45 protein-coding genes are annotated in these 43,684 nt (G+C 39.3%); 6 read left to right on the plus strand and 39 right to left on the minus strand.

The window, feature by feature from the left end; genetic code table 11:
- Both RM049_RS32970 and RM049_RS32975 read left to right on the plus strand, forming a co-directional pair.
- A partial coding sequence (locus tag RM049_RS32970) for a ParM/StbA family protein (protein WP_322707177.1) occupies positions 1-836 on the plus strand: 836 nt, incomplete at its 5' end.
- 2 nt (positions 837-838) lie between these two features.
- Positions 839-1,129: a hypothetical protein gene (locus RM049_RS32975; protein WP_322707178.1), complete on the plus strand. Its 291-nt coding sequence runs from the start codon at positions 839-841 to the stop codon at positions 1,127-1,129.
- 228 nt (positions 1,130-1,357) lie between these two features.
- On the opposite strand, the gene RM049_RS32980 is transcribed toward RM049_RS32975, so the two are convergent.
- Complete coding sequence (locus RM049_RS32980) at positions 1,358-1,777, minus strand: hypothetical protein (RefSeq protein WP_029631539.1); 420 nt, start codon at positions 1,775-1,777, stop codon at positions 1,358-1,360.
- 73 nt (positions 1,778-1,850) lie between these two features.
- The gene (gene ssb, locus RM049_RS32985) at positions 1,851-2,234 is read right to left on the minus strand and encodes a single-stranded DNA-binding protein (RefSeq protein WP_029631537.1); all 384 of its coding nucleotides are present in this window, start codon (positions 2,232-2,234) and stop codon (positions 1,851-1,853) included.
- Positions 2,235-2,471: 237 nt separating this feature from the next.
- Between ssb and RM049_RS32990 the strand changes: the two genes are divergently transcribed.
- Positions 2,472-3,650, plus strand: coding sequence for a hypothetical protein (locus RM049_RS32990; RefSeq protein ID WP_322707179.1), 1,179 nt, complete (start codon positions 2,472-2,474; stop codon positions 3,648-3,650).
- A gap of 8 nt (positions 3,651-3,658) precedes the next feature.
- Positions 3,659-4,390, plus strand: coding sequence for a hypothetical protein (locus tag RM049_RS32995; RefSeq protein ID WP_322707180.1), 732 nt, complete (start codon positions 3,659-3,661; stop codon positions 4,388-4,390).
- Here RM049_RS32995 and RM049_RS33000 read toward each other — a convergent pair whose 3' ends face one another.
- From RM049_RS33000 to RM049_RS33160, 33 genes are all read right to left on the minus strand, one after another.
- On the minus strand, positions 4,391-5,065 hold the full coding sequence (locus RM049_RS33000) for a hypothetical protein (RefSeq protein ID WP_322707181.1): 675 nt from the start codon (positions 5,063-5,065) through the stop codon (positions 4,391-4,393). It lies immediately after the preceding gene.
- Positions 5,066-5,143: 78 nt separating this feature from the next.
- Positions 5,144-5,464, minus strand: a complete 321-nt coding sequence (locus RM049_RS33005) for a hypothetical protein (RefSeq protein WP_322707182.1) — start codon at positions 5,462-5,464, stop codon at positions 5,144-5,146.
- Positions 5,465-5,530: 66 nt separating this feature from the next.
- Positions 5,531-6,019 (minus strand): AAA family ATPase, encoded by a 489-nt coding sequence (locus RM049_RS33010; RefSeq protein WP_322707183.1) that lies wholly within the window; start codon positions 6,017-6,019, stop codon positions 5,531-5,533.
- Positions 6,016-6,975 carry a DNA polymerase III subunit delta gene (holA, locus tag RM049_RS33015; RefSeq protein WP_322707184.1) on the minus strand — a complete coding sequence of 320 codons (960 nt, stop codon included), beginning with the start codon at positions 6,973-6,975 and terminating at the stop codon, positions 6,016-6,018. The genes RM049_RS33010 and holA overlap by 4 nt, the downstream gene beginning before the upstream one ends.
- A 138-nt stretch (positions 6,976-7,113) precedes the next feature.
- Positions 7,114-7,902 carry a hypothetical protein gene (locus RM049_RS33020; RefSeq protein ID WP_322707185.1) on the minus strand — a complete coding sequence of 263 codons (789 nt, stop codon included), beginning with the start codon at positions 7,900-7,902 and terminating at the stop codon, positions 7,114-7,116.
- A 269-nt stretch (positions 7,903-8,171) separates the two neighbouring features.
- Positions 8,172-9,989 carry a 3'-5' exonuclease gene (locus RM049_RS33025; RefSeq protein WP_322707186.1) on the minus strand — a complete coding sequence of 606 codons (1,818 nt, stop codon included), beginning with the start codon at positions 9,987-9,989 and terminating at the stop codon, positions 8,172-8,174.
- Positions 9,990-10,000: 11 nt separating this feature from the next.
- Positions 10,001-10,921, minus strand: coding sequence for a hypothetical protein (locus tag RM049_RS33030; RefSeq protein ID WP_322707187.1), 921 nt, complete (start codon positions 10,919-10,921; stop codon positions 10,001-10,003).
- A gap of 247 nt (positions 10,922-11,168) precedes the next feature.
- Complete coding sequence (gene dnaX / locus RM049_RS33035; protein ID WP_322707188.1) at positions 11,169-12,530, minus strand: DNA polymerase III subunit gamma/tau; 1,362 nt, start codon at positions 12,528-12,530, stop codon at positions 11,169-11,171.
- A gap of 66 nt (positions 12,531-12,596) precedes the next feature.
- Positions 12,597-13,973, minus strand: coding sequence for a DNA polymerase III subunit beta (gene dnaN, locus RM049_RS33040; protein WP_322707189.1), 1,377 nt, complete (start codon positions 13,971-13,973; stop codon positions 12,597-12,599).
- A gap of 80 nt (positions 13,974-14,053) precedes the next feature.
- A complete protein-coding gene (locus tag RM049_RS33045; RefSeq protein ID WP_322707190.1) occupies positions 14,054-15,037 on the minus strand; it encodes a DUF5895 domain-containing protein in 984 nt (327 codons plus the stop codon).
- Between the two features lie 131 nt (positions 15,038-15,168).
- Positions 15,169-15,516 (minus strand): hypothetical protein, encoded by a 348-nt coding sequence (locus RM049_RS33050; protein ID WP_322707191.1) that lies wholly within the window; start codon positions 15,514-15,516, stop codon positions 15,169-15,171.
- Between the two features lie 2 nt (positions 15,517-15,518).
- Entirely contained in the window at positions 15,519-15,722 is a 204-nt protein-coding gene (locus RM049_RS33055) for a hypothetical protein (RefSeq protein ID WP_322707192.1), read from the minus strand.
- Between the two features lie 14 nt (positions 15,723-15,736).
- Positions 15,737-16,789, minus strand: coding sequence for an SAM-dependent DNA methyltransferase (locus tag RM049_RS33060; RefSeq protein ID WP_322707193.1), 1,053 nt, complete (start codon positions 16,787-16,789; stop codon positions 15,737-15,739).
- Complete coding sequence (locus RM049_RS33065) at positions 16,749-17,099, minus strand: hypothetical protein (RefSeq protein ID WP_322707194.1); 351 nt, start codon at positions 17,097-17,099, stop codon at positions 16,749-16,751. The genes RM049_RS33060 and RM049_RS33065 overlap by 41 nt, the downstream gene beginning before the upstream one ends.
- The gene (locus tag RM049_RS33070; RefSeq protein WP_322707195.1) at positions 17,096-17,779 is read right to left on the minus strand and encodes a hypothetical protein; all 684 of its coding nucleotides are present in this window, start codon (positions 17,777-17,779) and stop codon (positions 17,096-17,098) included. The genes RM049_RS33065 and RM049_RS33070 overlap by 4 nt, the downstream gene beginning before the upstream one ends.
- 62 nt (positions 17,780-17,841) lie before the next feature.
- Positions 17,842-18,681, minus strand: coding sequence for a ThiF family adenylyltransferase (locus RM049_RS33075; RefSeq protein ID WP_322707196.1), 840 nt, complete (start codon positions 18,679-18,681; stop codon positions 17,842-17,844).
- Positions 18,669-19,265, minus strand: a complete 597-nt coding sequence (locus RM049_RS33080; protein WP_322707197.1) for a Mov34/MPN/PAD-1 family protein — start codon at positions 19,263-19,265, stop codon at positions 18,669-18,671. Before RM049_RS33080 ends, RM049_RS33075 begins: the two co-directional genes overlap by 13 nt.
- A 2-nt stretch (positions 19,266-19,267) precedes the next feature.
- Complete coding sequence (locus RM049_RS33085) at positions 19,268-19,990, minus strand: hypothetical protein (protein ID WP_322707198.1); 723 nt, start codon at positions 19,988-19,990, stop codon at positions 19,268-19,270.
- Positions 19,987-20,715, minus strand: coding sequence for a hypothetical protein (locus tag RM049_RS33090; RefSeq protein WP_322707199.1), 729 nt, complete (start codon positions 20,713-20,715; stop codon positions 19,987-19,989). Before RM049_RS33090 ends, RM049_RS33085 begins: the two co-directional genes overlap by 4 nt.
- A gap of 43 nt (positions 20,716-20,758) precedes the next feature.
- Positions 20,759-21,181, minus strand: coding sequence for a hypothetical protein (locus RM049_RS33095; protein ID WP_322707200.1), 423 nt, complete (start codon positions 21,179-21,181; stop codon positions 20,759-20,761).
- A 5-nt stretch (positions 21,182-21,186) separates the two neighbouring features.
- Entirely contained in the window at positions 21,187-21,681 is a 495-nt protein-coding gene (locus RM049_RS33100; RefSeq protein WP_322707201.1) for a hypothetical protein, read from the minus strand.
- Between the two features lie 2 nt (positions 21,682-21,683).
- Positions 21,684-22,682, minus strand: a complete 999-nt coding sequence (locus RM049_RS33105; protein ID WP_322707202.1) for a bifunctional DNA primase/polymerase — start codon at positions 22,680-22,682, stop codon at positions 21,684-21,686.
- 73 nt (positions 22,683-22,755) lie between these two features.
- The gene (locus RM049_RS33110; protein ID WP_322707203.1) at positions 22,756-22,974 is read right to left on the minus strand and encodes a hypothetical protein; all 219 of its coding nucleotides are present in this window, start codon (positions 22,972-22,974) and stop codon (positions 22,756-22,758) included.
- A 29-nt stretch (positions 22,975-23,003) separates the two neighbouring features.
- Positions 23,004-23,750 carry a hypothetical protein gene (locus RM049_RS33115; protein ID WP_322707204.1) on the minus strand — a complete coding sequence of 249 codons (747 nt, stop codon included), beginning with the start codon at positions 23,748-23,750 and terminating at the stop codon, positions 23,004-23,006.
- Between the two features lie 104 nt (positions 23,751-23,854).
- The gene (locus RM049_RS33120; protein ID WP_322707205.1) at positions 23,855-26,572 is read right to left on the minus strand and encodes a DEAD/DEAH box helicase; all 2,718 of its coding nucleotides are present in this window, start codon (positions 26,570-26,572) and stop codon (positions 23,855-23,857) included.
- 197 nt (positions 26,573-26,769) lie between these two features.
- Positions 26,770-27,234, minus strand: a complete 465-nt coding sequence (locus RM049_RS33125; protein ID WP_322707206.1) for a hypothetical protein — start codon at positions 27,232-27,234, stop codon at positions 26,770-26,772.
- 432 nt (positions 27,235-27,666) lie between these two features.
- Positions 27,667-28,569 carry a M48 family metallopeptidase gene (locus RM049_RS33130; protein ID WP_322707207.1) on the minus strand — a complete coding sequence of 301 codons (903 nt, stop codon included), beginning with the start codon at positions 28,567-28,569 and terminating at the stop codon, positions 27,667-27,669.
- A gap of 57 nt (positions 28,570-28,626) precedes the next feature.
- Positions 28,627-28,791: a hypothetical protein gene (locus RM049_RS33135; protein ID WP_322707208.1), complete on the minus strand. Its 165-nt coding sequence runs from the start codon at positions 28,789-28,791 to the stop codon at positions 28,627-28,629.
- Between the two features lie 86 nt (positions 28,792-28,877).
- Complete coding sequence (locus tag RM049_RS33140) at positions 28,878-29,255, minus strand: RDD family protein (RefSeq protein ID WP_322707219.1); 378 nt, start codon at positions 29,253-29,255, stop codon at positions 28,878-28,880.
- A gap of 418 nt (positions 29,256-29,673) precedes the next feature.
- Positions 29,674-29,862, minus strand: coding sequence for a hypothetical protein (locus tag RM049_RS33145; protein ID WP_322707209.1), 189 nt, complete (start codon positions 29,860-29,862; stop codon positions 29,674-29,676).
- A gap of 15 nt (positions 29,863-29,877) precedes the next feature.
- Entirely contained in the window at positions 29,878-34,680 is a 4,803-nt protein-coding gene (locus RM049_RS33150; protein WP_322707210.1) for a CHAT domain-containing protein, read from the minus strand.
- A 117-nt stretch (positions 34,681-34,797) separates the two neighbouring features.
- Positions 34,798-35,745: a DUF1822 family protein gene (locus RM049_RS33155; protein ID WP_322707211.1), complete on the minus strand. Its 948-nt coding sequence runs from the start codon at positions 35,743-35,745 to the stop codon at positions 34,798-34,800.
- Between the two features lie 58 nt (positions 35,746-35,803).
- On the minus strand, positions 35,804-36,559 hold the full coding sequence (locus RM049_RS33160) for a hypothetical protein (RefSeq protein WP_322707212.1): 756 nt from the start codon (positions 36,557-36,559) through the stop codon (positions 35,804-35,806).
- Between the two features lie 403 nt (positions 36,560-36,962).
- Here RM049_RS33160 and RM049_RS33165 point away from each other — a divergent pair, with 403 nt between their 5' ends.
- Complete coding sequence (locus tag RM049_RS33165; RefSeq protein ID WP_322707213.1) at positions 36,963-37,373, plus strand: XisH family protein; 411 nt, start codon at positions 36,963-36,965, stop codon at positions 37,371-37,373.
- Positions 37,364-37,702: a XisI protein gene (locus tag RM049_RS33170; RefSeq protein ID WP_322707214.1), complete on the plus strand. Its 339-nt coding sequence runs from the start codon at positions 37,364-37,366 to the stop codon at positions 37,700-37,702. Before RM049_RS33165 ends, RM049_RS33170 begins: the two co-directional genes overlap by 10 nt.
- 153 nt (positions 37,703-37,855) lie before the next feature.
- On the opposite strand, the gene RM049_RS33175 is transcribed toward RM049_RS33170, so the two are convergent.
- The 4 genes from RM049_RS33175 to RM049_RS33190 form a co-directional block, all read right to left on the minus strand.
- Positions 37,856-38,191: a XisI protein gene (locus RM049_RS33175; protein ID WP_322707215.1), complete on the minus strand. Its 336-nt coding sequence runs from the start codon at positions 38,189-38,191 to the stop codon at positions 37,856-37,858.
- Positions 38,179-38,595: a XisH family protein gene (locus RM049_RS33180; protein ID WP_322707216.1), complete on the minus strand. Its 417-nt coding sequence runs from the start codon at positions 38,593-38,595 to the stop codon at positions 38,179-38,181. The genes RM049_RS33175 and RM049_RS33180 overlap by 13 nt, the downstream gene beginning before the upstream one ends.
- A 256-nt stretch (positions 38,596-38,851) precedes the next feature.
- A complete protein-coding gene (locus RM049_RS33185) occupies positions 38,852-42,574 on the minus strand; it encodes a pentapeptide repeat-containing protein (RefSeq protein ID WP_322707217.1) in 3,723 nt (1,240 codons plus the stop codon).
- Positions 42,575-42,850: 276 nt separating this feature from the next.
- A complete protein-coding gene (locus RM049_RS33190) occupies positions 42,851-43,651 on the minus strand; it encodes a glycosyltransferase family 2 protein (protein ID WP_416212678.1) in 801 nt (266 codons plus the stop codon).
- Between the last annotated feature and the right edge of the window lie 33 nt (positions 43,652-43,684).

Genomic DNA, 43,684 nt, shown 5'->3' on the forward strand with positions numbered 1-43,684 from the left:
CGTCCAGATTTAACAGAGAGGGGCGAGAGATAATACTCTCCCTCGACTCTACCGAGTCAGCTTACCGTACAGGGAATTATTTTGACCGAAATACAGACAATAATGAAAATAAAGTCAACAACGCATTATTGACTTTGTTCGGTGCATTGGCACATCTGCCACACCGTAAGGCTTGGCATTTAAAATTAGTCGTCAGCTTACATGATGTTGCTCTGGCATCCCAATTACAAAAAGTACTAAATGGAGAATATCAGCCAATACTTGCTGGCAAGCAATCAGACGTAAAAGTAGAAGTCATCAAAGTTGTGCTAGAAGGGATGGGTGCATTATTCGGGCATCCACTACCGAAAAAGCTAACGATTTTAGACTTTGGCAATGGTACGACCCTGTATTCTCGTTACAACCGGGGTCAGCGAGAAGTTCACACCGCCTACCCCATAGGTGTAGAAGTTCTCATCGATGATATTTCCCAAAAAATGAAACATTTAAATGGCGGAAAAATCGGAGATCCATCCAAAATCCGATTTTGTTTGGAAATGGGGCATACCCGATACAGCCGTGACATCGATATCAAAGACATATACAGTGCGTGTTTGAAAGATTGGTATGAAAAATACTTGAAGAAAACAGTAAATTTGACACTTGATGCCAAGCACCAAGGGGATGAAATCTGGGCGATAGGTGGAGGTTGCCTGTTACCAGGATTTAGGAAACTGTTAGAGAAGAACGGGTTTAAAATCCTGGACAATCCAGTAGAAGCGAATGTCTTTGGGCTTTTAGAGATGGCAAAAACTATCAGTAGCAAGAATCCAACAAGCACATCTGGGAAACTATAGCAATGGCAGATAAACAAGATTTAGCACCGGAAAAAGTTCGCCTCAAAGATAATTACCGAGAGCGCATATTTGCAGAATCGCAACAACTAGGTAAAAGTTACTTGGAGACGCTTTACTTTATAGTTGATTGCTATTTTGTTTTCATCAAGGCTGGATTACCTGCACAACCAGTAGCTTTTACGCCGATTACTACTGAGGAGAACAAACTTCCTTCAAGGACTCCAACTCCAATTACAGACGAGCAAGAAGAGGATTCTGAAGGGGAAACATTTAGCCTTGATTTTGATTTGTAACTGTTCAGATGAAGCTGGCAATGGTAATTCCCAACCCGTGGGGTAATGATGTCAAAAAAGTTTTAAATTTAGCTCTTGTGTAAGTATTTTAGGATTTATGTACTATAAGATGAGTTGATGTCAGCGACTTTACCAAACACTAGATTTTTATTCTGGATTTCTATAAAAAAATAATGCCAGTACTAACAAGTAACCCTGTATGTACTAGCATTATTTAGTTAATTGGGTCTAGAACGGAGGTTCTTGATCTAGGTCTTCATCTGTCGAAGTAACGTTATCTTCGAGTAGTTCTTTGGCAAAATCGGGAGTTTCAGGCGAGTGAGGGGTTTTACTAACCTGGGTGAGTTCGTTGATGGGTTGTGCTGACATAAAGTTTCTGATTACGAATGTGGCAATCTTTTCTTTGTAATCACCCCTGTTATCAACTAGCAAATCGAGATATCCTTCTGCTGTGCCGTGTACGCCTTCCCCTTGTTCGTTAATAACGACGGCGGGTGCGCCCTTGGAACGGAATGGCATCTCGTCAGCAACTACTCCTTCCTTTGAACGGTAGTAGAATTCGGCGATCCCAAAGGCAATCAAGGAACCTTCTTTGTCGTGGGTTGTGTTCACTGACTTAAGATTGATAGTTGCAGTATTATGAATCATGTTCGTTTTATTTGTAGATTGATTAGATGGTTTATCGCCTACGATTTATAGTGCATAGGCGATTTGTAATTTCCTAGAAATTTGCGTTAGCTACAGTCTGTGTTTCGTTTGGTGCAGAAGTAGATGTAGATTCTTCCTTACGGGGTGAACCTAACAATTCAATAGCGTTGATTGTAATTACGGGTTTTTGCCGCATAGTGCCAGAATTTTTATCTGCCCAACGATCAAATCCAAACTCGCCAGTAATTGCAATTTGGGTTCCTTTACGAACGTAATTTCCAATCACTTCTGCTTGATTTCCCCAGGCGACTAAATCAAACCAGAGGGCTTGTTCACTCCTGTAGGGTGGTCTGACCGCAATAGAGATTGAAGCCTTAACTGCACCGGACTCGAAGTATTTCAGTTCAGGTTCTTGTCCGCATCTGCCAACCAGCATGACTTTGTTGATATAGTTCATAACGCGAGTATTTATATATTTCTCTTATTACTGCGTCAGCATTAGTTCTTTCAGGATTTATTATTTTGACGAGTTGTTTTATTTCAATCACATTCTTTTTTATTCATACTTATAAGTTATTTTTTGTCCTTGTTTATCGTAAAATTGTGGTTTTTACTAGGGAACGACAAGTTACCCTGTGCTATGGTGGTATCGCAATTAATGTGGTCTGTATCTAAAAATTATGAGTAATGACTTATGCCTGAATATCTTCTCTTGAAGCGAGTAAGTATTTGTAAGCTGATGCTTTTGGCTTTGATGTGGATACAGTCGGATGAGGATAGCCAAAACCATCTGACTTCTGACTACTCATCTTCTTTGCGGGTAGAAAATCTTACCTGGTTAGGAGAAACATCTGTTGGAGAAGATGTAGAGCATTTTTGCGATGTTTCCAATACAACTAGGATAGGCGTTTGGGGAGAAATCCTAGAACTGAAATTAGTAGATTTAATTGCTGATTTACCGACTTGTTTGCACGATGCGTCATGGTTTGCCCTACTGGCAATTACAATGATGCTAGTGGATAAGGAACTAGACCGAGTATGCGTGCATCCACAAGATGAGTATTTTGCCCGGACTATCGCGCTTGAAATTTTAGCAGATTTGGGTGATTCTTACTTAGCCAAAGGTCATCCTTATTTAGAATTTCCTCTATCGTTAGAAGATGCTAAGTCGTTACTGCCAGTTAATAGAAAGCAAGAGCTAGAAATCGAGTTAGATAAATTTATTATTGATACTTATGAAGACGATTTTGATGATCAATCTCCAGACTTTAATGAGTTTTCACCCATCTATTTACAAGAGATTTTAAAAGAGTTTTTTATTGAATCTGATTGGCAGGCTGATATCAATCAAGAGGCTGTTGCCCAACTCCAACAGAAGTACGGTTCGCAGTATTCAGAAGGTGCGTTTTCTCCTGAAACTGAGGGACAGGAACGTTGGGGGAAAACGCTTGTTTTTCTCAAACAGTTTATAGGTCTGGATTCCAGTTTTATCGAAAGCCAGAGCGATTTATTCCTTGATGATGAATCTCAGGTGGCTGATTTACCTGATTACTTCTGTATCGAGTCTCATTTAGAACGTTGGCAAGACCGAACAGTTGTTTTATCACGGTTGGTTCATACTTTGGTTTATTTCATGCTGGTAGGACAAAATTATCATCCCAGTCATTTGGAAGATTTGATGGCTATTCCAGCTTCTTCACGGGCGATATCCAGCTTACAAGCTTGTTTAGGTGTAGCTGCTTACAGAAGTGGTTATTACATGGCTGCTTCAAATATTCCTGAATCAGAAGTTGGGTGCAACTGGCTTTTAGAAAAAGTTTTCCCTAGTCTGCGTGATTTTTATCAAACAGGTCGTTTGAATGGAAAACAATAATTAATATTGTGCTGTTGGTTAATAAAGACAAATTTATATTTATGAAAAAATATTTATTTATAGGATTGTTACTCTTACTCGTTGGATGTTCATCTTCAGAAAAAGAAGATAAAGTCTCGGCTATAGAATCAAATCCTTCACCTACGCCTTCATTATCCTCAGCTAATGTTAATAATGCTACGCCGTCGCTAAATCTAGAAGTGTTGCCTGATTTATCAAATAAAGAGAAGCTTGGAGAAGTTAATGCAGAGAACGACTTAATTGACTTGTTTTATTTTGATGGTAATGGTGTGAAAGTGAGTTTAACTATAGCAGCTGATAAAGGTTGTTTTGTCTACGTGCGGCGCAGTACTCCAAACCGAATTGGTGAAGTTGAAATTGAGTCACTACAGCGTGAGAAGTTAGGTCTGTGGCGTTCGTATAACACTCAGCGACTTCTAACTCAAGCTGCTGGCAATAAACTAAAGATTTATTCATCAAGTGAGGAACTTTCTTCTACTTATGAAAATCCTGCAATATCGCAAGAAATGCTTGTGGCAGTAAAGGAATTGAAAGAGCGTGAAAAATCGTTTAAATTACTTTTACGTCAGGATTTGAGGGCGAGTGATTCAGCAAGACGAATTTATATCAATCAGTGTCAGAAATTAGGTAATTTTTATTATAAAGAAGAACTACCTCCTCTCACAGAGAAGGAGAGGAAGGACTTTGGGAAGAGTGTTGAAAAAAGTACTAACAATTAGTTATGAGAACAGTGACAATTGCTCCATCTTAGTATTACTTTCAGTTGAAGTTGCTGTAACAGGGTGTTTGTTCTTATTTGACGACTTTTTACCCCATCCTTCTTTCGCCGCGTGTTTGACTACACGGGAGCGGATATCAGCAGCCAGCGTTTCATAATCAGAGCGGATTTTGTCATACTGAATTGGGGTTGTACCAATTTTCTCCCACAGTTTATCGTATTTGAAATTCTCAAAAGGTCTGTGCCTTACCAGGGCATCATAACTTGCCCAGAGGTAAACATCTGTCCATTCGGATGATAGCGGCACTTCAAAAGCAATTGGCATCATAAGTGCAACAACTTCACTACTAGAGGCAAGTTTACCTACTTTTCCCTTGTCTATCTCTTCTAGCGCTGCATCTAATCTATCGACTGCGATCGCTTTTCCTACCCAGGACGGAATTGACTGTTGCCAGCCGTTCTGCTGAGTCACAATTGGCCCGACGATGTATTGAACAATTTCATGACTTGCTCCTGCTAGATCAAGTAGACTGGCTGTTACAACTTTGTTAATCCCTTGGCTGGTTAGTAACTGAAGTATCTTTCTAGTGCTAGGAGTAAGAATTTCGCTAGCTTTTTGGCTTTTGCTGTTACGGATGGTTTCTTCGACATCGAATAAGCTTTGCTGCTGGTTCATATTCTTTATGTGTAAATAAATACTGCCAGCTAGAAATAGTTCTAACTGGCAGTGCTTTTTGATAATGGGTGTGTTTTGCTATGGCAGAAGTAGGTTATCCCAAACGCTTCTAGGAGTAACGTGATGCAGCAATTGCTTCCTTGCTTGAGTAAATTTAGCTAGCAATTGAGTGTTTTTTAATTTCTGCCACCAGTCGTGTTGCAGGTAGGTAAGCAGCCATAATTGTGTCTCGTGATTCCAGCTTGAGATGGAGTTACTCAAACTGAGTGCGTTGAGAATATCGTCAGGAGGCACTTCCAGTTGACTTGTGATTTCTTTTGAGATGGAAGCTAACATTGTGATGTTGGCGATCGCTTGACCAGGACTACCCGAACTGATACTTAGTATTTTTTTTGTCACCTCGATTTGTTGGTCTTTCAGAACAGAAATAACCTCCTCATCAGTTAACCTTTGGAAAGGTATGATTTAACACCTACTCTTCATAGTAGGTAATAACTTTTGAGGATAGGATGATATCAGAATAAACGTTCCAGTTTTGGGTTCTTCCAGCGTCTTGAGAAGTTTGTTAGCGGCAGTAGGGTTGAGCATATCTGCTTCGTGGATAATGACCACCTTTTGCTTGGCCTTGACTGCACTGGTTGATAGAAATTCAATTACCTCGCGCACCTGTTCTACTCGAATAGCAGGTATACCTTTCTGCTGGGAGGTGTTTTCGGGATGGGTTGGTTTGATTTGTAAGATGTCTAGATGGTTATTTTCTCCTGCGATCGCGGAGCGACTCCCTCTTGAGAGTATCGCATTTGCGATCGCCAGAGCAGTTTTTCCTTTCCCCACTCCCTCAACTTGACTGCTAAATAGGTATGCAGGAGCAATTTTATTCTGTTCGATTGCTTCAGTCAAGAGAAGTTTGGCGGTATGCTGTCCGGTGATTTCTGTAAATGGGTTGTTTTTCATATCGTAGAAATTTCAGCAATTCGACTGGTTAGGTTATCAACTCCGCTTTTGAGTTCGGCTTCGAGTTGTACAAGTAAAGTAAGGCTGTCTTTAAGCTTTTGAACGCCTACAAACTTGACTTCCTCTTTGAGGTAATACAATCTTTTGGGGTTTTTCAGTTCGGCTATTTCTGCAATCTTTGGATCAGATAATTTAGTTTCTACCCCAGCTTTGGTTATTAACCAAGTGCGGAAAATAGAGGTAAGTGTTGCTACTATTTTGAGCGGGTGTTCATTATTATCTAGTAGTTTAGATACCTGCACTATTGCTAAACTTGGATGGTTTCTTAACATAGCAATAGTAAGCTTTAGGTAGTCAGTATTCTGATTGCCAACGAGATATTTTACTTCGTCAACAGAGATTATTTGTTCGCTTGCATAAACAGCAAGTTTAGCGAATTCGCTATCGGCTCGTGCAGCATTATTGCCAATTGCTTCAGCTAGGTAATCAGTGACATCTGGAGTGAGTTTAACTTGATGGATGGCTGCATAATTTCCTATCAAGTTAACTATCCCCTTTTTATCCCAACTAGGAACGAGGGGAAACTCTTCTTGTTGGGCATATTTTAGGATAGTTTTTACTACTGTTCTGCGCGAATCTGGCTTTTTATTACCAGTAATTAGTAGAATGTTGCTTGAAGGTATTCGGGAAAGGTGATTTTCAAGTTCTTGGTTATTATCTTCATTTGATAAACTTCCAATTAGAGAGTCGCTGTCTGTATGAATAATTTTGTTACCCTCTCCAAAGGGCAAAGTCATAACCTCGGTAAAGACTTTGGCAGCAATATTTTTTTCATTTACAGATAGCTTGACGTAATTGAAAGCTCTCCATTCCGCAGGAACATTTTGATTCACTAAATAATCAATTTTTTGATTTAGTGAATAGCTATCTTCGCCGTAGTATAGGTATACAGTCATGATAGATTAGATAAACATTTATTTATCAGGCGTTAGTCGTAAGCGGTGGTTTAAAAAAATAAGAGTTAGTATTAACTCTTTCCATATATTTAGTATTTGTTATACAGCCGCTAGCAAAATATAGCGATCAACAAATACTTACACTTCATTTTGTACTGACTGTATTGACTTCTGATTTGAGAGTTTCTCGACAGAGTTTTCTACTGGTTGAGTACCCAAATATTTCCGCCAATAATCCAACTGTTGGAGATACTCTATTACTCCACTAGAACCAGTTACCTCATATAGCGCAATAGCTGTTTCCCACTCCTTTAAGCTAGCTTTTTTCTTGGAAAGAATTTTGACTATAGCTCCTGGAAGTTTAGTCTCTTTACCAGTATCTAGATTTAGGTGTAATACCCTTTCTAGTAATAGTTCTTGTTCTGATAAAGGAACACCACCATCTTCGATATTCATAGTATGAAGTTGGGCACTAATTCCTGATAGAGGAAGAGTATGCTGAATTAATTTTTTAACTTTCTTGGTTTTAGTATTTCTCCTTTTTAGTTTAACGATAACTGGGTTGTTTGGTTCTGTAACTTCGTAACACTGGGGAAGTTCTAGAGAGAGTTGACCTGTTAAGTGCCATGATGCACTTCGTTTTTGTGGCGGGGTGATCCGGTACGAGAACTCGGCTGTTTTTCTCGCATCGCCAAATTTCCTTAGTTTGACCCGCATTTTGTAGCTGATAATTCCTTGAATGTAGGTTTTTGGGTCTAATATTATTGGATTTGTATTTTCCCACCATTCAATTTCAACAACGCGATCGCCATCTAATTCATAGATAGTTCTAACTCTGGCATTAGGATGAGATGCAAGGAATGAGTTCACCCAAGCCCTTTGTTTTTTATTAAGCCTGGGCTTGCGATATGAGGATTTATTTTTCATTATTTACCTTTCAAATTTAAGAATTATTTCTCCATTAGTCCATCAACAAATTGAATAAAATAATCAGTTGATTAATTTTGGTGTATTTGCTAATCTTGTTTTTACGACATCTTTTTGCTTTATGTGAACGCATCAAAATTACTTTCTACAAAGCCTGATTTACCTGTAAACGTTTTTCATGATTTACAAATTATTGAAAATTATTCAAATGGGAAAAGACTTGATATTTATTATTTTCAGTGCTTAGGTTAAATATCAAGTTTATTCATCTAGAAAAGAGATAACTGACGTTTATTACCTTCTAGTATTTCAGGAGCGGCTATTTTGAGGATTTCTTCCCGCCTTTTTTCGATAATGTCAAGATAGTATTGACGTGAATAGCTCTCATTCGTGCTGGTATTAGTAATACCTCTGATTCCGTAATAGTAAATTACTACATCACCAGGCTTTCCTAATTTAAGAAGTTCTTTTTCGCCAACACGAATTTTGCGAGTAATGCAGAGTTTTTCTATCGGGTATTTTCCTGATAAAATCTGTGATTTTACTTCTCTGAAATATTCCTCTGCCGTAGATTGGTTTTGGATTAAGTAGGTTAGATATTCAACAGGGAATTCTTTCTCTAGCCTTGAGCGAGAACGGTTTCTCCAACTACCTTTGCGGATAATCCAGTTATCTTGCAGCCATAACAGATAGTTCTTAGTTCCCCTTTGCGGAATAAACATTGCATTGGCAATAAACTCTAATTTGACGGTTATCCCTTTGGGTAATTGAGACTGAAGTGTGGCATACACTTTTTCTGGGTTGGGGTGAGTAAAGAACACGCCATCAGTATCAACTTCTACAGGGGTTGCACCAGCTTGATTGATTACCTCAATCATGAATTGTAGGATGCGCCGACCGTAAGCTGTTACTAAAGCGGCTGCTTCCATATCGTTGAAGGCGAGTTCCGATGTTCCGAAGAACCCAAACTGAGAATTAGCTAAAACTTTGGTGGATTCTCTTTTTTCCTTGGCAACAATGTCTCCGGTGCTGGCAACTTGTTCCAACCTTGATTTCTCATTTACCAAATATTGCAAGATGCTCAAGCCGATTCGCTTTGTATCCTTACGAGAGACAATTCCTTTCGACAATATGGTTCTGGGGTACATAGAACTGATATCGATGTATCCAACCTTTTTATATAGTCCTGGAATAGAGTAGGCTATCCCCCCCTGAAATTTATACTTACGGTCGGGTTTGGGTTTGTATCCTGGGTAGTGATGCGAGAATATTTGCTTCCACTTGGTGCCGTTACCAGCGAGGGCTAATTGCTGGAGGTTCATTCCCGGTACAACCAGTGCTTCATAGTGGTATGAGGGTACAAGTCTGTTAGCTATGAGTTGCGTATCTTCCAAGTCGAAAATAAGGTAATCTTTGATTTTCTGCCATCCCCTACTACCAGAACCGGCTTTCCAGCAGGCGAGAATTTCTTCATAGGGTAGAACCAGTCGCGCCTGCTTACGCAATCCCATTTCCAGTACCGCCTGTTTAAGCGATCGCCCGTTAGTAAGTTCCTTGGCGAGAAAATCCCACCTGAGAACGCAGATAAAGATATCTACGTGCAGGCAGTTGCGGATGAATACCTCCCGAATTTCCAGTGGTTCGCCGCGTACTTGGGCAGTTCGGATAGTACGCTTCTTAAATGCAATTCTAAATGGATGAGAAATGCCATGTAACTCGCAGCGGGTGATGAGAAATGGTAGGTCAAATTCTGTTCCATTGTAGGTGTAAATTACTTCTGGTTTGCTTGCTTCTAGGTGTTTGAAAAACTCCAGGAGGATTTTGCTTTCGGCTTGATCCATAAAGATGGCAATCTCCCCTATCTCCCTCATACAGCCAATTGCATAGATCCGATTTTCTCTTGGGTTTATCCCTGCCGTTTCAATATCGACTACCAGAGTTTTGAGCGCCCCGTAGGTCGGAATATTTACTGTGGGATGCCACTCAGGTATTGGGGTAGTATCTGACCAGAATATGTCCAGTCTTTCCTCATCAACGATAATCTTATTACCAGATTTGGTAATAAAATCTCGGTGGTTATAATTCATAATATCCAAAATTAATTACTCTTTTTTGGCATGAATCCTTGTGGTTTAGTTGGTGGTTTTTTGGGCGATAAAAATACCTCAAAAATCATGTCTAGATTATTAGGAAGTGCGAATATTGAAAGCGGCTGCGTATGTGGTTCTTTTTCTTCTAATAGTGCGGTCATAATCCTGTACCAGGGTACTGCTGCTAATATTGATGTTGTTGCTGTAAGCAGCCATACTGGAAATTCGCGTACTTTTAATTGGTTGTAAGTGTTTTTAAGCTTTGAATTGTATTCCAGCCATGCAAATGCTACTAATTCTTTAAGAAGGTCTTGTCTACCATTGCTGTATATATATTTGCACGCTTCATCTACACACCGCTCATGAGTTTGTTTGTAAGCAATTGTTATTTCTAACATTTGGATTTTTTCTGCTTCTGGTACTTTCCATTCGTTAATTGAGTCATTGCTGTATAAATTTTTGGCACAGCTAGAGGCAACCGCTAAAATACAGTCAAGGTTTTTTCTAAGTCTGTCAATCTCTAGCAGGCAGTCGTTAAAATGCGCTATTCCATTACTGCATTGAACTGAACTTCCCTTGATCTGTTCTGATAGCTGTCTGGTGGCGAATAGTCCATCGATAGTAAGTGTGCCATTAATGGCTATATCTAAAATTTCGAGAAAACGTTTTTTAAATAGTGCAAGGGTTTGTTTACGATCTAAGGTTTTAGGATGGAAATAGATAACTCCGCTAATTTCTGATTTATCAGGACATCCATTTCCTACGCCTGGAAAATGCCTCCAGTAAGGTGGCATTTTTTCACCTTTGGCAAGGCATAATTCGCCAAAACATTTGGAGCATCGCGGTAATTCGTCAATATACGTGTCGAAATCTGCGATCGCTGCTGGTAATTCAAGTCCTGTACGAAGGCTAATTGCTGCAACTGGCATAATTTTAATCAGATACTTCCAGAATGCCAGTTGTTAAATTTTGTTGTGGTATTACTTGATATCTTAAGTTTTTGCTTCCCAGTCAGCGCAGTTTTTATTAATATTGAGGCTTACTGCACAAGGTAGATATTTCTGTAGATGCACGTCTATTATATTTAATGTAATTTTTGAATAAGCCTAAAAAAATCTTTCCCCAAAGTTTTTATTGGGGAAAGTAAGTGTTTCTACAAAGTGACGAACATTTGAATTAGGCAGTTTGTAATTGAGACTTCATCTGAAGCTCTTGTACCAGTTGTACCCATGCAGGTGCTTTTTTACCTTTAATGGGAGTAACATTGTTCCAATGCCTTTCGAGTTCAGATTGGGATAAATGTGGGAGTTGTTCCTTACCCCAATTGATAGCATCTTGGATTGTTTTCCAATTAGTCCAAGGTTGTTTTTCTTCTTTGATATTACTTAACTCAATGAGTGTCGCTTCCAACCAAAGTTTAGCTGATTCCGAGTCACGCATTAACTGTTGTCTTGACATTAACAGGGCAATACTTGCCTGAACCTGGGTTAGTTCCCACATCTGAGAAATAGTAACGAGTTCCTGCCAAGTGTCTTCCTCCAGTTGAGTAATTTGTCTATTATCAGGAGCAGTTTTAGCCACTAGCAAGTCTTTGAGAAACCCAGTTAAACTTGAGTATATGACGAATGGGTTTTTACCATACTCAATTAAGTCTTGGAGGATTTGTAAGTTAGCTGTTATTTCCCCTTTAGCCAGGTTTTCGGTTATGGTAAGTAGGTCGTGTTCGGGAACGACACCTGATAATTCCCAAACCCAGTTTGGTGTGATTTCATCTACTCCCAGGTTGCTCAATTGATCGAGCAATACAAGACAGTTGCGAATAAAACCTCCACAAGACTTGACGATCGCCCAAATACCAGGTGCGTTAATGTTGATGTTTTCATTCTGGGCAACTTCTGATAAATACTGAACAAGTGTTTCTAGTCCTACTCTCCTAAAATCAAACTTTTGACAGCGCGAGATGATAGTTTCAGGAACCTTGTGTATTTCAGTTGTGCAGAAGATGAAAACTACATGACGGGGTGGATTTTCAATAGTCTTAAGTAGTGCCTGCCACGATTGACTGCTTAGGGCATGACATTCATCAATAATGAAAATTTTGTACCTTCCCTCAACTGGTGCAAACTGGGTAGTGGAAATTAACTCGCGGATTGTTTCTACCCCGCTATTGCTGGCAGCATCTAACTCAGTTACATCCAGGGAAGAAGAGGCTGTAATTCCCTTGCATGAATTGCATTCTCCGCAGGGCTTGGTTGTCGGCTCTTGGGTTGACTGACAGTTGAGGGATTTAGCCATGATGCGGGCGGTGCTAGTCTTCCCCGTGCCTTTGGGGCCGTTAAATAGGTAGGCGGGTGCAATCCTCTGGAGTGCGATCGCCGTCCCTTGCGCGTCTCCTTTAGGAGAAGGCGGGCATTGTGCGATCGCGGAGTGACTCCCAGGAGGCAGTATCGCATTTATGAGAGTGCGGACGATATGTTCCTGCCCGATAACTTCATTAAGGGTCTGGGGACGGTACTTGAGATGTAGTGGTTGGTACATAGTTTTGATGATAAACGGATGTTTTATTTACTTCCTACCAGTGTGGTTGGTAGGAAGTTTAATTTTTTAGGCAGTCGCCGCTTCTTTTTTCGTTCGTGGCGATCGTGAGATTGACTTACCTTTGGTAGTATCTTTCGCTACCACAGATGGCGTTTCTATTTGAGGAGTTTCACTATCGTCTGTTGCCTGTGGCACATTTGTTACTTCTTCAGTGCCAGACTCAGTTTGAGTGCTAACTTCTGTTACTTCTTCAGTACCAGGCTCAGTTTGAGTGCTGACTTTTGCCTTTGTACTTTGGCTATTTACCTTTCCAAACCCCTGCTTGATTTCTACAGGCATTACCAGATACAACTGATTGAGCAGTCCTCCCATTGGGCAGACAATGACTGGTTGCGTGGGTTTGTTGCACCGCACCACGATTTCATCAGTACTGATATGCTTTAATCCTTCGATAAGGTAGTCGATGTTTAATCCAATACTGATGTTTTCTGAATTACTAGTTACTGATTTCATCAGTACCGAGTCAACTGCATCCCCAATATCAATAGCTTCGGTGTATAGTGTTGCCTGTGTAGCTTCCAATTCCCAGAGGATTTTGGCAACCTTTTGCTTGCGTTCGGCTAGATAACTTACCCGCTTCAGCGCGCTCTCAAATCCCTTGCGCTCTAATGTAAATTCATACTCAAACGAGCGGGGAATCAAGCTATTGATTTTGGGATATTCTCCCTCCAGAAGCCGGGAAATGAGCTTTGTATTAGGAAGGCTAAACTCGATAGTTCTATCTGATAGAAGAATATTGCACACGCTCGTATCTGCGCTTTGAGAGAGAATTTTGTTTAACTCGCCAAGTGACTTACCTGGAACAGTGAAGTTGATTGGGTCAGAATATTCGCTATCAAGTGTTCCTGTTACTAGCGCTAATTTGTGACTATTTGTACTAGCAGCTTGCCACTTGTTGGTATCAATTTTGAAGTTGACACCAGTTAAAACCAACTTTGTTTCGTCGCTGCTGGCGCAATAGAGTGTCCCTTCAAGTGCGGCTTGGAGTTTCTTGGCACTTAAGTTTATCTCTGTTGGATTTTCCCCCTTGGGAAGTGTTGGGAACTCGTCAGATTTTCCCCCAATTAGTCGGCACTTACCGCTATTGTGAGTAATTATGCAGGCTTGGTTTTCTACTTCTAGAGTAATTTCGCCTTTAACATTACTAACAGTATCAGTTAGTAGTTTGGCAGGAAGTGCTACCTGACCTGAAATTTCGACATTAGCGGTGGTTGTAGTATGAATTGTGAGGTTAAGGTTTGTACCTGTTGCTGATACTATCCCGTCTTCATCTGCAATCAGTAAGATATTTCCTAAAATTGGGTCAGTGGGTTTAGGACTGATTGCGAGGTAAGCGGTTTCTAGAATTTCTGCGAGTTTAGATTGTTCAATGGTTAGTTTCATTTGTTACTTAGTTTTTAGTGGATAATTTCTTAACGGGCGCTATTTCTAGCACCCTTTTTGCTTAGATGAGGTAGTTTGTTTTAGTAAGGCAGTTGTTCCATCTCAGTACTGTATGCTGTATAATCATGACCTTCTGTACTAGGAGGAAGTGCTGCTATTGGCATATCGGCTGCACCTATGAGACGGTTATGTTCTGCTACAACAGTTGATGTTTTACCGATGCGGTGAGAGAATTCGGGATTTGCCTGCATCGTTGTTTGGATATCGATTTCTTTGGACTCTGAGAAGAATTCGAGAAAATCGCTGCCATCGGGGTTTGGTGATTTGTAGGAAGTGACAACTGCTACCCAAGATTTATCTCTTTGGTTAACTGCTTCTTTCGGTTCAAGGGATGGTGTGAAGGTGGGTTGAAATGCACCAAGGCGATGAAACTCTGCACGTTTTTCAGCGACAGTTGTATCAGTAAATCGGGCGAATGCAACCTCTAGTTCGCGTTGGAACTGTTTGTAAGCCTCGCCAAATTTTGATGATGCAACGCCTTTGATTGATAAGACAATTGGTACTGAATGCAGGTTGTTATTATTTTCATCGACAAGTTGCAACAAGTAGAATCGTCTCAATACTGCGGCATCTTTGCCTAGTGCTTGGTACATTTCGTACCCATCAGGTGATTCGTACACCCCCACAATTTTGCCATCATCGCGCTGTTCAATATATCTGGGAGAAACATCAAGAATGTGCATTCTGGGCGATTGCAACAACACTCCCATTTCTGGCGTACCACTGGAGAAGGTGTGCTTGTGTGTTGGTTCTTGTCCTTGCCAGTTAATTGCTGCTAAATACTTATCTTTTATAAACAACCCAACTTTTTCTGCTTCCATGTGGTTGATGACTTGGCAGATGCAGATGTTGCTAATCGGCGCATTGTACTCAGGGTTGGCAAATTTAGAAATAGCTGATTTACGCTTTTGTATGTTTGCCCCATTCTGAACGGTTTGTTGAGGGGGTTCCGACTCTGAGACTGTGCTTTCTTCAGTAGTAGGCTTTGTTTGATTTCTTGCCATAATTTTAATTAATTGAAATCAATCTTTAATGCGTCAAGCAAAAAGCCGTTGTAAAAAATAAAAGTCGTCTGTTATAAAGACGACTTGAAAGATTTATTAATTTTTCGCTATTTAGATACAGTTTTCATCATTTAAACTTTTGAATCTTTAATCGAGAAAACCTCGCAATCACTTGTGGAAGTAAACCCTCTCGTAGTGCTGTTCTCAATGCACTCTTTCTTTAATTCGGTAAAATTGTTCATGTAAGTGTCTTCCTGAATAATTCCAGCTTTGGTGTTTAAAAGTGTCTGATATATTTGCTGAAGATTGATGATGATTTGTCTAAGAACAGATGTATTTTCATCTGTGAAAGTCAGTGACACAGATGTTGTGCTTGAATTGTGTATTGCAACTGTTTGTTCTTCAGGTGCGCCATAAGTTGTTATGTGACTATTTTTACCAGGAATAAATCTGTAGGAAGCAATAGTTTCAATTGCCATATTTATCTCCTTGTTCGTTGGGGTTTAATTTCAAGCATTTTATTAGTAAGTTTGGTGACATTAGTGACTTTCCAACCAGCAAGCTTGCACTTAGTAACTGCTAGTTCTAATTCTTGCTGTGTAAGGATTTTGTATGTCACATACTTTCCCCATTTAGGGAAGATGTATGTGACATACCTAGCTTCATCAATTTGGCAGTATACCATACGTTTGTAGTACACTATGGTTTAATTATTTTGATTATCCTAGTAGCTACATTTGTAGGGTTATTTGAACTCAAAAAGGCATCTTTATCTACCAATTCGACATAGCTATTATTGCTCTGTAACCACTCTTTGAAGCTTTGATACTTCCGGTTGAAGAAAACCGATTCAGGTACGACTGAAACTAATACACCACCTGATATAATTAACTTCCAAGCTTGATAGATATGCTCGACAAGTTCGCAAAATGGAGGATTCATGATACAGGCATTGTATAAATGACTGGGGTTAAACTCCAGAAAGTTTTTCCCTACGAGATTAAATCCTTTGAGTTCTAGAATTTGTCTTAGGTTGTAATTCACTTCAACTACCTCTATTTGAACATTTGGGTAAGTTAGAGTGATATACTCAGCAATATTTCCGCTACCAGCACTAGGCTCTAAAATTCGCCAATTTGGTTCAATATCTGCCAAATGAACAAGTCGCTGACAGATTGGTTTAGGAGTAGGAAAGAAATCTCCAGATTTCATGCCAATGATTTCTAACTCAAGCTTATTAAGTTGTTGCTTGGTAGTATCAATTGCTTCAGGTTTTACTACCTGTTGAATTTCTGTTATTGCTGATATAATCTCGCCTGATGTATGTAACCCCGCGCGACTGAGAGATTTTACCCAGTCTTGGTAATATTCGCCTTCTAGTATTTTTTGGACTTTCTGGCTAATTTCTCCACTTTTAGAAATTCTAAATAGCACTTCCACCTGTGATTTACGAGATATACCGCGTAGTATTGGTGGGATATTTCCTATTTCCCACATTTGTGCGATCGCAAATAGCCAAGACTGGATAATCTCAAGTTCAATTCCTTCTTGGATTATCCCTTGAGCTATGGTTTTACGGCGCTTGGTTGCCCTTTGATTCCCAATAGCAGGATTTTTCTTTTGGTCAATAGTTGACTGCATTGAGGCAGCTAGCTTACGGAGAGCTTCTGCTTTTTCTAAGTTAGGAATATTGAAAATATCTAGTGATGAGTTATCCTCGTTGTAAGACAGATTCAGTAGAGATAGTTGCATTGCTAGATTCCTTTAAATCTTTAACGGCGCATTTAAGAATTAGGGAGGTTGGTACATTCCAAGTTTTTACCTCCCATTCAGTAGCTAATCTTTCTGAATGACGGACAACTGCACTACTACATTTGTTTTTTCTTACAAGCCAATCTCTAAACTTTTCGGCTTGTTCTTTGGTATCGAACCCAAAATAGCTGGTTTTCCGGTTTCCCAAGAAATCAGTAATAGTTGCTACCCGACGTGAGAGAATATTGAGCGTCCAACCACCGTTAGAAGTGAGTTCGATTTTGGTGATATTTAATTCTGTTGGATTCATAATTCCACTTCAGGAATTGTTGCTAAATATTCCGTAGTTGATATTTCTCTTGCCAGCCATTTGTCATGTGCTTCTTGAGGAGTCATTGTGTTGGCTAAATGTTTCTTTTCATTGTTGTCTCCTATAAAAGGAGCGAGTGTTTCTTCTAACCGTTCTTTGAAAGCCAAATGTTTCTTATCAGAGTAAGTAAACTGGTAAATGCTATCAGTGTTGACGAACAAGTAAACTAGGCTAATTTGCTCTAATGGCATTCCAGTTTTTTCGTGTATGAGAAATAACCTCAATTGGGTTTGCCACTTGCTCTCAAGGATTTCAAATTTCAGAGGTTTTTGAATTGTCCAGTCAAATCCAACTACTTGATTTTCACCATAAATAATGAGGTCACACTCACTATAGAGAAGGATATCGTGATATAAATATTGAAGTTGGGCGCTCCATTGTTTGTCTCCAAGGATGTTTAGAAAAGGTTTTACCTTATCGACCCAGTTATTAATTTGGGGGTATTCCTTTAATAAGACTTCGACTGGTAGCCCTAACCCAATTTGTTGCATGACGAGATGAAACTGACCTCCAGCAACTTCGGATTCACTTTTCACAGTGAGATTAGAATAATTTTTCGTCGATAAACCCTCTGGATGATGTTCGGCTAACTCAAGTGTTTTGTGATTGAATCTATTCATAAAAATATATCCCAAATTTGTTTTTTGGGATAAATATGCGTGAGCTATTTGTGGTGATTTGTCTACGGTATATAGTATTTTTTCAGATTATCGATACTTGCGTATAAACTTCGGGTTGACATTGCTTTGAGGTCAAAATAACTGGCAAACTTTTTCAAACCCCCGGTGAGGGTTAATTCTAGTAAGTACTGGGCTGCGATCGCACTCGTCATTTTATTGACAAATAGCGACTGATAATTTCGTGCTTGAATTTCCGCACATGAAAGGTTATTGTCTATGAGTTCTTCCAGTTGAGGAACTAACAATTCCGGGTGAACCAGCGCCGGGGAGGGAAGATGCAACCAGAATTTAGGTTTGTCTGGGTTATTGGCAGCTTGAACTATATCAAAATTAGAGTGCGTTCCAACTACTACTTGGCCGGAGTGGTTGCTGTTTCCACAATCCAGCCAAAATAGCGATGCCGGCTCATTTGCACTGTTCAGTTTGAGAACTGAGTGAATTTTGCTCCTGGCGGCGCTGTTATCCACACAACCAATAATTACTGTTAGGGTGTTCCATGAATTGGTGGCGCGAATCATATCTTCTTCAAACCAGTCGCAAATCGCTGTAATCTCAATTCCATACTTAGCGCTGCATCTTGCAACCAGTGTTTCTACCTTTGGTAGTCCAATTTCAGCTTGTTGATAATTTTGGCGGGTGATATTTTTAAGTTCAACAGTATCGCCATCAACGATCGTAAAGTTAATTTCTTTCCCCGTGCGCTGGAGTTGCAGGATAATTCGACATAAGTCTTCTGCAAGAAACCCCCCTGTTCCTCCTGCTCCCACTAAGACGAAGTTGATACGGGTATGATTGCGAGGTAAGACGGGTAAAGCTTGTTGGTAAGCAGTTAATTCGAGCATTTTACCTGTGGCGGAAGTTCAAATATTTGATTGGGGTTGATGTCGAAAAAGTGATTGTATATCCCGATGCGGGTGTATATTGTGGGAATGGTATTCAGTGTGCCGATGATCGCGAACACTCGAAATTTGCCTTTTTCTTCCTGATTGTCTGCACTTGAAGGGTAAGCAGCTAGAGTTCCATGACTGTGCATTTCCACCAACCCATCTGTATAGCTTTTATCGAGTGCGCTTTCTAAAGATAGGACGTGAGTAGAAGACGCAGTTTGCAGTGGCGTGTGACACCACCATTGGTTGGTTGTTACTCCCAAGTAGAATAGGATTTCCTGTTGGGGGTTGATACTGGCAGTATTGATAATATTCATGATTATTTGGCTGGGGACTTTTGGGACTTTCAGGCGAAAGTAGGGTTCAAGGGGTTGGAGTCCAGCAACTTGAGTTTGAGTAACTTGCAAGCAAACCTCTAACTCACGGCGGTGCGATCGCAAGAAAAGTCCATTTGCTGCCAGCCAGTATTCTTGAAGTTTTTGGCTGTAGGGAGGAAAATTATTACTTGTAACGAGGTGATAACCGATAAAAGCATTCATGGCTAACTGAACAGGTGGTTAATAATGTCTTCTGGAGTTGTGACTTTCCAGCTATGAACGGAAACAAGGTCACTTGAAGGGTAAGATTTGGGTTTAGACTCGTGCAATTTGATTAGCTGGTTGCAGATATTGTCGGGATGAGTTTTTGACTTGCCTTGGGACAAGTCCTTATTAAAGAGTGATTTCCAGAACAACTCCCAAGTTTGGCTTATATTTGCAGCACTGCACATACCGGGAGAATTTCCCCCAAAACAAATACCAGAGTCGTCCCAGACGTTAGGTAGAGGTGGCTTGTACAGTTGTGCGTCTGGTTTAAATACCCTTCCTTTAACTGCCCACAGGTAATATCTACTACCGCATCCAGCAAAGAGGAATGCAGGCATGGGGATAGTAATTACTTTAGTTTCCTGTCCCATAATTTGAATTTGATATTTTTGGGGAGAGTAAAACTGAATAATTGCCTCTCCCTCTGGATTTTTACCCCACCAAATCGTGTTGCTAGAAAGCCATCCAGATGTAGCAGTTTTACTTGTGAAGGCTTTCTCTACTGCTTCGGGGGAAAGAAATTTGTACTTAGATTTTTTCCCTTCGTGTTCGACTAAGATAAACTGTCCTTTGAGGATAACTAACTGTGCTAGTAAATCATCTTGGGGAATATTTCCAAGCAAAATTTGCGATATACTTTCTAAGTTAATTATTGGTAAGATATTTGTATCTACATTCATGATTTTGATGCTTGATTCCAAATTTTGACTGCTGCTTTCCGAGCAGGAAGGGATGTTTCTAGCAAGTGGGTAAGCTTATTTGATTTTTCCATCATCGAGACGGCTTCTTTCCACTTTTGACTGAGAAACATAATATTTTCATAAGTCCATTCCAGCCAATCGCTTGTTTCACACGTAACATCTAGCCAGATATTTTCAGTCGAGTAATCTATAATTCGTATGCCTGCATCTAAATATTGAAGAGGACTTTTGTAACGACGGCATAGCTTGACAAGTGTCTCGAAGTAAATTTCTTCTGCTAGAGCAATGTAATCAGGAGTAAAACCAAAGTTTAGTTCCCATTGGCTTATATTGTACCCTTGCCCCATCAACGACAGCAGGAACTTTTCTGAGTATTCTAGTTCCTCGAAATCTTCATACCACCATTCAACTTTTTGTGGTGACACAGGAATACTATTATGTTCAGGACTAAACTCAATCTCATCGATATATTCTATCGGGAAGAGATGATCATTCACCAGTTGAATAAATTCAATTTCTCTATCCATATAGGCACTTGCTGGATGTGATTGTTTATCAATATGAATGGTTGATTCTAGCCATTGTTCTGGGAATATTTTTTGATACAGGCTTAAGAGATTTACTCGTTCGGAGAGATTTTCTAGATAGATAATTGCTGTTAAACAAGTAATGGGTATTTTGAATGATTGTATGTTCGCAAGCATAATTAATCAGCCGCCATAACTCATGGCGGCTATAAATTTGTTATTACAGTACGGGATATCTACTCGTAGTAGCAGGTTGATGCTGAAGACTTCGAGTTACTTTTTCGATGTAGGTTTCCCAATTTTGACCGAGCTTGATAGCTTTTTCTATCTCAGGCTGTAGGGTAATTAAATTTTCGAGACTAATTTGATTTTTTATCTCCAGAAGCTTTATCTGCCACCCTAACTTTAGTGCAGGATTTATTTCTTCAGAACTATTTTTCAATTCTCTGAATTGACTTCCCTTAGTACCTGCTTTTTTTACCAAACGAATTGAAACCGTATCATCAGTTGTTTGTCGTTCAATTTCGGCATTAGCATATTCTGGAAAGTAGACGCTAATGGCTGTTTTGAGGGTATTGTCATCTTGGGCGATCGCCTCATCAAGAGGAATTTCTTGTCCTTCGATAATCGCAATGTACTTCATAGTAATTAAAATAGTGACAGTTGGTTGTTAGGCGCGGGTGTTTTGTCTTTATCTTCAGACAGGTTACGCTTTTGTACTTGTCTTGATTGTTCCTGTCTATTCTGATGTATAGTCTGCTTTTCCATCCTTTGCTTGCAGATATCTAACATCTCTGGGAGAGATTTTTCTAAATCCTGTAGCAAGTTATTGATGACAGGATGAGATGTTATCTCAGTAAGGTTAATTATCTTGATAATTGGAAGTGCGCCTTGGATTCCAATTGAGACAATTACTGTTTCAGAATTTGGTATTATTTGAATGGTTATTAAGGTGGTTTTTGTGTCAGAATCGCCTAAATCTATCTTCGTACATGAATCTTGGTTTATAACTTCAGTGTTTACTAATTCATCTAATGTTTCTTCTAAATCGCTATTATCCTGAATATCAGAATTAAAATCTCTACTGCTATAACTGTCTTCAAGGTTAGTTACATTCTCGTCAGGTGATATTTGACTGCTCATGATTAAGAGAGATTGGCTAATCTAAATAAGGTGCGGATAGTAATACCTGTCTTGTTAAAAGACTGCCATTTGTAGGCGCATTCGCCTGATTTGTACTTAGGAGAAAGTTGGCTCCAAGTGTCCCATGCTTTAAATAAAATGGGACTAACACTATGAAGTGCCATTCCGACTTGAATCCACGAGTGGTAATCATCTGCAAATCGAGGGTGGATAACTTCGAGTAGTACAAGTGCGGTTTGGATATTTGTCTCGATTGAGGGAATTAAATGAGCGTATCTGTCTACCCCATATCTGCGGTTATATTTTTCTTGGGGTAGGTTAAACTTTCTTGCTTTCTCCTGTTTGGCAAGCATCTGAGCAATTACCCAGTCGGGGGCTATTTCTATTTGGCGCTCAGATGGACTACAGCCAGGAAGCCATCTGTAATTTCTGCCCTCTGGGTGAAAGGAAGGGGGAAGGATTGAGGCTAGATTTTTGCCTCGAAACTCCAAGTGTTCATCCTTCCCAGTTTTGATTTTGCGAGATTTTACCTCCCAAGCTTTTGAATTTGGGATAAGGTACAAGCGCTGGCTCCGATATTTCCTCCCAGAGCTAAATGCAATTGTGGGAGGAAGGTATTTTTGAGCGCGTTCGTGTAACGACTCCATAGGAGTATCGCGTGCTTCGACGGGTATTACCTGATTAAGTTCTTCTGGTTCTGTATGTTCGTTAATTTGGATAATTTGTCGCCAGGAGGTTTCGCCGTCGCAGTCAATAGCTACTAAATATCCTTGAGGATGATTAGAACCGCATACCAAGGCTACACCAGTGGGGGTGATCAATCTGTTATTTGTCCAAACTTTTAGGCGGCGGCGGACGAGTTCGGCTTGTAGTTCTCTGGGAGAGTAAGTATTTTTTTCCCATTCTTTCCCTAGAGGACGTTTACCAAAGGTAGGGACGATTCGCCATTCTTCGGGTAAGTTGTCAAGCGAAGATACCAAATGACGGATTTGGGCGTGCATGAATTCATGTGGCTAATTATTTCGATAATTCATGCACAGCTGCGTTAGTGACTGTGGTGGTTTGATATTATAATTACGGTGCTAACTGATGGCCTGCTTCAACTAGCTTGGCAAGGGTATTTTGGTCAAACGCTTTGATACTAGATACAAATTGTTGCCACTGTTGCCATTTCTCCTTTGAGTAAGCATGATTGGGATCAAAGTTGCAGACTTCACAGAATTTATGAAAGTCAGCATTCCAATGAAACATGCAAATGCCTGTTATTAAATAATTGATTTGTTGGTCGCTCATGAGTGATATTTCAGCTTCTGATTTCTGTTTTAAGCCAACCTTTTGTTCAGGGCATTTTCGACTTGATAAGTTCCAAGAGTACAGTTTGTATTCAATGGAAACTTAGGAAAATCCAGATAATTATTCATAGTTTTTGTTACCTTGCACAGTACCATTATCCCCTCCTTACTCTTCTTTTTTTGATTGTGGTAGTAGCTGATAATCTCAAACTCATTGTTACCAGCTTCAAATCTCCTTCCTTTATATTGGGAGATAGCCTTTTCCCAGTCTGGCTGCCAGAGCATGAGTGTATCTATTGCCATTGCTCTAATAACCGGGTTATCTACTTTAAGAAGGATATCTGGTAAGTAATGGCATTGTTTGGCAATTACTTCTCGTGCGTAATTTATCAACCAATACTCAGCTTCCCTTAAAAGAGCTTTTGATTCAATATTTTGGCATACTTCATCGTAAACTTTAGACATTAAATATGCCCTTTGTTCAAAAACCATCCCGTTGGTTCGCAGTTTTAAGTCTGATGGATAATTAATCATCAAGTCAGTAAGTTCATCACTGATTTTGGGAAGAGGATATTTATCATTTTCTTGCTCTTTGGGATGGGATATTTTTACTTCGTATCCTAGATTGACAGCATGATTGATAATAAAATCGATGTTATTAGACTCAACAAAATCTCCTAACTTAAAATCTGTTTCTAGGAGGAGATATGTTGGTGCATGGAGAATTTGAAACCGTTTAGGATTTTGATTAGAATCGGCTAATAGTTCGATGTACATTGCTTATTCTCACAAAGTTTCATAAATCTTGTGCGTAAGCGATGTATGTGGTTTAATTACTGAAAAAGTAATCCTACCCATCTTGGGTAGGACTATCTTAATTATTAATTAATGGTTCTTGTTTGTGTAGGATTGATTATTTCCTCCAGTAGAGATAGCCCAACTGATTTAAACAGTGCTTTGTTATCATCAGGGCAGCGTTGAATTGTTGTACAAGATGAGCAGCCGTATTTGCAAGGGCAATTATCTACTAGAAACTTTGCCTTAAGAAAAGCGGTTTCTAAATACTTGACGAGGGTATCGCACATACCTGTACCGTGTTCGCATGTATCGAAGAAATAGCCTACTATGTTATGATTTGATGGTACTTCGATTAACATGAAATCAATATCTCGACTGTTTGCCCCATGTTCGACAAGTGGTAAACTGAGCATGAGTTGATGTGCGAGAGTATGAACGCAAATCTGAGTTTCATTGCTTTCAAATAGCTGTTTCTCTTCATTGGAAATATATTTCTGTTTGTTGAATATCTCTTTTCGGATATTTTTGACGATGGCTGAAAAATATTTTCTTGCATCAGCGTTAATTTCAACCCTAACGCAGAATGTATTGTAGTTAAGAGCAAATGCTTCCTTATATTTATTTTCCTCCAAGAGTTCGACAAATTCTCGTTCAATAAGTTGGGTATTGCAAGCAGGACAAGTTTGTATGTGTCCGGGTAAATTTGAATTGAAGTTGCGACATCTGTTATTAGTGCAAGTCCATTTTTGTTCAAGCCTGTACAAGTTGTACCCGTAAATTTCTTCTTTGATTTTGGCTGAAACAGGTGTAAATCTAGCTGCCCCTTGGGAAAGATTGATAATTTTGGCTTCCCCTGCAATTTTGATTTCCTCGAAATTTAGGCTTCCTTCGGGACGACTAAATAAGTTAGTTGCCTCAATTGGCTTGAGAATTGCTTTCCCTTCGGTTAAATTTAGCTCTTGTGATTTATACTGTACGGGGTTGCCGTCAAAGTCTTGAGCAGGATATATAGCACCAGGGTAAACTTCTCGTAGCGCAGATGATGCCGAACTTTCCTCAAACTCTTCCGCGCTATCTTGATTGACATAACTGATGTTTTGGTCAGTGTTACCTCTGAATTTAATTTTTGAGTGGACATAACCAAGGTTTCGATTAGTTGTCAGTTTTTGGTTATAACTGAAAATTAGTTGATTATTACCGATTAGCTGTCGTGCAATCGCATCACCAGAACTACCAAAATGTCGAGCAATTTGAGCTTGTGTCGGTTTACTTTCTTTGCAACAGGCGAGAATGTGCTGCTCCAAAATTGTTTCATAATTGTGGTTAAAGTTGATAATTTCTGGAGGGTCAGATAAGAGGCGTTCCGGGTGATTAGCGTAGTAAGAATCCATAATCGACCTTTTCGACGGGATAAATACTAATAGCCCTGCTTCTTGCCTGCCTGCACGCCCCGCCCTTTGGCGAAAGGCAAGAATTGAGCCTGGGTAACTATGTACGATAGTTGCATCAATAGACCCGATATCCAGACCCGCTTCTAAAGCACTCGTGGATATAATGAACTTGACCTTTCCGCCCTGTATATCTGCAATAATTTTGTTACGCTGATTTGCCTTCATGCTGCCATAAAATGCTGAGATGGTTTCTCCCATGTGGGGCAGTTGCATCTCCACTAAAGCTTTACGAATGGCATTAGTTAAAACCTTTACCAGTTCTCTACTATCGCAGAAACAAATCCCGACTATTCCTTTACTTACAAGCATGGCTGCAACTTGGGCAGTTTGGTAAAGAGTATTGTTTCGTGCTTTGAGGCTAAGGAAAGTAATCTCCGAGCGTTTTGCCCCACTTTGGTCGATAATAGCAAGGTTGCTTTGTTCTACTCGATTGGATATCTTCTGGGCAATTTCGCTGCTGTTACTAATTGTTGCAGAAGCAAATATGTACTGTAATTTAGAAATATTATTGCCAGCAGATTCTATCATTAATTGAGTTCGCCGATTAAGTAGGGCAAAGTGTGAGCCAAAGATGCCTTGATAGAAATGCGCTTCATCACAGACGATGATTGAAATTTTTCTGATTGTTTCTCTAAATCCCCAGTTTGAGTCAAACTGATAGTTGTTCAGTTCGTGGTTCCATACATCGGGTGTCACGCATAAAATCGAGGGTTGATGACTATAAAGTTGTTTGCGCTCCTGGGGAGGAATATCACCATTGATATTGAGAATTTTAGGGCGAATTTCTTCATCCAGGTGGCTAACAAACGAGCGGATTTTCTCTACCTGATCAAATGCAAGTGCTTTCAAGTTAAAAAATACTAAAGCTGATTTACCTTTTAGGCACTCGTGAACGATTGGAATTAAAAAGGAGATACTTTTACCACTACTGGTAGGAGTTTGGAGAATGATATCTTCCCCTTTTTTGTAAGCCTCCCATGCCTCGACTTGATGAGAGTATAGTTGCGTAATTCCTGACTGACTCAGGGCATATTTAACTAGAGGGTGAATATCATCTGGTATGGGACAAAGTTTAGCTTCTTGAGCAGGAATTATATCGCAACTTTGTAGTTTTCCTGAGCCATCAAGAATAGCTGCTATTTCTTGGTAGAGAATACTTTTACCTGTTGGTGCTTGGTTAAGAGGTAATAAATTACCGCTATTTACCTCCTGCTCCCAGTCAAAAATAATTTGATTTACACTTCCCTTTTTGAAGTAAAGATTTTTCTCGATGATGGCGGCGATATGGATAACACCATGTTCTTTAGAATAAACCTGTTTATTTGCTTGTAACCATTCAAGCTGGGTCATAAAAAGTTACCTACTTGCTGTTTTAGCAGGTAGGCGTTAGTCAAAAGTAGTGGTTTTTGTTATTGCCATATTAGCTATTGAATCAAGCTTGAATATTGCTAAGTATAGTGATAACTATTAGATTAGAGAAAAAGGCGCAAATAAACGAACCTTACTAGTGTCACTTTACGCCTTTTATGTGCAAAAAGCTGCGGCTCTTACTGGCCAAATACGCCAAGGCCGTAGTAGCATAGTTTGGAATCGCAATTTGCCATATCAATTCGGACTCGATATGTACCGTTGCGGTAGGGAGTTACACCAATGGCGGGAATATCATCATCTTCCAAGTCTGAAGCAATCAGATTTCCCCGATCATCATACAATGCAATATCCAAGTCTTGGCAATCGCGATCGCATACTCCCACAATGCCGTATGACTTACCCGCACTGAGATTGATGGTGATATAATCGGAACTGTCATGAGACAGTGTATCAATATAAGGGTCATGGGTTTGACTATAGCCACCAAAACCAGCAGTGACCATAGCTCCCATTAATTGCATACCAACTTCATTGAGATATTCGTCGTCATTAGCACGAACTAGAGTAGGTGCGATGAAAAGCGAACAGAAGATACTAGAAATAGCAGCTACAGTACCAAGTAATTTTGTTTTGAGTTTCATAATTTCAGCTTTCCTTCTGGTTGTTTTACGTGTGATTTTTGAGTGCTTTACGGTCAAGTCTGCGTTGTTACTCAAGCACGGTGATTTTGTAGAAACATCAGTTTTTGCATTTCCACAAGAGAGTATTTAATTGGAAATTCTCATTTTTTAAATGGTTGGCATATTTGCAACATTAAATGTTTATTAAATTTGATTGTTTTGTAGTTGATAAATTTCTCTACCAAACTAACTGGTGTATGATATGAACATAATTTGATCGACGCAGATAGAATTCTGAACCCTTTAATTACACATACGAATTCATCTGTGTAAGAATACGCAATTTATGAGATGTTTTTCTCAAATGTCCTTGAGGAGTAGGAAAAAAATGAGGTTCATATCCCCGATTTATAGGAAAAGTCGAGGATATTGCCTTGTTCGCACCCATTATATTTATCGTGAAACAAATCTGGAGTTGATTCGCAAAGATACTCCATCTTCTGATAAATCTAATTTTAATGGTTGGGGATTATTTTTTAATTGCTCATTGCCATCTATCCATAAAAGAAACAAAAAATATTTATTCATTACCTGCTTTAAAATATTAATTCTTTGTTGTGTCGGTGGATGGCTGCTAATTTCTGTGTAGTCTGAAGGTAAACGCGAAAACAGGTTTAAGACTCGCAAACCCCCATTTATATCATAACCAGCCTTAATCATATACGTGTAACCAATTTCATCGGCTCGAAATTCATGCTGGCGACTTAATGCTTGCATGGTTCTATCAAATCCTTGTTTTTTCTGGATAATAATTCGTTGTTTGATGACATCTTTTGTAGCAGGTGATATGGGAGTTTTCGATTTTCTCCGTTCTTGTGCAATCCAATTGTTATATTCTGCTTCTGCTTCTTTGAGTAATCTTTCTTTTAAACTAGCTTCGGCTTCTTCTTGCTGTGCTGAATGGCGTTGTGTATGGTGGGCTAATTCATGACTGATAATAAAAGCTAAGGCTGCATCATCACCATGTATTTGGTCTAGCAAGCCTTTGTAAATTACAATTTTATTTAACTCACCAGCGTAGGCATTGATATTATATTCATCAGTGATTTGTAAGCGCCAGGGATGGTCATCAAGTCCATTAGCACGAATTACTCTTTCTGCTACGCTGTAAACCCATTGTAAATTAGTCTTTTTAGGTTGTACTAGTGGGAGAGAGGTAGAAGAGTTTGTAGTAGTTGACAGTGATGGTAATGGACTTACTGCTTGCGCGAAACTTGGTGTATTTAAGTTTAGTAAAAAGCTGCTACCAAGACCTAATGTGGTGAAAACGATGTTGCGAATGTATGAGGATGCCATAATCGTAAACGCCTATTTGCTTTGTTTGAATCCCTTCATATAAAAATACGAATTTATTTACGTGCAATTACGCAGGTTATAAAAGATTTGTTTTGATTCTACTGAAGAATAATGTGATGCTTTTTGAGAATGTATGACGGCTAAAATAAACAAGTGTGACGGAATAAATTGCGATCGCACACCAGCACCAACAGATAAAAACAGCAGATTCGTTGATATCATGCGATTGCACCGCACCGATAAAATCTACTGTTGCTATACTAATATATTTTTATACAGACAAATTTACTACTAACAGATAATATTCTTCAATTCTCATTTTTAACTTTTTGTACAACCAATGTTCTAGACACTATGTCATGCATGGCTTGTTTTTTTGTAGTGAAAAACATTGTGATAAAGCTAACTCCCAAAACAAAACTTAAGATAATTTTGCAACAAATTCTCAAACTTGCTTTTGTAAACGAGAGTCGATCGCCATTTATGTCTGTAACAAAAATCCCCATTGATTGTTTACCAATAGTTGCCTGTTTAGGGGAAATTTCCATCAGCGTATAGTAAAGCCAAGAAATTGTAAAGAACAACCCATACGCGAGATATTCAGGAATATCGTCAGGAATCTTGTCAGTTGTGATGAATAAGCTGTAAATTATAGCAAAAATGAATGCGGTTACAATGGTAATTATATAATTATTATGTCAAATAAATGGGCAAAAAATCGCTTGCTTAAACTCGCAGGTGTATAATTACTTTGCATTTCAGAAATCCTCTTTTTCTCCAAAAGGTAGAGCGATCGCAAATACTTTATCTATTTATTTGGCGATGACTTCTACTGATGAACCCTTTCACAAGAGAATACGAATTTCTTTCAATGTAATTACGCAGTTGGTAAAAAATTTTTTAAGGTTGGGTAGTCGTGTTAGCGCAACGCACCGTTTCAAGATGATTAGTTGCGGCGATCGCAAGTTTTGTGAGCAATGCAAAATTAAACGCTTTTACGTCTGAATCCAGTCTTCAATCTCTCAACCTTCGATTTTCTCGAAATCTCTCCGATTGTTAGTTACAAGAACCAAATTGTTAGCGATCGCAATTCCATTTACCAGTTTAGAAAATCGCCTTCCTCGCACCAACTCGGCGATCGCATTTGTTATACCAATTTATCAAAACAAGGTAACAGAAGCGCGATCCCGCCAGCTTTCCGTAGGAATCGCTCTCCAATCTCACCAAACCATCGCAGCGCAGCAAATCATCAAAGATAATCGAGAAAAATCCCATCCCATAAAGGTATTTCAAATTGCGAATTGCGAATTACGAATTGCGAATTGTTTTGATGTTGTCACACAAATGTTTATCTTCTGCGCTGACATCGCGGTTATTTTGCAGGTAGTAGTCTATCAAGCCACACCCCCGCACCAGCAAATTATCTAAATCGAAATTCCACAAAGTTATCTTACTGTCAAATGATACAGAAGCAAGGGTTTTGCCATCTGGGCTAAAGCTGAGGTGGCGAACACCGAATGTATGCCCAATAAGGGTTTTAATTTCTCTACCACTGTTGACATCCCACAGTTTCACCGTTTTGTCATCTGATGCAGAAGCAAGGGTTTTGCCATCTGGGCTAAAGCTGACGCTACTAACAGGGAGTGTATGCCCAATAAGGGTTTTAATTTCTCTACCACTGTTGACATCCCACAGTTTCACCGTTTTGTCATCTGATGCAGAAGCAAGGGTTTTGCCATCTGGGCTAAAGCTGACGCTACTAACAGGGAGTGTATGCCCAATAAGGGTTTTAATTTCTCTACCACTGTTGACATCCCACAGTTTCACCATATTCACCGTATTCTCACTAGATTCAGAAGCAAAGGTTTTGCCATCTGGGCTAAAGCTGTCGCTACTAACAGAGGGTGTATGCCTGAGGGTTTTAATTTCTCTACCACTGTTGACATCCCACAGTTTCACCATATTCCCCAGATTATCATCACTAGATTTAGAAGCAAAGGTTTTGCCATCTGGGCTAAAGCTGACGCTACTAACATGGAGTGTATGCCTGAGGGTTTTAATTTCTCTACCACTGTTGACATCCCACAGTTTCACCGTTTTGTCACTAGATGCAGAAGCAAGGGTTTTGCCATCTGGGCTAAAGCTGACGCTACTAACAAAGTCTGTATGCCCAAGAAGTGTTTTAATTTCTCTACCACTGTTGATATTCCACAGTTTCACCGTTTTGTCACTAGATGCAGAAGCAAGGGTTTTGCCATCTGGGCTAAAGCTGACGCTTGTAACATAGGATGTATGCCCAATAAGAGTTTTAATCTCTCTACCACTGTTGACATCCCACAGTTTAACCGTATTCTCACTAGATGCAGAAGCAAAGGTTTTGCCATTTGGGCTAAAGCTGTCGCTACTAACAGAGAGTGTATATCCATTAAGAGTTTTAATTTCTCTACCAATGTTGACATCCCACAGTTTCACCGTTTTGTCAAATGATGCAGAAGCAAGGGTTTTGCCATCTGGGCTAAAGCTGACGCTTGTAACATAGGATGTATGCCTGAGGGTTTTAATTTCTCTACCACTGTTGACATCCCATAGTTTCACCGTATTGTCTACTGATGCAGAAGCAAGGGTTTTGCCATCTGGGCTAAAGCTGACGCTACTAACACGGAGTGTATGCCTGAGGGTTTTAATTTCTCTACCAGTATTGAGATCCCACAGTTTCACTGTTTTGTCATTTGATGCAGAAGCAAGGGTTTTGCCATCTGGGCTAAAGCTGACGCTACTAACAGAGTCTGTATGCCTAAGGGTTTTAATTTCTCTACCACTGTTGACATCCCACAGTTTCACCGTTTCACTAGATGCAGAAGCAAGGGTTTTGCCATCTGGGCTAAAGCTGACGCTACTAACAGAGTCTGTATGCCTAAGGGTTTTAATTTCTCTACCACTGTTGACATCCCACAGTTTCACCGTTTCACTAGATGCAGAAGCAAGGGTTTTGCCATCTGGGCTAAAGCTGACGCTACTAACAGAGTCTGTATGCCTAAGGGTTTTAATTTCTCTACCACTGTTGACATCCCACAGTTTCACCGTTTCACTAGATGCAGAAGCAAGGGTTTTGCCATCTGGGCTAAAGCTGACGCTACTAACAGAGTCTGTATGCCTAAGGGTTTTAATTTCTCTACCACTGTTGACATCCCACAGTTTCACCGTTTTGTCATTTGATGCAGAAGCAAGGGTTTTGCCATCTGGACTAAAGCTGACGCTTAGAACAACGGATCTATGCCCAAGAAGTGTTTTAATTTCTCTACCACTGTTGACATCCCACAGTTTCACCGTTTTGTCATTTGATGCAGAAGCAAGGGTTTTGCCATCTGGACTAAAGCTGACGCTGTAAACAGAGTCTGTATGCCTTTTAAGGGTTTTAACGTTAAACCGATAGACTACCTCCCGCAATGTAGATATAGCCTGCATTCGATTTTCTGCTGTTATCCAAGGTTTCCAAAAACTTTTGAGTAGTTTTCCTGCTTTGATAATTTCTGTTAACGCCTCCTCTTGGCGATTTTGTTCAAAATCTTTTTCTGAACTTAAACTTAATTGACTCACTTCTGAATTAATTCTGCGAATCTCACTTACCCCAGCAAATCCTGAAATCACCACCAAACCACAAGCCAACCCAGCAATAACACTCCTCCGCAACCTCTCCTTCTGCTTCCTCTCCCTCTCCCGCAACCCCACACTCTTCTCAATAAACCATCGCTGCGGTTTACTCACCTCCCCACCCCGTTGCTGCAACCAATCCTCCGCAACAGCCAAAGTCGCACCCCGCAACAAAGCCCCCTCATCCTTACTACTATCCACCCATTGCTGCAACGCCACCATCAACCCCTGTTGCCAAATGCGAAACTTGCGGTTCTCCTGCATCCATCCCCGCAACCGTGCCCAATGGCGAATCAAAGCCTCATGGACGACTTCCACCGTTTCCTCATTCCTCAACTCATCCCAGTTCGTCACCACCAACCGCTTGTCAGCCAAGCGCGTCACCAAATCCCAATTATCTCCCCCCACTTCCTCACTCGTCGCCAACTTCCGAGTATCTTCCGTACCTTCTCCCGGTTGCACTAACTGAATAAACACCTGTTGGGCTGTTTCCCGTTCGCACTCGCTCAAGTCTGCATAAACCATCTCTGCATAATTCGCCAGCGCTTGCTCCACCCCGCCAATTTTCTTATATGCTTGATGGGTCAACCTTCCCGCATATTGTTGCTTCCACAACTGAGTCAGGGTAAATTCCAACAACGGCAAACGCCCATCCCCATCTTGGATATCATCAATTATGGTATTACACAAACCCTCGTCAAACTCAAAACCCAATTGTCTCGCGGGGAGTGCGATCGCTGCTTCCAACTCCTCCCGATTCATCCGCACCACAGGTTCTAGTTGATACTGTTGTAGCGATCGCCCAAAAGGCTCATAATCATCCAACGCCCTAGATAAAAAATCTGCCCGTAAGGTCAGTAATAAAGTAAAAAATGGTGCATTGTTAACCGCTTGTAGCAAACCATCCAAGAAAATTTTGCGTTCCTCTGCATCCGTACACAGAGTATAAATTTCCTCAAATTGGTCAGCAATCAACAAAATCCGCTTCCCCTCTCCTGGGAGGAGAGGGGCTAGGGGTGAGGTAATAAACCCTTCTAAACTTGTCGAATCGCGCTGTAAATTGACATCCAATTCCAACTCAGCCAAACGTCGCTCATTTTCTGGTAAATTTAACGCCGAAACCAACGCTACAGCCAAAGCAGCAAAGGGATTTTTACCCGGACGAAACGATAAAATCAACCAATTATTAACAGTATCCCCACGCAATTGCGGAATTAACCCAGCAAACACCAGCGAAGATTTCCCACTACCCGAAGCACCAATTACAGCCACCAAAGGTCTACTATTAACAGCAGTAACTAGACTCGCGGTTGCTTTATTTCTCCCAAAAAAATACTCAGCATTCTCTTCCTTAAACGCACTCAAACCTTGATAGGGACAAAAAGAAATTATCCCCAAACTTTGCCAAGTTGGTGGTATTTCCGTCTGATTTTGAACAATTACCGGAAGCCAACTAGCACAGGGAAATTCTGACTCTAGTTGTTGTAATTCCAACCGTGCATTTTTCACCGAAATATACAAAGACTTTCCACCAGTAAAGTCTTGCAGAAAATACTTCAAAAACTCCTGTGCGACTATATCCGGTACAGGTTCCCGCATCACAATTACTTGGGGAATATGCAATTGTTCCAACTCATAAGCAATCCCCAAACCATCGCAAGAATTAAAAAATGCAATTTGCAAACGTCTTTGAATTGCAACTTGCAAAGCATCCCGCAATTCTGCGATCGTCAAACTGTCGTGATGATTTATATCAATGATCCCCTGGGTTTTCTCCGTTCGAGAATGTCCAGAGAAAAACAACATATCCCAACCCAAATCATCTTGCAGATAATGATTTAAGTCCTCCCGTGATGGTTGTTGTAATAAGACAATTTCCGCAGCATCACCACAAAAATTATGTAGCAGCTTTTTATCAGCTTCAATATCAATCTTTAAGCTATCCCCCAAAATAATTAAAATTCTAATTTTTTCTCGATATGCTCGTTCTCCCCGTTCAGCATTTGGCGAACTTAAAGCCACCTCTACCAGAGGAAAATTAATTAAAACATCCCACAAATGCCAAGGTAGTTGACGTAATTCATGACAAGAAGTCGTAATTATGATTCTGATTTCATCTTTGGGATTTAGTTCTTGTAAAAAATTGACGATAGAGGTAAAAGATGGTACATTCAGCCATTGATTAAAACTAGCAAGTAAGTTGATAGATTCTCTCGTACATTCTTGTTTTAAAGACTCCAGATTAACCCGACGACTTCCCCCAGATTTAACCCTAAATTGACTATGTTGACTGCAATATATTTCGTGCCAGTTATTTAATAATTGCGGAATATTAATATTTTCCGGTAACTTAGCTGTGGTGGTTCGATAAGCGCGTTGTCCTTCATTAGCTATTTCTAAATTGACTTGAAACCCTGATTCAAAATTGCCATCAAATTTGAGAATAACCAGCTTTTTCATAGGTGATGCAATCTAAATTATTGAATTCTTAAAAATATATGTAGGGTGTGTTATGACGAATGTCCGTAATGCACCAAAAAGACATATTTAGGTGCGTTATTAACGCACCATACAAAATCATACAACAAAATCCTGAGTCACTTTCGACTCACCTAAAATTATCTCAACACAAAATTCCTCATTTAATTCTGCACTTAATGCAATCTCCACCCAATCATCATTCTGTCGAGAAGTAACAGCATCTACTTCTTGACCATTTTCATCAGTAACAACCAATTTTAATCCTGGAGGTAAAGAAACACTTTTTTCTCGGTCAGGATGAACTTGTACAATAATATCTATTTCATCCTGATTTTGATTTTTTACATCAGTTATCTCTTTATTTTTAGGATTTAACTTGATAATCAAAACTACAGATGTACCATTCAATCGCAAACCCATATCAACTTTTTTGCACTTCGTAACGCTAAAATTTCTCGCAAATCTAAAACTCAGTTCTCGTGAATTAAATATTTCTTCCACGTTTAACCAACCTTCTGTAATTACTCCCTCTAACCATTGTCGAATATTGACTTTTACAGCTTGTTCTTTCGCTGTTAAATAATCCAGTAAATTATCTACAGATTGCAACTGAATTAAAGGAACTTTCGCTAGTGTTTGAGTTGTAAAACCTAAAATTCTTGCTTCTTTTAAAGATTGGTTAAACTGTACCGCAACATAAGCAATTCTATCTGACCTCACTTCGTTGGGAATTTCCAAATATTCCGCATCTGGTAATACCGGACGACATTCGATTTTACCAATATTTTTCACTTCCAAATCAGCCAAATTAATTAAACTTAGCATCCACGGATTACTATTATCTGCATTTGAACCCTTAGTTTCAAACCCCATACAATCAAGATAATAATTGACCGCATACACAGCTAAAGTATTGAGATATATTTTTTTCCCATCCTCAATATTTGATATTCCTTGTTTGCGTTGATTAGCTCTTTCATGAGCTTCTATACTGAGAGGAATTGTAAAAGATGTTTGTTCGTGCTTAGTGTTCATGATTTTCATTGAATATGGTTGTGCAAGTGTGATTTTTTGTTAGTAGTAAATTCAATTAATTAGTGAATTACTGTAAATATCTACGAAAATAATCGAGAATATTACGCTTTTTAGCACTGCGTTGATATAGTTCGGAAAGCCTGGGAATTGGATGACCTAATTGTTTTGATATCTCTTCCCAACTTTTTTCATCAAAGCGCATCAATATCACTTTCTGTAAATTAGCGTTTTTATCTTCGCCAATATAATAATTCTGCAAAATCTCCTCTGGGTCATTTCTTACGAAGTCTTTGACTGCTGAAACTTCAATTTCATCACCATTAATCGGAATATTTTTATCTTTGCGTTCGTTGGCAAGTTCAAATATTTTTTTATCCGCTCTGGATAATTCTTTACTAATAGGTTTATCCGAGTTATTTTTACAATCATCTAATTTATCAAGGGATAATATTTTGGAGTTTTGGGTTTTATGTTTATTTAAAACATCATGAAATCGCCAATCAAATACTTTATTTACCCAAGCCATAACGGGATGTTCTGGATGATAATCTTCAATTTTCTTGCAAATCTCTAGATAAGTATTTGCTGCTGCTTCGCTATACATATCTTCAAAATTAGGTAAATGTCGATATTTGGAAAACTTTTTTAACTTCCCAGAACTTTGAATTTTGGCAATCAATTTATTGAGAATTTTCCTTCGCTCTGCACTTTTTTGGGGATAGTTTTGTGCTGCGTAGACTAGCTGACGCAACTGTAAATCTAAATTATCATCCATCGAAATTTCCTGCTGCACCTCGAATACTTGGTATTTTGTTGTCATCATAGATACATAGAATACTGTAGGGTAAATGGTTGTTTGAGCTTTGGGAAATTTGCGCCTTCGACGGGAGCAACGCAACACCACGTGGTGAAATATCTCAGGTAGCGAGCTTTTCGCGGGAATATATTCGACTTTTATCGATGCATGGTAATTCCTCCCCAACCTCTTTAAACCCTTCTACGAAGGAGATGGGAAGCTTTTACGCAGTTTTTGGGAAAATATTTGAAAATTATTTTTGTAGTACGAGGTTACAGAAGCAAGAGCGATCGCGAAGTGTGCCGTAGGTATCGCTGACATCCTTCCAGTCCCCACTGTCAAGCTAACCATTAAGTTAAAATAGGAAGCAGAGCAAATATTGTGTATTATCTACCTTGAAATAGCCTAAATGCTCACATAGTAAACTTATATGGCAAAAGATAGATTTCATAATATTGTCAGAAACGCTTTAGAAAAAGACGGTTGGAATATTACAGCTGACCCCTACGAAATTAATGTCGATGATGTGGATTTTGAGATTGATTTAGCCGCAGAGCAACTTTTAGGAGCAGAGAGAGAAGGACGAAAAATAGCGGTAGAAATTAAAAGTTTTATTAGTCCATCGAATGTTTCCGAATTTCATACTGCTTTGGAACAATTTTTAAATTATCGAGATGCTTTAGATAAAATTGAACCCGATCGCCTACTTTATTTAGCCGTAAGATTGCCTGTTTATGAAACTTTTTTTCAACGAAAATTTATTATATCGGCAGTTGAAAAATATCAATTACGATTGGTGATTTACGATGTAGAGCAGGAGGTTATTAGTCAATGGCTGTAGAACAATATCGACAATATATTAAACACCTTCTTTCCGAACGGCAAAAGCGAGCTTCAATGTCACGAAAATATGAAGAGTATGAGGTGCAAACAATTTTTGACGGACAACAAGACCATTATCAATTACTTTATGTCGGTTGGAGAGGAAATAAACGGGATTTTGGTTGCATTTTACATCTTGATATTAAAGATGGGAAAATTTGGATTCAACATGATGGTACTGAAATTGGAATTGCTAATCAATTAGTGGAAATGGGAGTACCCAAGCAAGATATTATTTTGGCATTTCATGAACCGTATATACGTCAGTTTACTGAGTTTGGCAGTTGAAAAATACAATTATATAATTTAACCTGTACTGTAAAGCGATAACTTCGTTGACCTGAGCCGCAAAGCGACACGCTCCGCGTTTACGCAGTATAGCGAAGCTAACACTAACACATCTCACAAAACTTTGCCCATAGCTTTTTTATTCATTACTTGCTAACCCACAGCAAAATCTGTAAACTGTCTTTTATAAGGTGAATGAAATCCGATAACAATGTCTTGTTTTGGAACTCCCATTAAAACTAGCTCTTCCGCAATATTTATCTCGGTTCCATTCCACTGAATCCAAATTTTTTCATTCTTGATATCAATGTGTATTGAACAACCATACACACGACGTTTATTTTCCCAGCCTACATTAACAAGTTGATAATGGTCGCGTACAGTATCAAATATTTTTTCTACTTCTACATCGCCATAAGAAGGTTTATAACTACCATGTTTTCTCAAAAGTTGCTGAATGTATTCCCTATATTTTTCTAACTTATCCATCTTACTATTTCCTCATTTTCAGTATCGTAAATCACTAGTTTTAATTGAAATTCTTGAATTTGAAGCTGTAGAAACGGAAGCGTAAAAAAATCATTATAAGTTTCTGCATCAACTGCTAAATATAGGTTACGTTCTGGTTCTTTTTCCCTAAGAGCAGTACGATAGTTAAGGAATTGTCCGAGAGCAAGATGAAAATCAGTGATAGCTGATGGATTTAGAAAACTTTTGATTTCAACAGCGATTTTTTCTCCTTCCTTTTCTGCTGCAAGTAACTTCTCTGCTCCCAAATCGATACGCATCTGAACTTGACCAAAATCAATATACAGAGGGTCGTTTGTAATATTCCACCCGTCTTTTTCCAAAGCTAATCTCACAATATCGTGAAATTTATCCTTTGCTGACATAACTTAATTTATTCATCTGGGAGTATTACCATTCTACCTCATAGTTAAGGTGTGCAAAGTACTATTGGCTTCTACCCAACTTACTAAGCGATGTCTACGACGGGCTACGCCTAGGCACCTCACAAAACCGTACCAATCACACTTTTAATTTAACCCGCGTCGTAAACGCGATCGCACATTTGTTAATCAAAATATAGATCGCGATTACTCATCTCTTGTCGTATTTGATTTTTGGCAAAGAACAATTAATTTTTCCTTAATTTTCCCTTAAGTTTGTCTGGCATTCTAACCTTGTTTCTTTAAAGAAAGAAGAGGATGTTCTTGGTATATCAAATGATGTGCCAGATATAGAGTATAATTCTTTTTTAAATGAATCAGGAAATGTTTTTTTTAAATTTTCATCGTAATTAGCATATTTACTATTGGCTGCTAATTTTAATTGCTGGAAAGTTAAATTTTTAGTAGATACAAAATTTGTCTTCATTAAATCAGCATTAGTTAAATTGGTGTTAGTTAAATCCGCATTATCTAAATTAGTATTAGTTAAATCTACATTAGTTAAATTAGCTTCTCTTAATTTTGCATTGGTTAAATTGGCTTCTCTTAAATCTACATTTCTCAAGTCTACATTTCTTAAATCAGCGTTAGTTAAATTAGTATTTCTTAAATTAGCTTCGCTTAAATTGGCATTCCTTAAATCAGCATTAGTTAAATTAGCCTCTCTTAAATCTGAATTTCTCAAGTCAGTATTAGCAAGCTTTGCATTAGTGAGATTAGAGTTTTGAAGTTTTGCATTTCTCAGATTAGAATTTGGAGCGATTAAATATTTATTTACGTTGGAAGATGACAAAATGTCTTGGTAATTATTGGGAAATTTTGTCTGATTTGAGTATATAATATGATTAATTTTTGCATTTTGTAAATTTGCATTTGTTAGGTCTGCATCTATTAAGTTAGCGCAAGTTACATTAGCCCCGCTAAGGTTTGATTCTCGCAATATTGCTTTTGTTAAGTTAGCTTGGGTTAAATCCGCGTCCACTAGGTTGGTATTACTAAGATTAGCACGCACAAGATTTGCTCTTTCCAGTTGTGTGTCTTTCATCTTTGCACTACTAAAATTAGTTCTACTCAGAGTAGCATCTAGGAAAGTTGACTTACGCAGATCGCTTCTTTGAAATTGTACATCTTTCATCTGTAACCCATCAAAATTGATAAAGCTAAGGTTCTCGCCAGCAAATACATATTTGGAAAAATCATGCTTTTCTCTTGCGAGATATATAATTGCTTCTATTCTTTTTGGATTAGAATTTTGTCCTTGTGTAGCTTTTAACGTTTGTATATTTTTTTCTATCAAAGCATTTTTTTGAGCCTCTGATGTTGAAGAAATAATCGAACTCGCCAATGCATACACCAAAAGTAACAATATGAATAGCAACATTAATGTAAGTGGACCTATGAACACACTACTTAGCATTAATCTCAATATGCTAAATTTCCCTTGACGGATACTTTCTTGAATAAATATTTGCGCGTTACTTGATAAGCTAATATTTCCCTTTTGATTTTTGATAAAAATTTTAGCATTCTTTAAAGCTGTACCTCTTAATAAATAATCCCTACGTTTTTTATTCTCTACCCATTCTTTTGCTGCTGCTTCTATTTTCAACTTTTGCTTTATTCCTTCCCGATTATCATCCATCCACCCCCGCAACCGTCCCCAATTCCGAATCAAAGCCTCATGCACAACCTCCACCGTATCCTCAACCAACTGATTCCGGTTCGTCACCAACAAACGCTCATTAGCCAACAACGTCACCAAATCCCAATAATCCCCCACCTCATCACGAGTCGCCAACCTGCGGGTATCTTCCGTACCTTCCCCCGGTTGCACCAACTGAATAAACAGCCGTTGCGCTCTTTTTTGTTGCGTCTCACTCAACCCAGCATAAACAACATCTGCATGATTTTTTAAAGCCTGCGTCACCCCACCAATTTCTGTATAAGCTTGATGCGTCAACAATCCCGGACGTTGTTTTCCCCACAATTGCGTCAAAGCAAACTGCTGTAACGGTAAACTACCCTCCCCCGAACCCACATCATCAATCAACTTATTAACCAAACCTTCCTCCAATTCCACAGAAAACCTTGCCGCAGGTTGAATAATTGCCCTTTCTAATTCCTTACGGCTCATCGGCGCAAGCAAGGAAGGGGGATAATCTTGTAAAGCCTTGCCCAAAGGTTGGTAAGACATGGCTTTACCTAAAAAATCAGCCCTTAAGGTAATCAGCAAAGTAAACCAAGGGGTATGATTAACAGCATTCAGCAAGCTATCAATAAAAATTTGACGCTCTTGAGCATTTGGGCAAAGGGTGTAAACTTCCTCGAATTGGTCAATAACTAGCAGAAGATGAGTAGGGGATAGGGTGTGAAGAATATCTGCAATAATTTTTTGTAGACCAGATATATCGCGTTTTAAGTCAATTTCTAGCTCTAATTCCTGTCTACGTTGTAAAATTTGAGCATCTGACGAAGTGAGCAATTCCGCCGCTATTCCCCTGAATTCTTCCAAGGCTATAGCCAAAGACTCAAAAGGGTTCTTACCCGGACGAAAAGAAATAATTTGCCATTGGCGATGCTCCTGGAGGGAGCTGCCCATAGAGCGATCGCAGTCTGAACCACCATTATCCCCTACAATATTATTCTGCCGCAGTTGGGGAATTAACCCAGCAAACACCACCGAAGATTTACCACTACCAGAAGCACCAATTACTGCAACCAAAGGTTTACTGGTAACATCAATTACCAATTGCTCAACAAACGCCTCTCGTCCAAAGAAATTTTCCGCATCTTCTTCCCGAAATGCCATTAAACCCCGATATGGGCTGCGAGTAATGCCCAAACTTTGCCATGTTGGCGGCACTTCTAACTGATTTTGGACAATTACAGGAAGCCAACTGGCGCAGGGAAATTGTGACTCAAGCCTCTGTAATTGTTGTCTTGCATATCCCACAGAAATACACAAGGAACTGCCGCCTGTAAATGATTTTAAAAAATGCTTTAAAAACTCCTGTGCTACTTTATCGGGAACAGGTTCGCGCATGACAATTACTTGCGGAATCTGCAAACTTTCTAACTCTAAGGCTATTCCCAAACCATCACAAGAATTAAAAATTGCTAATTGCAATCTTTTGGCGATCGCTGGAAGCAAAGTATCTCTCAATTCTGCCATCGTTAAACTATCATGATGATTGAGAAATATTCGCCCCTGTGTCCCCTGGGTTTGAGAATGTCCGGAGAAAAACAACATATCCCAACCAATTTCATCTTGTAAATAATTATTTAGTTGCTGCCGCAATGGTTCTACAAGGGTGACTATTTCCGCATCACCACAATATTTTTGTAGTAGTTGTTCATCCGCTTTAACATTTATTTCCGTACTATCACCCAGAATAATTAAAATTCTAATCTTTTCTCTAAATGGTCGTTCTCTGCGTTCACCATCCGGCGCACTTAAAGCAACTTCAAAAGGTGTAATACGGAAATAAGGTATAGCATAAAATCCATTCCACAAATGCCAAGGTAGTTTACGTAGTTCTTGACAATCTGTACTAAGAATTACCCTAATTTCATCTTCCCTATCCCAATCTTGTTGATATAGGCAATTTTTAATAGGATTAAAAGATTGTGATTGTAACCATGAATTAAAAGAATTAAGTAAGCTTTGCGATCGCTCATCGCATTTTTGTTTCAAATCATCAATATTTACATTCCTAGCGCCAAGTTTTTTAATCCGAGTTTGTCCATCCAAACTGCGGTAAATATCACGCCAACTTTGAAAACATTGAATAATCTCAAGAGCTTGAGGTAGTTCTCCCCTGATTCTCAAGTCAGGACGTTTTCCCTCTTCGCCCACTTCTAAAGTTACTTTATATCCTTTAGAAAACTCACCATCAAATTGAAGGATAACTAACTTTTTCATAGTCGATGCAAACAGATTGACTTTTTTGGATTAATGGGTTGAAAAGAAACGCAGAGATTATTGGTATTTTATTACACAAGCAGTCAAATCTGACTTTTGATTCTTCTGAAGGGACATGATGATTTTGCTCCCAGATACTTCAAATTCTTATACGCATAAGGTGGGGAGTTTTTACGCATGGTAATAATTTTGAGCAGAACTTTTCACAGATATTGGAGAACCTGATAATCTGCAAAGGAGTACAACTTCCACGATAACGAAGCGAGCGTAAGATTGTTAGAGTGCAAATGCTTTTGGCATTAATGAGATTTTTCCTTTAGTACTATAAGTGTTTACAAGCTGCTCTAAGGATTCAACAGCATTGTCCTGAAGGATGAAATAGTTTGCTTGGTTACTGACAATCAGCGATAGCTCAGTTGCCCATTGCTCATAGTTGGAACTACCAATAATACCAATAGAAGACTGAATATAGTTAACAAGAATGCTGTTATTGAGACCAAAGCCACCTTCACCCCAGATGCAAGCACATTGCAGCAAATACTCATAGTCTGCGAATACTTGAAACTGGGGGTTCCATCTAGGTGCATTGCTTCGGTAGTGGACGAAACCATTGCTGTCGAATATCTCTTGTTGCCATAGAAGCTGCTGTAAGGAGCAGCAATTGCTAGGCGAAACAAACGGCTTGCCTTGGCGAACAACACTACCATTACGGATGACATCGCGGCGGCGCTGCTGTCTTGCCATGCTGTATCGGATATTGGGATGTTGTTCAAAGTACTGCCGCATTGAGGCAACGAATTCAGGAGCTATGCTGTTGTCATCGTCCAGGTATGAAACAATGTCACCACCAGCTGCATCTAGTCCCAGGTTTCGAGCGTAGCACAAGCCAAAACCACTGCTCGGTTCAGGGTGTTCCATTTCAATGTAACTGATGGGAAAATCAGCTCTTGCCTTAATGCTGTTGATGATATCTTTGGTATCAGCATTAGCGCCATCATTGATGACGATCCACTCGAAATTGCGGTCAGTTTGGCTTTGAATGCTTGGTAATGCAGTAGACTTATCCTTAATATAAATAACATGGGATAATAAAAAGCTGGAGTAAAAATT

The sequence above is a fragment of the Nostoc sp. DedQUE04 genome (assembly GCF_034530995.1).
Classification (GTDB): Bacteria; Cyanobacteriota; Cyanobacteriia; order Cyanobacteriales; family Nostocaceae; genus Nostoc.

Bases quoted from the DNA above. Each gene is read 5' to 3' on its own strand.
- RM049_RS32975 (WP_322707178.1), top strand. From the start codon at position 839: ATGGCAGATAAACAAGATTTAGCACCGGAAAAAGTTCGCCTCAAAGAT.
- RM049_RS32980 (WP_029631539.1), bottom strand. From the start codon at position 1,777: ATGATTCATAATACTGCAACTATCAATCTTAAGTCAGTGAACACAACC.
- ssb (WP_029631537.1), bottom strand. From the start codon at position 2,234: ATGAACTATATCAACAAAGTCATGCTGGTTGGCAGATGCGGACAAGAA.
- RM049_RS32990 (WP_322707179.1), top strand. From the start codon at position 2,472: ATGCCTGAATATCTTCTCTTGAAGCGAGTAAGTATTTGTAAGCTGATG.
- RM049_RS33000 (WP_322707181.1), bottom strand. From the start codon at position 5,065: ATGAACCAGCAGCAAAGCTTATTCGATGTCGAAGAAACCATCCGTAAC.
- RM049_RS33010 (WP_322707183.1), bottom strand. From the start codon at position 6,019: ATGAAAAACAACCCATTTACAGAAATCACCGGACAGCATACCGCCAAA.
- holA (WP_322707184.1), bottom strand. From the start codon at position 6,975: ATGACTGTATACCTATACTACGGCGAAGATAGCTATTCACTAAATCAA.
- RM049_RS33020 (WP_322707185.1), bottom strand. From the start codon at position 7,902: ATGAAAAATAAATCCTCATATCGCAAGCCCAGGCTTAATAAAAAACAA.
- RM049_RS33025 (WP_322707186.1), bottom strand. From the start codon at position 9,989: ATGAATTATAACCACCGAGATTTTATTACCAAATCTGGTAATAAGATT.
- RM049_RS33030 (WP_322707187.1), bottom strand. From the start codon at position 10,921: ATGCCAGTTGCAGCAATTAGCCTTCGTACAGGACTTGAATTACCAGCA.
- dnaX (WP_322707188.1), bottom strand. From the start codon at position 12,530: ATGTACCAACCACTACATCTCAAGTACCGTCCCCAGACCCTTAATGAA.
- dnaN (WP_322707189.1), bottom strand. From the start codon at position 13,973: ATGAAACTAACCATTGAACAATCTAAACTCGCAGAAATTCTAGAAACC.
- RM049_RS33045 (WP_322707190.1), bottom strand. From the start codon at position 15,037: ATGGCAAGAAATCAAACAAAGCCTACTACTGAAGAAAGCACAGTCTCA.
- RM049_RS33050 (WP_322707191.1), bottom strand. From the start codon at position 15,516: ATGGCAATTGAAACTATTGCTTCCTACAGATTTATTCCTGGTAAAAAT.
- RM049_RS33055 (WP_322707192.1), bottom strand. From the start codon at position 15,722: ATGGTATACTGCCAAATTGATGAAGCTAGGTATGTCACATACATCTTC.
- RM049_RS33060 (WP_322707193.1), bottom strand. From the start codon at position 16,789: ATGCAACTATCTCTACTGAATCTGTCTTACAACGAGGATAACTCATCA.
- RM049_RS33065 (WP_322707194.1), bottom strand. From the start codon at position 17,099: ATGAATCCAACAGAATTAAATATCACCAAAATCGAACTCACTTCTAAC.
- RM049_RS33070 (WP_322707195.1), bottom strand. From the start codon at position 17,779: ATGAATAGATTCAATCACAAAACACTTGAGTTAGCCGAACATCATCCA.
- RM049_RS33075 (WP_322707196.1), bottom strand. From the start codon at position 18,681: ATGCTCGAATTAACTGCTTACCAACAAGCTTTACCCGTCTTACCTCGC.
- RM049_RS33080 (WP_322707197.1), bottom strand. From the start codon at position 19,265: ATGAATGCTTTTATCGGTTATCACCTCGTTACAAGTAATAATTTTCCT.
- RM049_RS33085 (WP_322707198.1), bottom strand. From the start codon at position 19,990: ATGAATGTAGATACAAATATCTTACCAATAATTAACTTAGAAAGTATA.
- RM049_RS33090 (WP_322707199.1), bottom strand. From the start codon at position 20,715: ATGCTTGCGAACATACAATCATTCAAAATACCCATTACTTGTTTAACA.
- RM049_RS33095 (WP_322707200.1), bottom strand. From the start codon at position 21,181: ATGAAGTACATTGCGATTATCGAAGGACAAGAAATTCCTCTTGATGAG.
- RM049_RS33100 (WP_322707201.1), bottom strand. From the start codon at position 21,681: ATGAGCAGTCAAATATCACCTGACGAGAATGTAACTAACCTTGAAGAC.
- RM049_RS33105 (WP_322707202.1), bottom strand. From the start codon at position 22,682: ATGCACGCCCAAATCCGTCATTTGGTATCTTCGCTTGACAACTTACCC.
- RM049_RS33110 (WP_322707203.1), bottom strand. From the start codon at position 22,974: ATGAGCGACCAACAAATCAATTATTTAATAACAGGCATTTGCATGTTT.
- RM049_RS33115 (WP_322707204.1), bottom strand. From the start codon at position 23,750: ATGTACATCGAACTATTAGCCGATTCTAATCAAAATCCTAAACGGTTT.
- RM049_RS33120 (WP_322707205.1), bottom strand. From the start codon at position 26,572: ATGACCCAGCTTGAATGGTTACAAGCAAATAAACAGGTTTATTCTAAA.
- RM049_RS33125 (WP_322707206.1), bottom strand. From the start codon at position 27,234: ATGAAACTCAAAACAAAATTACTTGGTACTGTAGCTGCTATTTCTAGT.
- RM049_RS33130 (WP_322707207.1), bottom strand. From the start codon at position 28,569: ATGGCATCCTCATACATTCGCAACATCGTTTTCACCACATTAGGTCTT.
- RM049_RS33135 (WP_322707208.1), bottom strand. From the start codon at position 28,791: ATGATATCAACGAATCTGCTGTTTTTATCTGTTGGTGCTGGTGTGCGA.
- RM049_RS33150 (WP_322707210.1), bottom strand. From the start codon at position 34,680: ATGAAAAAGCTGGTTATTCTCAAATTTGATGGCAATTTTGAATCAGGG.
- RM049_RS33155 (WP_322707211.1), bottom strand. From the start codon at position 35,745: ATGAAAATCATGAACACTAAGCACGAACAAACATCTTTTACAATTCCT.
- RM049_RS33160 (WP_322707212.1), bottom strand. From the start codon at position 36,559: ATGATGACAACAAAATACCAAGTATTCGAGGTGCAGCAGGAAATTTCG.
- RM049_RS33165 (WP_322707213.1), top strand. From the start codon at position 36,963: ATGGCAAAAGATAGATTTCATAATATTGTCAGAAACGCTTTAGAAAAA.
- RM049_RS33170 (WP_322707214.1), top strand. From the start codon at position 37,364: ATGGCTGTAGAACAATATCGACAATATATTAAACACCTTCTTTCCGAA.
- RM049_RS33175 (WP_322707215.1), bottom strand. From the start codon at position 38,191: ATGGATAAGTTAGAAAAATATAGGGAATACATTCAGCAACTTTTGAGA.
- RM049_RS33180 (WP_322707216.1), bottom strand. From the start codon at position 38,595: ATGTCAGCAAAGGATAAATTTCACGATATTGTGAGATTAGCTTTGGAA.
- RM049_RS33185 (WP_322707217.1), bottom strand. From the start codon at position 42,574: ATGAAAAAGTTAGTTATCCTTCAATTTGATGGTGAGTTTTCTAAAGGA.